Annotated in this window: 34 protein-coding genes (1 of these 34 running past the window's edge); 27 read left to right on the forward strand and 7 right to left on the reverse strand. The window is 55.4% G+C overall.

From position 1 onward, the window contains the following. The first annotated feature begins 107 nt into the window (after positions 1 to 107). From nagB to CIK92_RS05780, 6 genes are all read left to right on the forward strand, one after another. Positions 108 to 899, forward strand: coding sequence for a glucosamine-6-phosphate deaminase (gene nagB, locus CIK92_RS05755; protein ID WP_094385475.1), 792 nt, complete (start codon positions 108 to 110; stop codon positions 897 to 899). Positions 900 to 922: 23 nt separating this feature from the next. Further along, positions 923 to 2914 carry a glucosamine-6-phosphate deaminase gene (locus CIK92_RS05760; RefSeq protein WP_022309475.1) on the forward strand — a complete coding sequence of 664 codons (1992 nt, stop codon included), beginning with the start codon at positions 923 to 925 and terminating at the stop codon, positions 2912 to 2914. 41 nt (positions 2915 to 2955) lie between these two features. Then, positions 2956 to 3216 (forward strand): hypothetical protein, encoded by a 261-nt coding sequence (locus tag CIK92_RS05765; protein ID WP_094388450.1) that lies wholly within the window; start codon positions 2956 to 2958, stop codon positions 3214 to 3216. Between the two features lie 210 nt (positions 3217 to 3426). Further along, positions 3427 to 3567, forward strand: coding sequence for a hypothetical protein (locus tag CIK92_RS13730; protein WP_158214739.1), 141 nt, complete (start codon positions 3427 to 3429; stop codon positions 3565 to 3567). A 57-nt stretch (positions 3568 to 3624) separates the two neighbouring features. Further along, complete coding sequence (locus CIK92_RS05770; RefSeq protein ID WP_144289343.1) at positions 3625 to 4866, forward strand: hypothetical protein; 1242 nt, start codon at positions 3625 to 3627, stop codon at positions 4864 to 4866. A 367-nt stretch (positions 4867 to 5233) separates the two neighbouring features. Next, positions 5234 to 5566, forward strand: a complete 333-nt coding sequence (locus CIK92_RS05780; RefSeq protein WP_144289344.1) for a hypothetical protein — start codon at positions 5234 to 5236, stop codon at positions 5564 to 5566. A 214-nt stretch (positions 5567 to 5780) separates the two neighbouring features. On the opposite strand, the gene sprA is transcribed toward CIK92_RS05780, so the two are convergent. Together sprA and ruvA are read right to left on the reverse strand one after the other, a co-directional pair. Continuing rightward, on the reverse strand, positions 5781 to 13382 hold the full coding sequence (gene sprA / locus CIK92_RS05785; RefSeq protein ID WP_173823805.1) for a cell surface protein SprA: 7602 nt from the start codon (positions 13380 to 13382) through the stop codon (positions 5781 to 5783). A 4-nt stretch (positions 13383 to 13386) separates the two neighbouring features. Next, positions 13387 to 14001 carry a Holliday junction branch migration protein RuvA gene (gene ruvA / locus CIK92_RS05790; protein WP_022310237.1) on the reverse strand — a complete coding sequence of 205 codons (615 nt, stop codon included), beginning with the start codon at positions 13999 to 14001 and terminating at the stop codon, positions 13387 to 13389. Between the two features lies 1 nt (position 14002). Between ruvA and CIK92_RS05795 the strand changes: the two genes are divergently transcribed. Then, a complete protein-coding gene (locus tag CIK92_RS05795) occupies positions 14003 to 14527 on the forward strand; it encodes a hypothetical protein (protein ID WP_144289345.1) in 525 nt (174 codons plus the stop codon). Positions 14528 to 14750: 223 nt separating this feature from the next. On the opposite strand, the gene CIK92_RS13375 is transcribed toward CIK92_RS05795, so the two are convergent. Next, entirely contained in the window at positions 14751 to 14975 is a 225-nt protein-coding gene (locus CIK92_RS13375) for a hypothetical protein (RefSeq protein ID WP_094420662.1), read from the reverse strand. 1604 nt (positions 14976 to 16579) lie between these two features. Here CIK92_RS13375 and CIK92_RS05810 point away from each other — a divergent pair. The 3 genes from CIK92_RS05810 (at position 16580) to CIK92_RS05820 (ending at position 21424) form a co-directional block, all read left to right on the forward strand. Next, on the forward strand, positions 16580 to 18598 hold the full coding sequence (locus tag CIK92_RS05810; protein ID WP_158214740.1) for an HD-GYP domain-containing protein: 2019 nt from the start codon (positions 16580 to 16582) through the stop codon (positions 18596 to 18598). Positions 18599 to 18901: 303 nt separating this feature from the next. Next, positions 18902 to 19261 carry a hypothetical protein gene (locus CIK92_RS05815; RefSeq protein WP_254046008.1) on the forward strand — a complete coding sequence of 120 codons (360 nt, stop codon included), beginning with the start codon at positions 18902 to 18904 and terminating at the stop codon, positions 19259 to 19261. Positions 19262 to 19285: 24 nt separating this feature from the next. Beyond that, a complete protein-coding gene (locus tag CIK92_RS05820; RefSeq protein ID WP_254046006.1) occupies positions 19286 to 21424 on the forward strand; it encodes a M6 family metalloprotease domain-containing protein in 2139 nt (712 codons plus the stop codon). A 70-nt stretch (positions 21425 to 21494) separates the two neighbouring features. Here CIK92_RS05820 and clpB read toward each other — a convergent pair whose 3' ends face one another. Then, positions 21495 to 24047: an ATP-dependent chaperone ClpB gene (clpB, locus tag CIK92_RS05825; RefSeq protein WP_094388460.1), complete on the reverse strand. Its 2553-nt coding sequence runs from the start codon at positions 24045 to 24047 to the stop codon at positions 21495 to 21497. A gap of 219 nt (positions 24048 to 24266) precedes the next feature. On the opposite strand from clpB, the gene CIK92_RS05830 reads away from it, so the two are divergent. Beyond that, a complete protein-coding gene (locus tag CIK92_RS05830; protein WP_094388461.1) occupies positions 24267 to 26141 on the forward strand; it encodes a beta-galactosidase in 1875 nt (624 codons plus the stop codon). 402 nt (positions 26142 to 26543) lie between these two features. Here CIK92_RS05830 and CIK92_RS13380 read toward each other — a convergent pair whose 3' ends face one another. Both CIK92_RS13380 and nadB read right to left on the reverse strand, forming a co-directional pair. Beyond that, complete coding sequence (locus CIK92_RS13380; RefSeq protein ID WP_144289347.1) at positions 26544 to 26789, reverse strand: hypothetical protein; 246 nt, start codon at positions 26787 to 26789, stop codon at positions 26544 to 26546. Positions 26790 to 27437: 648 nt separating this feature from the next. Continuing rightward, positions 27438 to 29027, reverse strand: a complete 1590-nt coding sequence (gene nadB / locus CIK92_RS05835) for an L-aspartate oxidase (protein ID WP_022310312.1) — start codon at positions 29025 to 29027, stop codon at positions 27438 to 27440. Positions 29028 to 29116: 89 nt separating this feature from the next. Between nadB and CIK92_RS05840 the strand changes: the two genes are divergently transcribed. Next, on the forward strand, positions 29117 to 29503 hold the full coding sequence (locus CIK92_RS05840) for a hypothetical protein (RefSeq protein ID WP_094384456.1): 387 nt from the start codon (positions 29117 to 29119) through the stop codon (positions 29501 to 29503). Then, positions 29500 to 30756, forward strand: a complete 1257-nt coding sequence (dacB, locus tag CIK92_RS05845; RefSeq protein ID WP_094388462.1) for a D-alanyl-D-alanine carboxypeptidase/D-alanyl-D-alanine-endopeptidase — start codon at positions 29500 to 29502, stop codon at positions 30754 to 30756. The genes CIK92_RS05840 and dacB overlap by 4 nt, the downstream gene beginning before the upstream one ends. Positions 30757 to 30951: 195 nt before the next feature. On the opposite strand, the gene CIK92_RS05850 is transcribed toward dacB, so the two are convergent. Beyond that, positions 30952 to 31197 (reverse strand): hypothetical protein, encoded by a 246-nt coding sequence (locus CIK92_RS05850; protein WP_094388463.1) that lies wholly within the window; start codon positions 31195 to 31197, stop codon positions 30952 to 30954. Positions 31198 to 31924: 727 nt separating this feature from the next. Here CIK92_RS05850 and CIK92_RS05855 point away from each other — a divergent pair. The 14 genes from CIK92_RS05855 to CIK92_RS05920 form a co-directional block, all read left to right on the forward strand. Beyond that, positions 31925 to 35005 (forward strand): SusC/RagA family TonB-linked outer membrane protein, encoded by a 3081-nt coding sequence (locus tag CIK92_RS05855; protein ID WP_371591648.1) that lies wholly within the window; start codon positions 31925 to 31927, stop codon positions 35003 to 35005. A gap of 12 nt (positions 35006 to 35017) precedes the next feature. Then, positions 35018 to 36988, forward strand: coding sequence for a RagB/SusD family nutrient uptake outer membrane protein (locus tag CIK92_RS05860; RefSeq protein WP_094388465.1), 1971 nt, complete (start codon positions 35018 to 35020; stop codon positions 36986 to 36988). Between the two features lie 24 nt (positions 36989 to 37012). Beyond that, positions 37013 to 38335: a DUF5000 domain-containing lipoprotein gene (locus CIK92_RS05865; protein WP_094388466.1), complete on the forward strand. Its 1323-nt coding sequence runs from the start codon at positions 37013 to 37015 to the stop codon at positions 38333 to 38335. Positions 38336 to 38357: 22 nt separating this feature from the next. Further along, positions 38358 to 39560: a DUF4998 domain-containing protein gene (locus CIK92_RS05870; RefSeq protein WP_094388467.1), complete on the forward strand. Its 1203-nt coding sequence runs from the start codon at positions 38358 to 38360 to the stop codon at positions 39558 to 39560. Between the two features lie 187 nt (positions 39561 to 39747). Continuing rightward, complete coding sequence (locus CIK92_RS05875; protein ID WP_094388468.1) at positions 39748 to 40647, forward strand: diaminopimelate dehydrogenase; 900 nt, start codon at positions 39748 to 39750, stop codon at positions 40645 to 40647. A 48-nt stretch (positions 40648 to 40695) separates the two neighbouring features. Continuing rightward, positions 40696 to 41079 (forward strand): FMN-binding protein, encoded by a 384-nt coding sequence (locus tag CIK92_RS05880; protein ID WP_371594070.1) that lies wholly within the window; start codon positions 40696 to 40698, stop codon positions 41077 to 41079. Positions 41080 to 41902: 823 nt separating this feature from the next. Beyond that, complete coding sequence (locus CIK92_RS13385; RefSeq protein ID WP_144289349.1) at positions 41903 to 42148, forward strand: hypothetical protein; 246 nt, start codon at positions 41903 to 41905, stop codon at positions 42146 to 42148. Between the two features lie 748 nt (positions 42149 to 42896). Next, positions 42897 to 43052, forward strand: coding sequence for a hypothetical protein (locus CIK92_RS13735; protein WP_158214741.1), 156 nt, complete (start codon positions 42897 to 42899; stop codon positions 43050 to 43052). 254 nt (positions 43053 to 43306) lie between these two features. Then, a complete protein-coding gene (locus CIK92_RS05895; RefSeq protein WP_158214742.1) occupies positions 43307 to 45238 on the forward strand; it encodes a sialate O-acetylesterase in 1932 nt (643 codons plus the stop codon). A gap of 258 nt (positions 45239 to 45496) precedes the next feature. Then, positions 45497 to 47476, forward strand: coding sequence for an OPT family oligopeptide transporter (locus CIK92_RS05900; protein WP_094388473.1), 1980 nt, complete (start codon positions 45497 to 45499; stop codon positions 47474 to 47476). Positions 47477 to 47504: 28 nt separating this feature from the next. Continuing rightward, positions 47505 to 48722, forward strand: a complete 1218-nt coding sequence (locus tag CIK92_RS05905) for a hypothetical protein (RefSeq protein WP_144289350.1) — start codon at positions 47505 to 47507, stop codon at positions 48720 to 48722. Positions 48723 to 48852: 130 nt separating this feature from the next. Further along, a complete protein-coding gene (locus CIK92_RS05910; RefSeq protein WP_094388475.1) occupies positions 48853 to 51579 on the forward strand; it encodes a 3'-5' exonuclease in 2727 nt (908 codons plus the stop codon). A gap of 68 nt (positions 51580 to 51647) precedes the next feature. Further along, positions 51648 to 52943 carry a sialidase family protein gene (locus CIK92_RS05915; RefSeq protein ID WP_144289351.1) on the forward strand — a complete coding sequence of 432 codons (1296 nt, stop codon included), beginning with the start codon at positions 51648 to 51650 and terminating at the stop codon, positions 52941 to 52943. Positions 52944 to 53206: 263 nt separating this feature from the next. Next, a protein-coding gene (locus CIK92_RS05920) for an alpha-2-macroglobulin family protein (RefSeq protein ID WP_094388477.1) crosses the window boundary here: on the forward strand, positions 53207 to 57671 show its 5' portion. It continues 989 nt past the right edge of the window; the window shows 4465 of its 5454 coding nt (coding positions 1–4465); the start codon lies at positions 53207 to 53209; its stop codon lies beyond the right edge, outside the window.

Raw genomic sequence — 57671 nt, forward strand, 5'->3', positions numbered from 1 at the left:
CAACAAAAAACGCCGCGGGGATGTTTTTTATCCGTTTTTTGTCCTTTTTATTATTAATAATGTGTAACTTTGTAATTCAAATAGAATATAACTTAAACATCAGAGCAATGAGATTAATTATCGAATCCGACTATGCGCAGCTGTCTCAGTGGGCTGCCAATCATGTCGTTGAACGTATCAACGCCGCTGCCCCTACAGCGGAGAAACCTTTTGTGTTGGGATTGCCTACGGGTTCTTCGCCCGAGGGTATGTATCGCTGCCTCGTAGAAGCCTACAAGGCTGGCAAAGTCAGCTTCAAGCACGTCATCACATTCAATATGGATGAGTATGTAGGACTGCCCGAGAGCCATCCCGAGAGTTACCACTCGTTCATGCGTCGCAACCTCTTCGACCACATCGACTGCCCCGCCGAGAATATCCACATTCTCAATGGCAACGCCGAAGACCTCGACGCCGAGTGTGCCCACTACGAGCAGATGATAGAGGAAGCAGGCGGTATCGACCTGTTCCTTGGCGGTATCGGACCTGACGGCCACATCGCTTTCAATGAGCCTTTCTCTTCACTCTCATCACGCACACGCATCAAGACACTTACTACAGATACCATCATCGCCAACAGCCGATTCTTCGACAATGATGTCAACAAGGTGCCCAAGCACGCCCTCACCGTAGGCGTAGGCACTGTGCTGTCAGCCCGCGAGGTGATGATTCTCGTCAATGGCCACCACAAGTCGCGCGCCCTCCAGGCAGCTGTCGAAGGTCCCGTGACCCAGGCCTGGACCATCAGCGCCCTGCAGCAGCATCCCCATGCCATCATCGTAGCCGATGAGGCAGCCACCGAGGAGCTCAAGGTGGGTACTTACAAGTACTTCAAGGATATCGAGAAAGATAATTTATAAGAACTTCAATAACTGATAAGACAATGAGACTTAACTTAAGTTCGCAGATTGTATTCAACACAGTTCCCGAAGAGTTTTATAACCCCAAGACGGCCGTAGAGCGCTCCGAGATTACACGCGACGAACACATCCTCACCGACATCTATCCCACGGTGGATGAAGGTGCGCAGAAGATAGCCGATGCCATCGTGGCCGAAATCAAGGCCAAGGAACTGCTCGGCAAGTATTGTGTCTTAGGTATGGGTACAGGCCAGTCGCTGACCCCCGTATTCAACGAGTTGATAGACCGCTACGAGAAGAAGCTCGTCAGCTTCAAGAACGTGGTTATCTTCAACGCCTATGAGTTTTTCCCCCTCGCTGCCGACAGCCAGCACAGCACCATCAGCCAGCTCCGCCAGCGTCTGCTGAGCCACATCGACATTCCCGAGCAGAATGTCTATACCCTTGACGGTACCATCGCCCAGGAAGATGTGCAGAGCCAGTGCCGCCTCTATGAGCAGCGCATCCAGACCTTTGGCGGCATCGATGTGATGCTGCTCGGCGTAGGCCGTATGGGTAACATCGCTACCAACGAGCCCGGCTCTACCCTCACTTCTCAGGCCCGCCTCATCCTCATCGACGCTATCAGCCGCGAGGAGATGTCGCTGAGCTTCGGCTCTCAGGAGCCTGTGCCTCCATGCTCTGTCACCCTGGGTATAGCCGACATTCTGGCTGCCCGCAAGGTGTTTATCACCGCATGGGGAGAGGAGAAGGCAGAGATTGTGCGTAGCATGGTCGAAGGCAAGATTAGCGACTCCATTCCCGCATCGTTCCTCCAGACCCACAACGATGCCCATGTGGTCATCGACCTTCCCGCCGCTGGCAAGCTCACCCGCATCATCCATCCCTGGTTGGTAGCCAGCTGCAAGTGGACCGACAAGCTCACCCGCGCAGCCCTCGTATGGCTCTGCCAGATTACCGGCAAGCCCATCCTCAAGCTCACCAACAAGGACTACAATGAGAACGGACTCTCCGAGTTGCTCGCCCTCTATGGTTCGGCTTACAATGCCAATATCAAGATATTCAATGACCTGCAGCACACCATCACCGGATGGCCCGGAGGCAAGCCCGACGCCGACGATACCTATCGTCCCGAGCGCGCCAAGCCATTCCCCAAGCGCGTCATTGTCTTCTCGCCCCATCCCGACGACGACGTCATCTCTATGGGTGGCACCATCCAGCGCCTCGTCAAGCAGGGTCACGACCTGCATGTAGCCTATGAGACCAGTGGCAACATTGCCGTGGGCGACGAGGAGGTGACACGCTTCATGCACTTCGTCAATGGTTACAACCAGCTCTTCATGGACAGCAAGGACGAGGTCATCACCAAGATGTACAAGGACATCAAGAAGACACTCAAGAACAAGAAGGAGGGCGATGTAGATACTCCCGAGGTACGTACCATCAAGGGTCTTATCCGCCGTGGTGAAGCCCGTACAGCATGTACTTACAACAATATACCTCTCGACCATGTCCACTTCCTTGACCTTCCGTTCTATGAGAGTGGCAAGATAGAGAAGCTCCCCATGACCGAGAAGGATGTTGAGATTGTACGCGAACTGCTCCGCAAGGTTCAGCCCCACGAGATATTCGTTGCCGGCGACCTGGCAGACCCCCACGGTACCCACCGCAAGTGTACCGACGCCGTCTTTGCAGCTATCGATGAGGAGAAGAACGCCGGTGCCGAGTGGCTCAAGGACTGCCGCATCTGGATGTACCGTGGTGCGTGGGCTGAATGGGAAATCGAGAACATCGAGATGTGCGTGCCCATGAGCCCCGAGGAACTCCGCGCCAAGCGCAACTCCATCCTCAAGCACTCTTCACAGATGGAGAGCGCTCCCTTCCTGGGCAACGACGAGCGCCTGTTCTGGCAGCGTGCCGAAGACCGCAACCGCGCCACTGCAGCTCTCTACGACTCGCTCGGACTGGCATGCTACGAGGCTATGGAGGCATTCGTAGAGTACAAGCCACTTTAACTGCAAGCACATTAACTTAACATAGAGGCAGCCTTTCTGTCATGGGCCACAGGCTCGGGCAGCAGAGGCTGCTTTTTTGTGCCCTCTCGGCAGCGCCCTTGCCGCCGATGGCGAAGCCCGTGGTCGCTGCTCTCGCCGTCAGCACAGCTTCCGTCGGGGTAAGGGTCTATGGGCGCGCGGCGATGCCAATGGAGCCTTATGGCATGATAGTTAACGTGTTTATGGTGTTAAAAAATGAAAAACCGGCCATTATTCCAGCCTTTATCACTACCTTTGCAAATCTGATTTTCAAATCCATCTGAATCAAACCTACCGGCTGGATGGCTGTAGAGCTCCTCTGCAAGGCTTCGACCATAGTCGTATGGCGCATGGGCATGCCGCAGGAACCTCACTTTCCACCACTATTACCTATATCTATGTCGCAGTTTGCCATGTCCTCGATGGGGGAGATGGAGAGACCACTGCCGCTATACATGAATATATATATAACAACTAAATAGAATTTCAACAAGATGAACAAGCAACATTACATTAAGCCGGCGACCACTGTCTTCGCCGTACAGCCCCTCGCTATCCTCGCAGGAAGTGGCACTGGAAACATCACAGTACAAGGTGACGTCACAAGCGGTGATGAAGAAGATGTGTGGGAATAAGTAGACCCATGCTCCATAGGCAACAATACAACAGACAAGAACTAAGAATTAAGGAAAATGAAGAAGACATTATTGTTTTTGATAGCTGCTACAGCGATGATGATGACCGGTTGCAGCAACGACGATTTCGGCGGTGCCACCCAGGGCATGACCCTCAACGCCACTGTAGAACAGCCCGCTTCGCGAGCCACCATGACTGACCCTAATGACGGTACCTATAAGTTCAGCTTTACCGACCCCGACAAGCTCTATGTGACCAACTCTGAGGTCTCCAACTATTATACATTTACCAAGAATGGCGAGACTTTCACCTCTACCAATGCCAAACCCACTAATGCGGTTGCCGACTGGTACGCCTATTTCCCTGGCAACATTGTCGACTTGACTAATCAGAAAGGTGATTTGGCTCGCGTAGCCAACTATTATGCCTGTGCCGGCAAGACCGCGTCTGCCACCACCGGCGCCGATGGCCTCAACATTAGGCTCACGCCCCAGGTAGCCATCCTGCGTATCAAGGTAGATAGCATCGCTTGCGACATCCAAGTAAAGACAAGCGACGACAAGTGGGTGTCTGGCCTCGAAGCTACCAAGGGTACTACAGAATTTACTGTGACGACCAGCAACTCCAAGGTTAGCCTGCTCACAAAGCCAGAACCCGGCACCTATTATATCGCAGTACCCGCAGGAGTGAAGATTGCCATCTACAATGGCGGAACCCTGGTCAGGGCCACCAAGGATAAAGGTCTCACAGCCGGCAAGTACTACAACCTGACCACCGGTCCAGTGAGCGGAAAGGTAGAAGCTACTATCGATGGTAAAAAAAGAGAGTTGGTAGATTGGGTACAGCTGTGGGCAGGCGGTCCTAAGTTTGCTACGAAGAATGTGGATGGAACAATGACATGGACTGATGCCAATGCAAATACTTTCTGGGGGGGCAATTGGAGAGTGCCTACCAAGGAAGAGATGAGTGGTCTTTTAGGAAAAGTTGATGGTGATATAACATTTACGACCAGTACCGTGAAAGTTGAGTATTTGCAAGAGAATAATGAATTTGGCTTCAAGTTTACTGGAGTTCAGCCAGGATATACTCGTAACAGCATATTCTTGCCATTGGTTAATGCTAAAAATTATGGTACAGAATTTTCTGGTAATTATTGGTCATCCTATCAGGATAATGAATCAAAATCCTGCTCCTGTTTGTCTCTTTACTATAATGTAAAGCCATATTTACAAACATTTATATTAACAACAGCTCATGGCGAGAATGCAAAATATGCAGTTAGACCCGTTCTCAAATAACCGATAATTAGATATACAGCGCAATAGTCGCTGAATAGGAAAAATAGAATAACAGCCCGAGACTGGTGCAGTAGCGCCGTGTCTCGGGCTGTCTCGTTTGTTGATGCATTGTGCCCTGGTACAGTCATCGCGAGCAGCTAAAGCCCCACCCCAGCCCTCCCCAAGGGGAGGGAGTTCTATTCGGCTGTGTATTAACTAATTATAAAAACTCCCGCCCTTTGGGGAGGGTCGGGGAGGGGCTCGTTATGCAGCGCCTCTACCCTGGGTATATATATAATAAGGTATGGCAACTCTGTAGGAGTTGCGATTAGCCGAAGGCGTTACCTGCAGCAGGACATAAAATAGGATGATATAAACACAAAAAGCCATGGCGACTGTTGTCGGCTCCGCCTTTTTGGGGGTGGCGGTGACGTCAGTCGGAAAACAAGTTTTCCTCCTTATCATCACCACCATCCCCAACGCCATGCTTTGCATGACGACAACAGCCGCCACGGTTCAAAAAGCGGCCGGTGGCCGTTCAAAAAGTCCGCCGTTGGCGGTAAAAAAACAGCTGATTGTAAGCCCCTCCCTAACCCTCCCCAAGGGGCGGGAATTCATTCTCGTTGTGTTTGAGGAGGTTGTGGTGCACACCTTCCCCTTGGGGAAGGCTGGGATGGGGCCTTCATTTGGGCTTTTTTCCTTCCCCTTTGGGGAAGGTTAGGATGGGGCCTGTGGTGGACGGGACGCACCCCTGGCAACTCCTACCAGCCAACTAAAGCCCCACCCCAGCCCTCCCCAAGGGGAGGGAGCTCTATCCGTCTGTGTATTAACTAATTATAAAGAACTCCCGCCCCTTGGGGAGGGTTGGGGAGGGGCTTTGCGTGAGCCGGGTAGGGGCGTTCTGTGGGTCGAGGAGGTGCTCTTCCGCTTCTCTTTTACCTCGTCAAACTGAACTTGATGCTCAATCCGAAATCTCTGGTGGTGGTGGGGAAACTGTTGTTTGCCAACAGCGGTGTGTTGGTCTGTCGGTCGTAATAGAAGCTCATCGTGAGCAGGCGGGAGAGGGTATAGTCTGCCATGAAGCTCAGCTTGAATGCCGTGTTGCCGCTGCTGGCATAGCTGCTGATGGTGGCTATATCGCGGCTGATGCTCGCCTGGCGTCGGTAGCTCAAGTCCAGACGCAGGTTGAGGTCGTTGTTGGTGCCACTCCGGCTGCTTACCGCTGCTGCAGTGGTCGACTGCGTCTTGTTGCGGTTGCCTCTGCCCTTAATCTTACGCATATTGCGGTCGCCGAAGAGCTTGAAGTTGTTGATGCGATAGCCCAATCCTAATACCCAGTCTCTGCTCAGTGCCTCGTTGAGCTGCACGCTCGTCATACTCAGGTTGAGCACACGCGTAGTGCGATATTCCACCTTCGCGGTGAGGTTGTTTTCAAATGTCATGTCTACTCCGAGCAGGGGCGAGAACGCCTCGTTGATGCTGACGCTCGACACGTTGAACATGCTGCTGGGCGTGGGCGCACCCGTGGTGGTCTCGTTGACGAAGCCCAGCCCGTTCATATACTCCTGGAAGGTGCTGTAAGTGCTGTAGGCTCCCACGGCGTAGACGCTGCGGTAGGCGTGGTTGATGTTGAAGCTCTTGAACACATCCCTGAACCAAGGCAACTTAGCCATTCCGCTGTAGCGCACCGTCCAGTTGGGCAACATGCGCGCCAGCGATGGGAATATGTCGAGTCCGCTGCCCATGCTGGTATAGGCAGAGAGGAATGCGGGCACCATGACATCGGCGCTGTAGCGGTTTACGCCACCGTTGGCGGGGTCGAAGGTCTTTCCCGCGAGCGAGGTGCCGGCGGGGTAGACCGCACCGGCATACTGGGCTTCGACGCGGTCACGGAAGGCGTCGAGCGAGTTGCAGAACTTCTCGAAGGTGGGCGAGTGGAAACCGTTGGTGGCTTCGCCTATGCCGCTCAGGGCGCCCTTGAGCGAGATGGTAGTCATCGTGAATGTGCCGCTCTGTGTGGTGGGGTTGCCCCGATACATGTACTGTATGCTCTTGGCACGGCTCTCGGTGCGGTTTGCCACGAGGTCTATCTTCAGGTTGCGCACTGGCTCGAGGGTGAGTCTCAGCTGCACATCCTCGGTCAGGTTGGTGGTGGCGGGCGTGGCCACCGAGTCGCTCATGAGCAGCCAGTCGTTGCGCTTGGCCTTGTCGATGTAGCTGTCGTCTATCATGCCGAAGGCGAAGTCGAGTCCTGGCGACAGGAGTCCGTACTCGCGCGTCTGTCCGAGCGCATTGCCCACGGTAGGCATAAATCCCGGCAGCGAGAGCGAGTAGTTGTTGCGGTAGCTGAGGCTCACGTTGCGCACCATCATCATCACGCGGGCTACCGACTGAGCCGTCTTGTACCAGCCCTTGTCCTCGAGCGGTTCGCGCGGGGTCACCGTCAGCTTGATTTTGGTGAGCGTGTCGACCTTGCTGAATATCTTGATTTGGTTATCACCCACCTTCTTATATTTTATGGCGATGTTCTTGCCGTCCTTGGTCTTGGCGCTCACGTCGATACGGCGTGTGCGCTTGCCGTGGCTTATGAGCAGCGTGGTGTCGGGCGTGAGCGTCAGCTCGCGCTCATAGCTGCGTCGGTTCTTGGGCAGTTCTTTCTTCTGCTTCTCTGCGTCGCCGTCCTTGCCGTTGGCCGCCTGCTTCTTGAGCGTCTCGCGCTGTCGCTGCTTTTCCTTTTTCTCGCGCTCTATCTGCGAGCGGCTCTTCTCGCGTCTGAACTTGTCGTTGACCTTCTTCAGGAAGGGGATGTGGTTGTACAGCCGCTCCATGTTGAAGGTTCCGTTGACATTGAGGTCACGGTTGCTCACGATGTTGTTGCCCAGCGAGGTGCCGTCGTCGAGTGCCGTGCCGCGCACCCAGTTGTAGGTGGCGTTGTAGGTGGCGTTGACATTGGTCCAGTCGAGTATCGGGATGAGGTTGAGCGGCACCTGGTACGACAGGGTGAAGTTCTGGCTGTAGTCGAGCGGCGTTCCCATGTGGCGCAGACTCGTTCTGACAGAGTCTTTCCACTGGGCGTACTCGTCGGGATAGCGTTCCTTGTTGACGGGAGCGTAGGGCTCTTCGATTTCAGCGTGCGTGGCACTCTGGAAGTTCATGTGCAGATTGCGTGTAAGGTCCCATCTCAGGGTGAAATCACGGTTCCAGAGGAACTGCGAGCTGAAGGTCAGCGGCAGCTGTCCGCCTCCGAGGTCTTCCATGTCGCGCTCCTGCAGCTCGTAGTAGTTGCGTGTTATCTCGGTGTTGAAGCCCACGTTCTGCGGGAGCCAGTTGAGTCCGAATTTCTTGATGATATCGAGCCACTTCGACCTGTTCTTGATTGAGCGGAACGGCTCCCACGCCTTGAATATCGGTGTCCAGTTGTAGTTGAGCGCCCCTCGCCAGTTGTCTTCCTTCTCATAGACCGTCGTCTCGCCGTTGGTCTCGCGGTGGGAGTGGCTGTAGGACAGCGAGAAGTTGGCAGGGTCTATCGGCAGCGGGTGTCTCTTGTTCTGTATGTCTACCCTTACGTTCGACAGCGAGAAGTTGGTGCTTGTCGTCTTGGTCACCGCGATGCTCTTGATAGAGTCTCTCTCCTGCTTTGAGCCGGCAGCGTCGAGCGCATCCTTGAGCAGCATGTCGGTATCGAGCGGGTTGTACTTGGGCGAGGTCTCCTCCTTGGTCACCGAGTAGTAGAGCGGTATGCTCACCTTGGCTTTGTCGGGGAAGAACTTGCCCAGCTCCAGGTTGGTGGTTATGCTGTAGGTCTTGTAGTCATCGGTAGAGCGCTGGCTGACGCCCTCCTCCAGTCCGCCGAAGCCTTCCGACATGTAGCGGCCCTGCATATTGACCGTACCCAGGTCAGAGAGCTGCACGTTGAGGTTGCCCTGTGCCGCCCATCCGCCTCCGTTGTTGTACTCCTTGAGTCGCAGCTCGTTGACCCACACCTCTGCCGACTTGTGGTTGCCCGACTTGTTGCGCACGCCTATCATCATCGTCTTCACCTCGCCCAGGGTGGGGTTGCCCACGATGCTTACGCGGTTGGCAGGGTGGTCGGCGTCGTAGACTGAGAACACGCGCGAGTATGAAGCTGTGCCCTGTGCCTTGGCGATATTGCGCTCCTTCTTGACACGGGTGAAGATGCTCAGCGGGAAGTCAAACATATTAGCCTGGGGCCATACCCGCTCGCAGTCCGAGCGTGAGTAGCGGTCGTAGTGACCCGGTTCGGTGAGCTTCAGGGGAATTTCGTACTCGTAGTAGTTGGTCTTGTAGTCGCTGCCCACACGGATGAAGACGGCTATCTGGTCGTCGGCGAGGCTGGTGGCGTTCTGCTCCATTGCGTTGGCATGGACAAACATCTGCAGGCGACGATACTGACGCAGGTCGAGGTTGGTATTCTTGTAGACCGCCTTTGACTCGTTGTTGCCCAGATTGGTTACGACCATGTTGAGTGCCTGCTCGTTGGCCTCTACCAGCTGTGGCTGCGTGGGGTCCTGTGCGCGGTTTATGCCCGGTGGCAGCACGTAGTTGACGGGCGACTTGTCGTTGTTTTCCTCGATGTTGATAGAGCTTACTGCCATCTTTCCCGACGACGAAGCGACTCCGTCGAGCGGCTGGTCGTACGTACGCCACTCGCCCTTGACCAGGTCGAGACTGCCGAAGCGCAGCACGATGGGGCGGCTGAACCCGCGGAGATACATACGCATGAAGCGCATGCTGGTGAAGTCGGAGATGGAACCCACGCGGTCATCGTAGTCGCTGAGGGGGATACGGAACTGGTACCACATGACCTTCTCGGTGGTGCCGTTGCGCAGTGGGACAGCCGCTTCACGGCAGTCTACGATGTGGTTGCGGCCTACAGCCATGTCCTGCGGGCGCAGCGAGACGTGGTACTGGTAGTATTTCTCATACTCATTGAGGGTGTAGTCCTGGTTGATGTCCTCGACATCGGGCGTGGTCTTGTAGGAGGTGTCGTAGCCCTCGGTGCGGCTCTCGGAGTCGGGCGAGTTGCCCTGGGGGTTGTTGATGCGCTTGTAGCGTTCGAGTATCGATGTCTTGGCTTTGTCGAAATCGGTGCCGCGGAAGTAGTGGTAGTTGTCATTGGCAGGGTCGGCCTGGATAGAGTCAAACACCTCGGGGCTCACCTTTGCCCTTGCCTCCTGCAGAAACTGCTGATAGGTCTCAAACTGGCGCTCTTCCTCGTCGCGCAGACCGTTGAAGCCCACATCCTGGAGCGCACGGCTACCCGGCGAGGTGGCAAAGGCGTAGGTCACGTTGGCCTGGGTGGGTACCTTGCCCCATTGCGTGTTGACAAATGACTGTGAACCGTCTACCGGCATGCCGCTCTCATAGAATTTCTTGCCGTCGCGCAGCACATCCTCACTCACCTCACCCAGATTGATATAGAAGTCGCCGCCATACTCATTGGCGTCTGCCTGGCGGTTGGTGTAGATAAACGGGTCCATGAGCCAGAACTCTACGTACTCGATGTTGGCTGCCTCGAAATCATTGGTGTTGAGCTTGCGCATCATGCCACCCCACTTGTCTTTGGGGTTGCGCAGCCGGCCGTCGGCGGTGATGTCGGGGTTGAAGTTATAAGGACCGCGCTCAGTGGGGTAGTAAGCGAGGTTGAGGATAGGAAGGGTAGAGATGACGCCATTGTAGCTGCTCTGGTCGCGGTTTGGGTAGAGCTCGTTGACCGGCACCTCGCGCACATAGTGGTTGGAGAGCTGCTCGAGGTCGCTCTTGATGTGGGCTGGGGTGAGCGAGCTGCTGCGTCGGGTGAATAGCGGGTCGATGTTGTACCATGCCAGCAGCGAGCGGTCGTAGCCACTGCGGAGCGTAGTCTTGTCGTTGAAGTTGGGAATGGACGACGGCACGCTCGAGATAATCCACGATGAGGGCGTGGAGATGTCTATCTTGCTCGTGGAGTTTTCAAAATCGTCGAGATATGACGCGTTGTCCTGGGTGCCGTGGCTCTGTCCGGCGATGAGCTGGGCAAACTCGGCGTTGAAGGAGATTTGAGATGGCTGCGTCACATGCAGGAATGGAATCTTGTCGAGCATATTGGTGAGCCACTGGCTTTCCTTCTTCCAGTTGAGGTTCACGCCCCAGAGCGTGTTGTTGAGCGGTTCGGTGCCCATATTGACCTTGCTGGTGAGCGCCTGTTCGGTGAGGTGCTGCACGGTACCGCTGAGCTGCAGGTTCTTGTTGAAGTTGTACTCCCAGTTGAGGCCGAACATCGTCTTGCGTTGCTGTCCGTAGTCCGACTGACTCTCGAGAGAGACGTTAATCTGCGTCCCTGCATCTATCAGACTTTGGTTCAGGATGGTCACTTCGCCCGCGCTATAGTCCACGGTGTAGTCGCTGCCCTCGGTGAGGGTCACTCCGCCGGCGGTTACCACCACCGAGCCTTGTGGTACGTTGTAGGCGCCGAGCGAGATGACGCCCGATGCGCTGCCTTTGAACTGTCCCGTGAGTATATACTTGTTCTTCTCGGCTATCTGCCGTGCCACCGTCTTGGTGGTATCATAGAGCTCGGTGAAGGCGTAGTGCTTGGCGCGGTCGGGGGCTACGCCCTTGGCCACGAGGTAGTTGTAGAGGTAAGAACCGAAGGGCTCGGTGCATGGGAAGAAGACGCGGCCGTTGCTCACGGTGTAGCCTTCCACGAAGTCGAAGTAGCCGTTGGGGTTGGGCTTGTTGTTGTTGTCCAGACGGTCGGCGCCGAGCACACGGATGATGGGCGTCTCCTTGACCTGGGTTTCAGGGATGTAGTTGAGATAGACGCCGGCGGTATCGCTCTGGAACTTCACATCGAGGCGGAACTTCTCTTTCTCCACGCTCGAGGCCAGGCTGTACACGTTTTTCATCATCAGGTCCCAGTTGCCCTGCGTCGGGTTGTTGCTGGTGTTCTTGAGCGACTTGACAAAGAGTGCCTTCTTGACATCGGTCACGTCAGAGGCAAACTCGCCCACCTGGTAGGTCACGCCGCCGTAGGTGTACTCGTAAGCCACAGCCAGCACCTGGTCGGTCTGGAGTGTGGAGCGCAGCGATATATAGCCGAGCGACGGGTTGAGCGTGTACTCCGACGGCGACAGCAGTCGCGCGCTCTCCAGTTTCTCATAGTCCACGCCACCCACGAGTCCTGCCCCGTCGAGGGTAGAGTTGACGGCGTCGATGTCGCGGGCTGCGGCATAGGCGGTGGTCATGGTCTGATACTCGCTGTTGGCGCTGTTGGCAGGCACGGGCTGTCCGGTGGGCGTCCACATCGTGTTGCTCACCTTCTTGTTCTCGCCCAGGTCGGTCAGCGCCACGATATTGCGCGTATTGGTAGCCACGCCGCTCTTGTTGGTCACCCATATCTCCACGCGGTTGATTGTGATGCCGGTCGTCATGTTGGGCAGCGTGCGCATGGCAGCGTCATACTTGCTGCGGAAATACTGGGAGAGGAAGAAGTGCATGTTCTCCTCATAGTTGGCGACGTTGATTTCAAACGGCGTGAGTTGGATGCCGCCCTTGGCGGAGACGCTGCTGGTGTTGCTCTTCTTCTGCGAGGCGACGAGCTGCAGCTTGAGGCGTCCAAACTGCAGGTCGGTGCGCAGACCGAAGAGCGAGCTGGCTCCCTTGATGAGCGACGAGTTGGAGGGGAAGGTCACGTTGCCCGCCTCGACCAGCTTGATGATTTCGTCCTCCTTGCCTTCATACTTGAGCTTCAGGTTCTGGGCGTCGTAGTCGAAGGTGGCGTCGGTGTTGTAGTTGAGGTTCATGTTGACCTTGTCGCCCACCTTGCCGTTGACATTGAGGTTGATCTTCTCGTCGAAATCTATGGTAGTGGTCTTGCGGTTGCGGATGGGCAGACTGGGGTTGTCTATGTTCTTGAGCGTGGCGCCCAACTTGAGTTCGGCGCTTCCCTGCGTCTTGATGCGCACGCCGCCGGGGCCGAATATCTTCTCGGCGGGTCCCAGGTCGAAGTGCATGTCGGTGAAGTCAAACTTCTCCTTGCCCTTGGCCTGGTATACCTCGTCGTTCTTGTCGCGGTAATAGCGGTTGCGTGCCTGGCGCTCGCTCCATCGGCGATACTCCTCGGGCGTCATGATGATGGGCGCCTCGAGCCACACACTGCCGATGCGCGTGCCTATCATGTAGCAGTCGAGTGTGTCGTTGTAGACCACCTGCTGGTTCAGGTTGTCGGGGCGTTTCAGGTCGGCGGCGGGCAGACGGTAGTCGTCTATCGTGAGCGCCGTGGTGCGCTGTATCTTCCAGCGCGGGTGGAGCAGCGAGTCGGGTATGGTGTCCTCGTCGATGGCTATGGGCTGCGCCGCAGCCTTGATGCGTGGCACGGTGTCGGTGGGTGTCGTCGCTTTCGTGCCCTGCTGCTGTCGGGCGGGGCGTACGGTCTTGCGGCTCTGAAGATAGGGCACTGAGGCATAGCCTATGGTCGAAACCATAGGTATCATGATTAATGCCAACTTTATCCAGTGTCTTATCTTCTGCCTTTGCATGGGTTTACTTTATCTGTTTGAGCGCCAGCTTGACCACCTGCTCCACGGGCATGGTGGGCTCGTCTTGCAGGATGGCAGCCACAATCTTGGCAGAGGGAGCCGGAGCGAAGCCCAGCATGGTAAGGGCGCTCACAGCCTCGTCTCTCACGCCCATGTCAATAGAGGGTGCGGTAGAGGTCGAGGCGTGCAGCTCGGTGGCGATGCCCATCTGCACGATTTTGTCCTTGAGGTCAACGATGATGCGCTGTGCGGTCTTCAGTCCGATGCCCTTGACGGCTTTCAGCATGCGCTCGTCGGCAGAGGCGATGGCGTTGCACAGCTCCGAGGGCGACGATGCCGAGAGTATCATGCGCGCCGTGTTGGCGCCCACTCCCGATACGGTGATGAGCAGTCGGTAGAGATCGCGCTCCTGGCGTGAGGCAAAGCCGTAGAGTGTATAGGCGTCGTCGCGGCCGCCGGTCACGAGGTTTTCGTGTACGTAGAGCTTCACCTCCTTCTTGCCTTGGATGGTGCTGTAGGTATTGAGCGAGATGTTGAGGGCATATCCCACTCCGGCTGCTTCTACCACAGCCGTGGCGGGGGTGAGTTCGGTCAACTCGCCCTTGATATATTCTATCATTTTGTACGTGTTATATTATATAATATACATTATTAACGCAGTCGGTGCCCGATTTATTGTATTTGTGCCCGATTTTATTGCAGCCGCCCCCAATTTTACGCTCTCCACGCAGGGGTTGGCGAGAACGGCGGGGGTCGTCGGCGGCGCGGGGGGGGGGGGTAACCAGTTGACAGCCACCCCTATAGCCGTAGGGGAGGGGAGTGGCATGGGCGTGATGGCACCCAGTCTGCTGGTGGCGCGCGGAATGGTGGTGGAGTTGCGTGGGATGATGGTGGAGTTGCGCGGAATGGTGGTGGAGTTGCGTGGGATGGTGGTGGCAGCGAGTGGATTGTTGCCGGAAGGCATTGTAAAGTTGATTTCAAGGTGCGAAATAGTGATTGCAAACCGCGATATAATGATTTCACACCGCGAAACCGTCATTTCCAACCCCGAAACCAAAATGAAGTCCATCTCCGTGAGGATGATGGCAGTCGGGGATGCGCTTAGTGTATGCGTTGTTATTCGTGTGTGTTTCCATATACCTTGAATATACCATCACAAGGATCTACAAAAAGATTTGTGGCTTTTCAGGGCTTCGCCCTATGCGTCCGTGTGTGTCGGGAGATATCTCGAGAGCGAGCTCTCGGATATTCCCCGCCACCCCCATCCGCGCCTGCCTGGTGGCAGGCTGAAAAGCCGCAAATACAAAAAGTCCGCCGTTGGCGGTAAAAAAAGTCCGGCTGCGCCGGTACAAAAAAATGATTACCTTATTATCTATCGGTAGCGTCATATAGATGGGATAACACAATCAGCTGTTTTTTTACCGCCAAAGGCGGTCTTTTTTTACGGCCACTGGCCGCTTTTTGAAACGTGGCGGCTGTTGTCGTCATGCAAAGCATGGCGTTGGGGATGGCGGCGACGACACGGAGGAAAACTCGTTTTCCGACTGGTGTCACCGACAGCCACAAAAAGGCGAAGCCGACAACAGCCGCCATGGCTTTTTGTGTTTATATCAACCCCTAATAGAAGCAGTTATTAATGGATTAATCCCGCAATTGAAACCTTGTTTCCTGCCGTGGTAACGCCTTCGGCTAACCGCAACTCTTACAGAGTAGCTAAGTAGGGTGGGTTTCTTACCCAGGGTAGAGGCGCTGCTCGCCTCAACCCTGGGCTATGAAATCGCAACTCCTACAGAGTTGCTGCTGCTTGCGGGCCATAATTCATCGTTGATGATTCGCCCCCCAGGGCTATGCATGATTAGTCCGTTGACGATGATGTGCGCCTTTACCACCACGTATCGTTATCCCATAGTGGATGAAGTTCTCCCCAAGGGTTATACATAATTAGTTTGTTGTCGATGATGTGCGCCCCTACAACCCTGTATGGCTATCCCATTGTGGACGGTGCGCACCCCTGGCAACTCTGTAGGAGTTGCGTTTCCCCAGCCCAGGGTTGCGGGCGAAGCACGCTACCCTGGGTAAGCAACCAACTAATATAGCTACTCTGTAAGAGTTGCGCTTAGCCGTAGGCGTTACTTGTCGTGTGTATTTCCTTAAACCTTGAATTTACCATCCCAAGAAGACACAAAAAGATTTGTGGCTTTTCAGGGCTTCGCCCTATGCGTCCGTGTGTGTCGGGAGATATCTCGAGAGCGAGCTCTCGGATATTCCCCGTCACCCCCCATCCGCGCCTGCCTGATGGCAGGCTGAAAAGCCGCAAATACAAAAAGTCCGCCGTTGGCGGTAAAAAAAGTCCGGCTGCGCCGGTACAAAAAAATGATTACCTTATTATCTATCGGTAGCGTCATATAGTTGGGATAACACAAGCTGCTATTCCTGCCGTGGTAACGCCTTCGGCTAATCGCAACTCTTACAGAGTAGCTAAGTAGGGTGGTGTTCTTACCCAGGGTAGAGGCGCTGTGTACCTCAACCCTGGGCTATGAAATCGCAACTCCTACAGAGTTGCTGCTGCTTGCGGGCCATAATTCATCGTTGATGATGCGCCCCCAAGGGTTATACATAATTAGTTTGTTGTCGATGATGTGCGCCCCTACAACCCTGTATGGCTATCCCATTGTGGACGGTGCGCACCCCTGGCAACTCTGTAGGAGTTGCGTTTCCCCAGCCCAGGGTTGCGGGCGAAGCACGCTACCCTGGGTAAGCGACCAACGAACCTTGCAACTCTGACGGAGTTGCGCTTAGCCGTAGGCGTTACTTGTAATGTATATGCCCATATACCTTGAATAAGCCATCACAATAATCTACAAAAAGATTTGTGGCTTTTCAGGGCTTCGCCCTATACCATCCGCAAGGTGATGGAGATAATGACAAAGCACATAATATATAATTGGTCTGCGTTCTCTCCCCTTGAGGAGAGCCAGAGAGGGCTTCTTATGATGGTCGTTGCGCCTCCATGCTTGCCTATAATTGTGCGCGATGTCATTATTTCGGCGATTTTAACAACTATTACACGAGTAATGTTGGTGGAGTCCCGTTTTTTCACGAATTTTGTAGTTGTTACAACCATTACAGACAGCAGAATTTCAACTCTACGCACCGGTGTCACGCCCGTTGCCACTCTAACTTTATACACGCGCACTATGAAATGCGTCATTATTGCCACCCCTGCCCACTGCCCTGCTGCGGCGCACAGCCACACCGCTACAGCGTTGCTGGCAGTCATCACCCGTAGACTCTTGCCCATAGTCATGCTGCTCCTGACAGTCATGACGTCCTCGGCACAGACCGTCAAGGACGAAGAAACCCTGCATGTGGACTTCGACGGCTGGTTCAGCACCCTGGTCAACAACCGCAAGTTATACAACCGCTACAACGACAGCATCTTCCTCATTCATGACCACGACCGCTGGGTGGAGTTTTTCCATACCCGCGCTGCCCTGAACCACGATATCTATCAGAGCAACAAGCTCTGCCTGGACAGTCTGCGCCAGGTCATCACCCTGCCACAAGCCAAGAACGACGCGAGGCTCTATTCGGATTTTATCAAGAGCTTCTTCAGCAAGTATATCAACCAGAACCGCTCCGACCCCTTTCTCATGCTCGAACTCTGTGACCTCATCGACACCCTGCAGACCAATCGCCCCGACTCGCTGAGGTTTACCAACTATCTGAACACGTGGCGTGGCTCTGCCTACTACCATATCTGGAACATGACCCATGACGACGAGCTCCTGCAGAAGTCGTATGCTTGCTACCAGCGATGCGTCACCGACGACGCCAAGCGCTATCCCGCCTATCAGTCAAACTATCTCAACGCGATGCTGCAACTGTGTGCGTATGTATGGGCACAGAAGAAGGTGGAGACGGTCGACGATCTGCGCGGGCGCATCAAACTGGCAAGACGATATGTCGCCAAGCACGGCGACGAGCTCAGCCGCAAGGGCTACAGGATGACCGAGCTCAAGAGGCGGCTCAACAATGCCGACGAGTCCATGGTGCGCAACATTTTCCTGGTGGACCGCACCACCATCAAGAAGAAGAGCATCGACAAACTTATGCATACCCTCGTGGTAAGGAACCTGCGGAAGCCCTCACTGGACAATTCCTCGTATCTGCGCACGCTGATTATGCAAATGAACCTGAAGCAGATAACTGCCAAGGAGGCTCTCAACAGATACCGCCCGCGCTACAGGGCATCTATGGAGAGTCTGCGCAATCGTAGGCTCGACCCCCAAGAGTTCTCGTTGCATCTTATGCCCTACTATTCGTTGTTCTATCTCAACGACTTGGCCGACATCCCCTACAGCGCCAAGCGCCGCAACGTGCTCCGCATGTGCCGTGACATCGAGATGGCTTTCCGCCATCGCAGTGACCGCCAGTCGGTGACCACCTTTGTCAACAACCTCAATGTCTTCGTCACCTACGACCGCATACTGTCGTATCTGAAGCCCCGCGAGCGCCTTGCCTTCCTCAACAAGCTGTCGGTATCGACCCACGTGACCACCTACGCCCACTCCGTACACGTGAGCGAGATAGCCATGGTGCTCATGGAGAGTCTTGTGGACAATCAGCCCCAGTTGCTGGTGGGCTATTTGGGTTGCAAGACCGAAGGCAGCGTAAAGCATCACAAGCGTAGGTTTGTCGAGTTTGTGCGCGAAGCCGCCCTCTACCACGATCTGGGCAAGAACACCATCATCCCCGTGGTAGACAACGACTACCGTCCGCTCACCGATCAGGAGTTCAAGATCGTGAAGCGCCACCCGGAGATGGGACTCAAATACCTCGCCCTCGACCCCAGGCTGGCGAAGTATCACGACACCACCCTGGGTCACCACAAGTGGTACAACGGCAAGGGAGGCTATCCCGCCGACTTTGACAATACCCGTTCGCCTTACCGCATCATGATAGACATCATCACCCTGAGCGACTGCATGCAGGCAGCTACCGAGCGCGTGGGCCGCAACTACAAGGACGGCAAGACCTTTGATGCCGTGATGGGCGAGATGCGTCGCGACGCCGGCACCCGCTACAATCCCGACCTCGTGAGCCATATCGACGCCCATCCCGGGCTGGCACAGAAACTCAACCATCTGCTCGACGAGGGCTGGATGGACATATACTATAATATCTACAGCCAGTATTTTGTCAACCAGCGATAGCACCGTCGCCATCATCGCGACGCCCCTGTCGACTATGGACGCCGTCACCACGTCAGAGATGGTGATAGGGATGGTATGCGCCCTGAAAATATTAAAAATGACGGGCGTGGTGAAAAATAATTGCATATTTTGGCAGAAAGAAGCCGAGAAATGATGTATCTTTGCATGTTGGAGAATTATCCCATAGTTGCATCACACTTAAACAATCGTCAAATGAACAGAAACAGTACCCCGGGGTTCAACCCCACCGTTGCCCGACAGATAGTCTGGGCTCTCGTCGCCATCTTTGTCTTTGTGATAGGCATGGCATTCATCCGTCCCTGGTACAACGTATGGTCGCAGGAGATGGAAGGCAAGGCCGAGTTTGCCAAAGCCGAACAGAACCGCAAGATTAAGATAGAGGAAGCCCGTGCGAACCTCGAGGCCGAGAAGCTCAACGCCCAGGCCGAAGTGGCACGCGCCAAGGGTGCCGCCGAAGCCATCAAGATAGAGAACGGCAGCATCACCCCCACCTATATCCAGTATCTCTGGGTGCGCCAGCAGAGCGACCTGAGCGACAAGACCGTCATCTATATCCCCACAGAGACCAATCTGCCCATCCTCGAGTCGACGCGGATGAACAAAATCAAGTCGCAGCACGCCCCAACGGCTACACACGAATAACCAAGTAAACAATTATAATCAAGTATGAAGAAAAGAATTACTCTCTTGACATTGTTCCTGCTCGCAGTGATGACAATGTCAGCCATCCCCGCACGCCCTAATCTGTGGCGCATGATTACCCTTGCCGACGGCAGTCAAGTCAAGGCCCGCCTGGTGGGCGACGAACACGGCCACTGGTATCGTGATGCCGACGGAAAGAGCTATGTATCAGCAGGCAATGGTATGTACAAGCAGGAAGATGCCACCAAGGTGGCTGCCCGTGCCAAGCAGCGTCGTGCCCGTGCCAACCAGCACTACGCCAGCCGTCGCAAGGCCGACATCTCGGGCAACCGCGGCAACTATCGGGGCACCAAGAAGGGACTCATCATCCTCGCCAACTTCAAGGACAAGAAGTTTTCTGCCAGCCATACCCTCGACCTGTACAAGAAGATAGCCAATGCCGAGAACTACAAGGACAATGGCTTCAACGGCAGTATCAAGGACTACTTCAGCGCACAGAGCGATGGCAAGTTTACCATCGATTTTGACGTGGTAGGGCCTGTAACCCTGTCGCAGAATATGGCTTACTATGGTGGTAATGACTCCAATGATAACGACCTGCGTCCCGAGCAGATGATTAAGGAAGCCTGTGAGCTTGCCGACGGTTGGGTAGACTTCTCTGACTACGACTGGACCGGTAACGGCGAGGTGGATCAGGTCTATGTCATCTACGCCGGTCAGGGCGAGGCCAACGGCGGTAGCGATGACACTATCTGGCCCCACGCTTATGAACTGGCTGCCGCCAAAATAACACTCTCCCTCGATGGTGTCAAAATCAATTCTTACGCCTGCTCTGCCGAGATGGGCTACTCTGGTATCGATGGTATCGGTACCATCTGCCACGAGTTCTCTCACTGTCTGGGCTATCCCGACCTCTATGACATCTTCTATGAGGGGCATTTCGGTATGTCGAGCTTTGACCTCATGGACTCTGCCGGCTACAACGACGACGGCTTCTGCCCCGCCGGTTATACTGCCTATGAGAAATGGATTGCCGGATGGATAGACTACGAGGTGCTCGAAGACGAGAATGTGACGGTGACAGATCTCAAGCCCACCAGCGAGGGCGGAAAGGCATACGTAATATATAATAAAGGTAACCGCAACGAATACTTCATCCTCGAAAACCGTCAGCAGACCAAGTGGGACAAGTATATTGAGGCTACAGGTCTGCAGGTCATCCATGTAGACTATGACCCCACCTGCTGGATTAACAATGTGGTCAACTCTACGGGTGAATTCCGTCAGAAAGATGGCTGGACTGCCGACTTCAAGAACGACCACCAGCGCCTCACGCTCGTACATGCCGACAACATTGACGACAGCAAGTACTGGGACAAATACGAGCAGTATTATACCAAGACTACACTCACAGGCGACCTGTATCCCTACAAGGCAAACAACGAGTTGAGCGACACATCGATACCTTCGTTCGGTCTCTACAACGACAACGAGGACGGTACACGCAACATGGGCCGTCAGGTCAAGGACATTACCGAGAATGACAACGGCACCGTGAGCTTCCAGTATAATGCAGCTATCGTGGTAGAACCCACTCCAGAGGGTCAGGTGTTTTATGAGAGCTTTGACAAGTGTGCTGGAACGGGCGGAAACGACGGTACATGGAGTTCTGGCAGCAATGCGCTGGTAACAGACAACGCAGGTTGGGAGTCAGTCTCCCGTGCCGGTGGCTTCAAGTGCGGCAAGTTTGGCTCCTCCAAGAAGAGCGGCTCTGCCACCACACCTTCCTTTGCCCTCAACGGCAAGGCCAAGCTCACCTTCAAGGCTGCGCCTTACGGCAGTGACGCCACCTCGCTCAAGGTGACTTACAACGGCACCGAGGTAGCTACCCTCACCATGAAGAATGAGGAATGGACCGAGTACAGCATCGACATTACCGGCACCGGTAGCGGCAAGATTACCTTCACCCCTGCCAAACGTATGTTCCTCGATGAGGTGCGCATCGTGGCAGATGGCGTAGGCACCGGCATCGATACTGTCGAGACCACTGGCAAGCCCGTAGACAACCGCGTCTACAACATCCAGGGTCAGTATCTGGGCACCAGCCTCGACAATCTCCCTGCAGGCATCTACATCGTAGGTGGAAAGAAAGTGGTGAAGTAACCACGACACATACAGACATAAAAAAATCCCTTCCGTCACTTATGGCGGAAGGGATTTTTTTAATGGTAAATTAGTTGCTGAACACGATGTGGTCGTCGGCAACATCGACCGTGATGGGCTTGTCCTTGCTTACGCGCTCAGCCAGCAGCATACGGCTCAGGTCGTTGAGCACGTAGTCCTGGATGGCACGCTTGACGGGGCGGGCGCCAAAGGTGGGGTCGAAGCCTACACGCGACAGATAGTCTATTGCCGCCTTGGTCCAGGTGAGTGTCACGCCCTGCTCGGCAGTCATCTTCTGCAACTTCTGCATCTGCAGTTCCACAATCTTGGAGATTTCCTCCTGCGTGAGCGGATGGAAGGTGATGATGTCGTCGATACGGTTGAGGAACTCAGGACGCATAATCTTGCCCAGCATCTCACGCGTGGCGTTGGAGGTCATGATGATGATGGTGTTCTTGAAGTTGACCACGCGGCCCTTGTTATCCGTGAGTCGGCCGTCGTCCAATACCTGCAAGAGGGTGTTGAACACGTCGGGATGAGCCTTCTCTATCTCGTCGAAGAGTACTACGGAGTAAGGCTTGCGTCTTACTGCCTCGGTCAGCTGGCCACCCTCGTCGTAGCCCACATAGCCTGGAGGCGCGCCGATGAGTCTTGTCACGCTGAACTTCTCCTGATACTCGCTCATATCGATACGCGTCATCATGTTCTCGTCGTTGAAGAGATATTCGGCGAGCGCCTTGGCAAGTTCAGTCTTACCCACACCTGTCGTACCGAGGAAGATAAACGAGGCGATAGGTCTCTTGGGGTCCTGCAGTCCGGCTCGTGAGCGGCGCACGGCATCGGCTACAGCCTTGATGGCCTCGTCCTGACCCACCACTCTGTGATGGAGTTCGTCTTCGAGATGCAGCAACTTCTCGCGCTCACTCTGCATCATCTTAGACACGGGGATGCCCGTCCAGCGGCTTACCACCTCGGCGATATCGTCGGCAGTGACCTCTTCGCGCACCATAGCGTCGCCGCCCTGGGTGCCTCGTAGCTGCTGCTGGATATGGTCTATGTCGTCCTGGATGCTCTTCAGGCGGCCGTAGCGTATCTCAGCCACACGGCCATAATTGCCCTCGCGCTCGGCCTTGTCGGCCTCAAACTTCAGGTTCTCCATCTCCTGCTTGTCCTGCTGGATCTTGTTGACCAGAGCCTTCTCGGACTCCCACTTAGCCCTGTACTGGCGCTCCTGCTCACCCAGCTGGGCAATCTCCTTGTCCAGTTTGTCGAGCGAGTCGTGCAGATTGGCAGCCGCGTCGTCCTCGCCGCCGTTGCCTTGGCGGTGCTTGATCTCGCTGCGTATAGCCTCGCGCTCTATCTCAAGCTGCTTCAGATGGCGGTCAATCTCGTCGAGCTCCTCGGGCACCGAGTCGCGTTCCATGCGCAACTTGGCGGCAGCCTCGTCCATCAGGTCTATCGCCTTGTCGGGCAGGAACCGGTCGGAGATGTATCTCTCGGAGAGCTTGACGGCTGCGATGCACGCATCGTCCTGGATACGCACCTTGTGGTGGTTCTCATAGCGCTCCTTCAGACCACGCAGGATGCTGATGGCATCTATCTCGTCGGGCTCGTCGACCATGACCGTCTGGAAACGGCGTTCGAGCGCCTTGTCCTTCTCAAAATACTTCTGATACTCATTGAGGGTGGTGGCACCGATAGCCCGCAGTTCGCCACGTGCCAAGGCAGGCTTGAGGATGTTGGCGGCATCCATGGCACCTTCGCCACCTCCGGCACCCACGAGTGTGTGGATTTCGTCGATGAAAAGGATGATGTTGCCGTCGGCCTGGGTGACCTCCTTGATGACACTCTTGAGTCGCTCCTCAAACTCACCCTTGTACTTGGCGCCAGCCACGAGCGCGCCCATGTCGAGCGAGAAGAGCTGCTTGTTCTTCAGGTTCTCCGGCACGTCGCCACGCACGATACGCTGGGCGAGTCCCTCGACGATGGCGGTCTTGCCCGTACCCGGCTCACCTATCAGGATAGGGTTGTTCTTGGTTCGGCGCGAGAGAATCTGCAGCACGCGGCGTATCTCTTCATCACGGCCTATCACAGGGTCGAGCTTGCCGTTGCGCGCCTTGTCTATGAGGTTCTGCGCATACTTGGCGAGCGCCTGGTAGTTTTCGTCGGCCTGGGCATCGTCGACCTTCTTGCCCTGTCTGAGGGCAGCGATGGCCTTCTCTACCTCGTCCTTGGTCATGCCTGCATCGCGGAGTATGCGTCCTGCCGTGTTCTGGGTCTGCATGATGGCCATGAGTATGGGTTCGATGGCCACATACTCGTCGCCCATGCGCGCAGCCTCGGCCATAGCCTTCTGCAGTATCTCGTTGGTGGCATTGGTGAAGTAGGGTTCGCCTCCCTGCACCTTGGGCAGATGGGCTATCTCGCTCTCGACGAGCGTTTCAATCTGCTGTGGGTTGACGCCCAGCTTCTGGAAGATGAACTGGGTCACATCCTTACCCTTGTCCATGATACCTGCCAGCAGGTGTACCGGCTCTATGGCTTGATTCTGCGCCATCTGCGCCTTGTTGACCGCGCTCTGCACGGCCTCCTGCGCCTTGATAGTAAATTTGTCAAATGTCATATCGCTTGTTGTTTTAATTATTATCTTTGTTATTGTCACTCATCATGATACAAACTATGTACCTATGCCCGAAAACTGACAAAATGTCAGTCTTGGTCTGCCTTTTTGTCATTTTGACGACAAAAATCATCGCCGTGGGCAACATTTTCGATGATTTGTTGGGCGATACACCTTATTATTATTATCTTTGTAAGGAATAAAACTTATATCGCAACAATAATGAGACGCAATCTACTTATCATCGTTATCATCATGACCGCCATGACCCTGCTGCCAGGCTTCACCGCCACAGCCGGAGCCAAGGCCAAGCATACCTTCAAGATAGAGGGAGGCAACTTCGTCTACGACGGCAAACCCATACAGATCCACTCGGGCGAGATGCACTATTCGCGCGTGCCCGCAGCCTACTGGCATCACCGTCTGCGCATGATGAAAGCCCTCGGACTCAACGCCGTGGCTACCTATGTCTTCTGGAACTACCACGAGACCGCACCCGGAGTGTGGGACTGGACCACGGGTAACCGCAACATACGCGCCTTCCTCAAGGCTGCTGCCGACGAGGGCATGATGGTCATCCTGCGTCCCGGTCCCTATGCCTGTGGCGAGTGGGAGTACGGCGGCTATCCCTGGTGGCTCAGCACCGTGCCCGAGATGAAGATACGCACACAGAACAAGGCTTTCCTCGACTCGTGCCGCACCTACATCGGACAGCTCGCAGCCCAGGTGCGCGACTTCCAGATAACCAAGGGCGGTCCCATCGTCATGGTACAGGCTGAAAACGAGTTTGGCTCGTATGTCAGCCAGCGCAAGGACATCCCCCTCGATGTACACAGACAGTATAGTGCCGCCATCCGTCAGCAGCTCATCGACGCCGGCTTCGACATCCCCATGTTCACCAGCGATGGCAGCTGGCTCTTCGAGGGTGGAGCCATCGAGGGAGCACTGCCCACGTGCAACGGCGAAAACAATATCAACACCATCAAGAAGAAGGTAGACGCCTATCACGGCGGAGTGGGCCCCTACATGGTCGCAGAGTTCTATACCGGATGGCTCGACCACTGGAACGAGCCTTTCCAGAAGGTCAGCTCCGATGCCTTTACCAAGCAGATGCAGAAGTATCTCGATGCCGGCATCAGCTTCAACTTCTACATGGTGCACGGTGGCACCAACTTCGGCTTCACCTCGGGTGCCAACTATACCAAGGACATCCGTCTGCAGCCCGACATCACCAGCTACGACTACGACGCCCCCATCAGTGAGGCAGGATGGGCTACACCCAAGTATGAGGCCATCAGAAAGATACTGATGCAGTATAATAAGGATGTGCCGGCAGTGCCCGAGCGTATACCTGTCATCACGCTGCCCCAAATACGTCTCACCCAGACCCAGAACCTCTTCGACCGCATCGAGGGGATGACGCCTGTGGAGTGTGACACCATGCCTACATTCGAGGCGCTCGGCCAGGGCCACGGATACGTGCTCTACCGCCGCCACTTCAACCAGCCCATCGCCGGAGTGCTCAAGGCCGACGGCATTGCCGACTATGGCATCGTCTATGTCAACGGCGAGAAGGTGGGCGAGCTCAACGCCGTCACCGGCGTAGACAGCCTGGAGGTCGAGGTACCCTTCAACAGCACCCTCGACATCCTGGTCGAGAATATGGGACGCATCAACTATGGTGCCCGCATCTCCGAGAGCTTCAAGGGCTTTGTGCGCCCCATCACCATCAACGACAACCCCATCGAGGGTGAGTGGAAGATGTATTGTCTGCCCATGAGCGAGGCTCCCGTGCTGGCTGCTGGCGACCACGGCTATGCCAAGGGGCTGCCGGTAATCTATCAGGGGCAGTTTGATGTAGCCAGCCCCGGCGACACCTTCCTCGATATGGAAGAGTGGGGCAAGGGTATCGTCTTTGTCAACGGTGTCAATCTGGGCCGTTACTGGAAGGTGGGTCCCCAGCAGACCCTCTATCTGCCAGGTTGCTTCCTGAAGAAGGGCAAGAACGATATCGTAATCTTTGAGCAACAGAACGACGTGCGCCACGACCATGTGAGCGGCATCGATACTCCCAAGCTCGATATTCTCAAGAAATAGAAGATATTCGGATAGATTAAAGTTTTCATAATTTGTGCCTTCTCCCGTTGTGAAACGTGAGAGGGCTTTTTTTGTGTACGCTCGGCAGGAGGGTGGGTAGGATTGTGCGCACGGCCACGTATAGATTAGCCCTGCGATTGCCCCCATGTTTCCTGCTGCGGGTAACGCCTTCGGCTAATCGCAACTCTTACAGAGTAACTACACCTTATTATATATATACCCAGGGTAGAGGTGCTGCGCCCCTCAACCCTGGGCTATGAAATCGCAACTCCTACAGAGTTGCCAAGGGTGCGCCCCGTCCACCATAGGCCCCATCCTAACCTTCCCCACGGGGAAGGAAAAAAGCCCAAATGATGTCCATATTCCAATCTTTTTCAAGGAACGGAGCGCAATCATAACCCCCTAAAGCACAGCGAGAATGAATTCCCGCCCCTTGGGGAGGGTTAGGGAGGGGCTTACAATCAGCTGTTTTTTTACCGCCAACGGCGGCCTTTTTTTACGGCCGCCGGCCGCTTTTTGAACCATGCCGGCTGTTGTCGTCATGCAAAGCATGGCGTTGGGGGTGGTGGCGACGACAAAGAGGAAAACTTGTTTTCCGACTGGCGTCACCGACAGTCCCCAAAAAGGCGAAGCCGACAACAGGGCCATGGCTTTTTGTGTTTATATCAACTTATTACATAAGTCGGTAATAATGGATTAACCCCGCAATTGGCCTCCCGCAAGCAGCGGCAACTCTGTAGGAGTTGCGTTTCCCCAGCCCAGGGTTGCGGGCGAAGCACGCTACCCTGGGTAGCTGCCCCACTAATCTGGCAACTCTGAACCGAAGGTCACCGGCGCGGCGCAGTGCGGCGCGGAAAGGTAATGGAGTTGCGCTTAGCCGTAGGCGTTACCCGCAGCAGGATGATGGGTAGGAATGGGTAGACGGATAATATCAGATTGAGAATAACGCCTTCGGCTAATCGCAACTCTTACAGAGTAGCTATACCTTATTATATATATACCCAGGGTAGAGGCGCTGCACGCCTCAACCCTGGGCTATGAAATCGCAACTCCTACAGAGTTGCCAAGGGTGCGTACCATCAACCACAAGCCCCATCCTAACCTTCCCCAAGGGGAAGGAAAAAAGTCAAAATAAAGGCCCTGCTCCTATCTTTTTCAAGGGAGAGAGCGTAACTGCAAACACCTAAAACACAGCAAGAATTAACTCCCGCCCCTTGGGGAGGGTTGGTGAGGGGCTTTCAACCCTCTCTCCTTGTGGAGGTCCGTGTAGGGGCTTCCATTGTCTATGTGCCGTGCTTATTTCTTATCGTACGCGTGTACGGGGTAGTCGATGGTGTAGTGCAGGCCACGGCTCTCTTTGCGCTCTATGGCCATACGGGTGATGAGGTAACCTGTGTTGATCATATTGCGCAACTCGCAGAGCTCCTTGCTCACCTTGACGCGCTTGAAGAGGTTTTCGGTCTCTTCGTAGAGCAGGTCCAGGCGATCCCAGGCACGCTTGAGGCGCAGGTCGCTGCGCACGATGCCCACATAGTTGCTCATGATTTCGCCCACCTCCTTCACACTCTGCGTGATGAGCACCTGTTCCTCATTGGTCATGGTGCCGTCGTCGTTCCAGTCGGGCACCTTGTCGTTGAAGTCATACTCGTCGACGTGCTCTATGCTGTGGCGTGCTGCGGTCTCGGCATAGACCACCGCCTCGATGAGCGAGTTGCTGGCCAGGCGGTTGCCGCCGTGCAGACCCGTACACGAGCACTCGCCGATGGCGTAGAGCCGGTTGATGCTCGAGCATCCGTTGAGGTCGACCTTGATGCCGCCACACATGTAGTGGGCTGCGGGGCGCACGGGGATATACTCCTTGGTGATGTCGATGCCTATGGAGAGACACTTGGCATAGATATTGGGGAAGTGGTGGCGCGTCTCTTCGGGGTCTTTATGGGTGACGTCGAGGCAGACGTGGTCGAGTCCGTGGGTCTTCATCTCGCGGTCGATGGCGCGAGCCACGATGTCGCGTGGAGCCAGCGAGAGTCGCTTGTCATACTTCTCCATGAAGCTCTCGCCGTTGGGCAGACGCAGTATGCCGCCGTAGCCACGCATGGCTTCGGTGATGAGGTAGGCGGGGTGGGTCTCGCCGGGGTGGTAGAGCGAGGTGGGGTGGAACTGTACAAACTCCATGTCCTGTACGGTGCCCTTGGCGCGGTAGACCATAGCCTCGCCGTCGCCGGTGGCAATCACGGGGTTGGTGGTGGTCTGGTAGACGGCTCCGCAGCCACCGGTACACATCACGGTGACCTTGCTCAGATAGGTGTCTACCTTCTGGGTGTCGGGGTCGAGCACGTAGGCTCCATAGCAGTTGATATAGGGAGTGCGTCGGGTGACGCGCGCACCGAGGTGGTGCTGGGTAATAATCTCTACGGCAAAATGGTTTTCCTTGATATCGATGTCGGGGTTGCTGCGCACGGCTTCCATCAGACCGCGCTGTATCTCGGCACCGGTGTCGTCGGCATGGTGCAGGATGCGGAACTCGGAGTGGCCTCCCTCGCGGTGCAGGTCGAACTCGCCGTTGTCCTTGCGGTCGAAGTTGACACCCCAGTTGACGAGCTCCTTGATCTGCTCGGGCGCCATCGTCACTACCTGCTCTACGGCCTTGGGGTCGCTGATGTAGTCACCGGCTATCATGGTGTCCTCGATATGCTTTTTGAAATTGTCTTTCAGCAGATTGGTTACCGACGCCACTCCGCCTTGGGCAAAGTAGGTGTTAGCTTCGTTGAGCGATGTCTTGCATATCATGCAGACCTTACCTTTATGTGCTCTCGCTACCTTAAGCGCATAACTCATTCCGGCTACGCCTGAGCCGATAATGAGAAAATCGTACTTGTAAACCATATTTATCTTATTTCGGTGCAAATTTACTAAAAATTATAATAATCATAACTCTTTTGGCAATTAAATTCGTAATTTTGCATACAGTTATTATGAACAGGATATTCCATTACAGGGTTACGGCCATCGATGTGAGTGCCATCGTGCTCATGGCTTTGCTCTCCTTCTACTTCTTCTGGATGCAGAGGGTGGTGGTGGCGCTGCCTGTGGCAGCCGTGTGGGTGCTGATGGTCGAGCGCGTGCTCCATACCACCTATTCCTTCACCCCCGAGGCCCTCGTGGTGAGCGGTGGTCGCTTCTCGCGTACCCGCAGCATTGCCTATGCCGATGTAAGCCGCTGCCAGACGATGACAAACTGCTTCGGGCTGGTCGGCTATGTACTCGTAGAGTATGGCAAGGGCAGGTCGCTGAGCCTGAAACCACAGATGGAACAGCTGTTTGTAGATGAAATGACAAAGAGAATAACTGTTAAACAATGACGCGTACCTATTTATATATATTAGGTTGGCTGCTGATGTGGCTGACCGCAGTTCCCGTACAGGCCCAGGACGTAGCGGGCGAGGACGAGACAGTGGGGGGGACTCTGCCTGCCGACACCCTCGTGCGCGACTCGCTCTCGCTGAAGTGGCCACAGTCTGCCGTACATGGCATCGACCGTCTCCTCGAGGCCGATATGTTCCAGACCTCTCAGGTAGGGCTCATGGTCTATGACCTCACAGCCGACTCTGTCATCTACCGTCACAACGAGCGGCAGATGATGCGTCCGGCGTCGACCATGAAGCTGCTCACCGCCATTGCCGCCATCGACCGTCTCGGCGGTTCGTATCAGACCAAGACCGAGCTGTGCTATACCGGGCATATCGCCAACCGTACCCTCGAGGGCGACATCTACTGCGTGGGTGGCATGGACCCCCTCTTCAATGCCGATGATATGTCAGCCTTTGTCGAGAGCATCCGTAAGATGGGCGTCGACACTATCCGCGGCCACCTCTATGCCGACAAGAGCATGAAGGACTACGACCTGCTGGGCGAGGGATGGTGCTGGGACGACGACAACCCCGTGCTCACGCCCCTCATCTATGGCCGCAAGGACCAGTTTATGGAGCGCTTTGAGCGTGAACTGCGCGAGTCGGGGCTTGTGGTCCAGGCTTTTGCCTCTACCGCCGTCAAGCCCGACACAGCCTTCTGCATCTGCGCCCGTTATCACACCATCGACCAGATACTCATGCGTATGATGAAAGAGAGCGACAATCTCTATGCCGAGTCGCTCTTCTATCAGCTCGCTGCCTCGGGTGGCGCCCGTCCGGCTTCAGCCCGTCACGCCCGCCAGTATATCCGTCGCCTTATAGACAAGGTGGGGCTCCACGGCCAGCGCTACCGCATTGCCGATGGTTCGGGTCTGTCGCTCTACAACTATGTCACCGCCGAACTCGAGGTGCGTCTGCTCCGCTATGCCTATCGTTATCAGAATATCTATATTCATCTGCTCCCTTCGTTGCCTAAGGCAGGAGTAGATGGCACTCTGGAAAAGCGTATGCACGGAACCTTCACCAAGGATAACGTCAAGGCAAAGACCGGCACCCTCACCGGCGTCATCTCGTTGGCAGGCTACTGCACTGCCGCCAACGGTCACCAACTCTGCTTCGCCATACTCAACCAGGGAGTGATGCGCGCCAGCGATGCCCGCCACTTCCAGGACCGCGTCTGCGAAGTCCTCTGCAATCCGCAGTGATTGGCGGGAGAGTGGGAGACACGCAATAAACCCATAATAGAGCCACCGCAAGCAGCAGCAACTCTGTAGGAGTTGCCAGGGGTGCGTACCATCAACCACAAGCCCCATCCTAACCTTCCCCAAGGGGAAGGAAAAAAGCCAAAACAAAGGCCCCATACCAGCCTTTTTCAAGAAAAAGAGCGCAATCATAACCCCCTAAAGCACAGCGAGAATGAACTCCCGTCCCTTGGGGAGGGTTAGGGAGAGGCTTCTAAGCAGCTGTTTTTTTACCGCCACCGGCGGCCTTTTTTTACGGCCACCGGCCGCTTTTTGAACCGTGGCGGCTGTTGTCGTCATGCAAAGCATGGCGTTGGGGGTGGTGGCGACGACAAAAAGGAAAACTCGTTTTCCGACTGGTGTCACCGTCAGCCACAAAAAGGCGAAGCCGACAACAACCGCCATGGCTTTTTGTGTTTATATCAACCCCTAATAGATGCAGCTATTAATGGATAAACCCCGTAATTGAAACCTTGTTTCCTGCCGTGGTAACGCCTTCGGCTAATCGCAACTCTTACAGAGTAGCTAAGTAGGGTGGTGTTCTTACCCAGGGTAGAGGCGCTGCGCCCCTCAACCCTGGGCTATGAAATCGCAACTCCTACAGAGTTGCTGCTGCTTGCGGACCTCAATTCATCGTTGATGATGCGCCCGCCAAGGGTTATACATAATTTGGTTGTTGTCGAAGATATGCACACCAACAACCATGTATGGTTATACCATCGTAGGCGGTGCGCATCCCTGGCAACTCTGTAGGAGTTGCGATTCCTCAGCCCAGGGTTGCGGGCGAAGCACGCTACCCTGGGTAAGCGACCAACTAATATAGCTACTCTGTAAGAGTTGCGATTAGCCGTAGGCGTTACCAACCTTTCAACCCTCTACTATGTCCCCTTATATATATAAATAGGTAAAGGGGGAAACGCAATTATTTTCTGATTAGTCCCCGTGGTTCTGGAATTGCGCAAATTTTGCGCTAAAAATTACCTACTGTAACGCAATTTTCACCTTAAAAAGTTTTTGGGTCTCATAATTAATTGTAAATTTGCATCAGCATCATCTTAATAATTGATAAAATATGAGTAAAAAATGTAGTTTAACATTACTCTTTTTCTTGCTTTTCATGCCTTTGTCTCTTTTGGCACAAGAGATAACGGTCAAGGGAAAAGTCTCTGAGAAAGGTACTGGCGAACCCTTGCCGGGCGCAAGCGTAGTAGTCCAGAAATCCACAAAGGGTGTTATGACCGACGTTGATGGTGGCTATGAAATCAAAGTCAAGCCAACCGACAAACTTGTGTTCTCCTACGTAGGTATGGAGGACAAAGTCGTTACCGTGGGAAACCAGACAGTTATCAATGTAGAGCTTGCCCCCAAGGGCAACGAGCTTGACGAGGTAACGGTAGTAGCCTACGGTAAGCAGAAGAAGGAAAGTATCGTGAGCTCTATCACCACGGTAAACGCCAAAGATCTGCGTGTGCCGTCGAGCAACCTTACCCAGTCTTTTGCCGGTAACATCGCCGGTATGATTGCTTACACACGTTCGGGTGAGCCTGGTCAGGACAACACCGACTTCTTCGTTCGTGGTGTGACAACCTTTGGTGAGGGTGGTTCCAACCCACTTATTCTTATCGATAACATCGAGCTGACATCTGCCGACCTTAACCGTCTGCGTCCCGATGATATCGAGAGTTTCTCTATCCTGAAAGACGCCTCTGCAGCTGCCCTCTACGGTGCCCGCGGTGCTAACGGTGTAATCCTCGTTACCACCAAGCGCGGTGAGGAAGGTCCCGCCAAGATCTTCGGCCGTATTGAGCACTCTTTCCAGAGCCCTCTCCGCAAGGTTGAGTTGGCTGACCCTGTAACCTATATGCAGTGTTACAACGACGCTTTGATTTCTCGCGGTTCGCTGAATATTGATGACCTCGTCTACAGCCAGGACAAGATTGAGCAGACTGGTAAGCCCGGTGCCAACCGTCTTATCTATCCTGCCAACGACTGGTACAACATGCTGTTCAAGAACGTATCTCACAGTACCCGTGCCGATGTTTCTATCCGCGGTGGTGGTAAGGTGGCTACCTATTATATCTCTGGTGCCTATACTCAAGATGGCGGTATGCTGAAGGTGGACCATCGCAACAGCTTCAACAACAATATCGACAGTAAGAAATACACCATGCGTGCCAACGTGGATGTCAATGTTACCAAGACCACCAAGGTGGGCCTGCGCCTTACCGGCAACTTTGACGACTACACCGGTCCGATGTCGTCTGGTAATGACATGTTTGTCAATGTTATGCACGCCGACCCCGTACTCTTCCCCGCTTACTATCCTATGGATGAAGAGCACAAGGGTATCAAGCACATCATGTTTGGTAACTACCTCGATGGTCGTTACATCAACCCCTACGCCGAGATGGTACGCGGTTACAAGGACTACCAGCGTTCACAGATGATCGCTGCCTTGCAGCTCGATCAGGACTTGAGCTTCATCACCAAGGGTCTGAAGTTCACCACCCTGTTCAACCTCTCTCGTCTCTCTGACTTCGGAATCAAGCGCTACTTCCAGCCTTATTGGTACACTCTCGGTGAGTATGACTCTTACACAGGCGAATACCACATTACTCGTCTGAACGAAAATGGTACTGACTATCTTACTTATAATGAAGATGCCAAGAACGTGGTTAACACCATGTACTGGGAAAGCCGTCTGTACTGGAACCGCACCTTTGGCAAGCACTCTCTCGGTGCGCTTACCGTATTCACCACTCGCGAGGAGCGCAAGGCCAATGCTGGTACTCTCCAGCTCTCTCTGCCTTCACGCAACGTGAGCCTCGCAGGTCGTTTCACTTATGGTTATGATGACCGCTACTTCGCTGAGTTCAACTTCGGTTACAACGGTTCTGAGCGTTTCTCTAAGGAGCACCGCTGGGGTTTCTTCCCATCAGTAGGTCTCGGCTGGTTGGTATCTAACGAGAAGTTCTTCCAGCCTCTTACCAATGTCATCAGCAAACTGAAGCTCCGTGCTTCTTATGGTCTCGTGGGTAATGACAAGATTGGTGGTTCCAAGAACCGTTTCTTATATCTCTCAGAGATGTTAATGAATAATACCGGTGTAAAGTCTTATTTTGGTGAAAACCTTCAGACTTCATCTAATGGTATTACCTTCAAGCGTTATGCAAACTCAGCCATCACTTGGGAGCGCGCCAAGAAGCAGAACTACGCTATAGAGCTCTCTCTCTTCGGTGACCTTGACATCATCGCCGAGTACTACCGTGAGAAGCGTACCGATATCTATATGACACGTGCCGATATTCCTTCTACAATGGGTCTGCAGACCTCTATCGGTGCCAACATCGGTGAGGCAACTGCCCACGGTGTGGACATCCAGGTAGAGTATCGCAAGAACTGGAACAAGGACCTCTGGACATCTGCCCGCGGTAACTTCACTTTCGCCCGCAGTAGATATGATGTATACGAGGAGCCTACTTACAAGGAAGGCTATCGCCAGCACGCTGGTCGCAGCATCAAGCAGAAGTGGGGTTATATCGCTGAGCGTCTGTTCGTTGATGACGAAGAGGCTGCCAACAGCCCCTCACAGGCTGCTTTCGGTTCACAGTATGGCGGTGGTGACATCAAGTACACCGATGTCAATAAGGACGGTGTAATCAATGAGGCTGATATGGTGCCAATCGGTAATCCTACTTCACCTGAATTCATCTACGGTTTCGGTTTTTCTGTAGGTTACAAGGGCTTCGACCTCTCTATGTTCTTCCAGGGCCTCGCCAATGAGTCATTCTGGATTAATGCCGGTGGTTTCTCTACTACCAATGAAGAGACCAAGGGTGGTTTGGCTCCATTCTACAAGAACACCCAGCTGCTCAAGGCCATCGCCGACGACCACTGGAGCGAGAGCAACCGCAATCTCTACGCATTCTGGCCCCGTCTGAGCACTTATCTCAACAACAACAATACCCAGCCCAGCACTTGGTGGATGCGCGACGGTTCGTTCATTCGTCTCAAGCAGTTGGAATTTGGTTATACCGTTCCTCGTAACCTCACCAAGAAGTGGCACATGGAGAGCCTGCGCTTCTATGTATCGGGTAGTAACCTCCTCAACTGGAGCAGCTTCAAGATGTGGGATCCCGAGCAGGGCTCTTCTGCACTGAACTATCCTCTGCAGCGCACTATCAATGTCGGTCTGAATGTTACATTCCAATAAATAGCAATCATTATGATAAAGATATTCAATAAAATCAAGATTTCGGTAATGGCTGCCGTTGTTGCTCTGATGGGTCTTACGGCGTGCAACGATTACCTTGATGTAGTACCCGATGGTGGCGACCCTACTTTACCTGATGCGTTCGCCCTTCGTTCGGTAGCCTATCGTTACCTCGGTACCTGCTATAGCTATATGCCTAAGGATGGTACCGGCAGCGACCCTGCTATGCTGGGTAGCGACGAGCTCGTGGACCTCTATCCCCGTACCACAGGCAAGTATTTCAGTACCAGTATGACCATGATTGCCCGTGGTTATCAGAACAAGTCAACTGTTTATGGTGATGATTGGCATTCTCTCTTTACCGGTATTCGTGATTGCGACAACCTGATTGACAATGTTGATTTGGTTCCCGATATGAACCAGGAAGAGAAGAACCAGTGGAAGGCCGAGGCTCGTTTCCTCAAGGCTTACTACCACTTCTGCCTTATCCGCAAGTGGGGTGCTATCCCTGTGGTTAAGCACAGTCTACCTATGGACGCCAGTGTCGAGGATGTACGTGTATATCGCGATCCTATCGATACTTGCTTCAACTTCGTGCTCAGCGAACTCGATAAGGCCATCCCTGACCTTGCAGAGTCATTCTCCAATACCGAGTATGGTCGCATCACCAAGGCTATCGGTTATGCGTTCAAGGCACGTGTAGCCTGCTACGCCGCCAGTCCTCTCTTCAATGGCAACGATGACCAGAAGAACCTCGTAGACAAGCGTGGTGTGCAGCTCTTCCCCACTAAGACCGAAGAGCAGAAGCTCGAGCGTTGGCAGTATGCCGTTGACGCTTGTAAGGCTGCCATCGAGGAGTGTCAGAAGATTAACGTCAAGCTCTATGAGGGCGAGGATATCCTCTATCGTATGAATGATACGCTGAAGACCGACCTCATTCTCCGTGGCGCTATGTGCGAGAGATGGAACTCTGAGCTCATCTGGGGTAATACCCAGTCTTGGACTGCCGAGCGCATCAACTGGCAGGTTATGGGTTGTGTCAACCTGCAGTACGAGGATAATCCCCAGTTTACAGGTGCCCTAACCGGTTATCGCTGCTTCGGTGTGCCATTGAAGGTGGCTGAAGAGTTCTATTCTAAGCATGGTGTCCCAATCGCTGTTGACAAGGATCGTCAGGCAGGTTGGAATGAAATGGAAATCAAGCGTGGCGACGAGCAGAACCAGTTCTATCTCGAGCGTGGCTATGAGACTGTGAAGCTCAACTTCGACCGCGAACCTCGATTCTATGCCTTCTTGGGCTTCGACGGTGGCAAGTGGCTCGGCCAGCTTACCGATGCTGAGTACAACGACCTGACCTCTGACAAGGTGAAGAAGGTCAAGTGCCGCGTAGGACAGTATGCCGCCAAGGCAGGTGCCAACGTAGGTCCTGTGACAGGCTACTTCCCCAAGAAGACCTTCCCCTACAAGAACCGTGTCAATGCAGCCAACGGTACTACCAATATATCTTCTACTTGGTTCCCTTATCCTATCATGCGTCTTGCCGACCTCTATCTGCTCTATGCCGAGGCCATCAACGAACTTGAAGGTCCTAACGGTGCCCACAGTACCGACCTCTTCTATTATATCAACGCTGTTCGCGAGCGTGCCAAGATTCCAGATGTCAAGACTGCTTGGGATGACTACAGCACCAACCCCGGTTACTACAATACCCAGACTGGTATGCGCGCCATCATCCATCAGGAGCGTATGAACGAGCTCGCTTTCGAGAGCCAGCGTTTCTGGGATATCCGTCGTTGGAAGGAAGGTCCAACTGAGTACAATAAGAACATCTATGGTTTCAATATCGCAGGTGCTTCTGCCGAAGACTATTACAAGAAGACCCTCGTATTCGAGCAGCCCTTCTTGGTACGCGATTATTTCTGGCCCATCAGTACGTACAACATGGAGCACAACCCCAATTTGATTCAGAACACTGGTTGGTAAACTAATATTAGACATTATACGATTATGAAGAAATTATTATTATCGTTCAGCATATTGCTCCTGTCTGCTATGGCTATCTCCAGCTGTAGCGACGGAGACAGAATTGATCAGCGCGGAGGCTTACCCTTGCCCCAGCAGCCCAAGATAGTAGACGTTAAGTCTGTTCCTGGTGGTGCCGTGCTGAAATTCCAGATTCCCGATGACCCATACATCAAGGGCATCGTGGCTACCTATGAGCGCAATGGTGCCATGGTAGAGTCTCGTATCTCCCGTTATCTTGATACCTTGATGGTAGAAGGCTATGCCGACCTTCAGGAGCATGCTGTAGAGGTACGCAGCTTCAACGCCGACGACGTGAAGTCAGAGGCACAGACCGTGAAGATTACTCCTCTCGAGGCACCTGTCAATACTGCCAGCTTTGAGTTCTTCGAGGCTTTCGGTGGTTTCAAGGTAAAGATTAAGAACAATCCTACCAAGGCTACTCTCGCCCTCGTGGTTCAGGCCGATACCCTGAATGCCGACCAGGACCTCACCTACGAGCAGCGCAAGTGGAAGGACGTTTCTACGCTTTTCATGTCGAGCGACTCGGTTATGCTCACACGCCGCAACATGTCGGCTGTGCCCACCGTGCTTTCTGCTTATCTGCGCGACAGCTACGGCAACACCTCTGAGCGCCAGCTTATCAAGATTACTCCTAAGGCCGAGACTGAACTTGACAAGAGCAAGTTCAAGTATTACCCTGTTGCCGACGACAACTTTGTCAACGACCCCAATGGTGGTGGTGTTGCCGCACTCTGGGACAAGGCGACTACCGGTACTGGCAGATTCTTCGTTGCCGCTAAGGGTTGTCCTATCCCCACATGGCTTACCATCGACCTCGGTGTAGGCGAAGAGGGTACCGTGCTTAGCCGTATCAAGACTTATCCACGTTCCGACTACGATGTATTCCAGGGTGGTAACATCCGTCAGTGGGAGTTCTGGGGTATCTATGACGACCCCAAGGAAGACCTTACCAAGAATCCTTGCGCGAAGACCGACCCCGACTACCAGCAGCGTCATGGCTTCAGCCGTGGTTGGGTGATGTTGGCTAAGGGTGAGCAGTACAAGCCCTCTGGCTATGCTCCCGACGGCACTGTCGATGGATGGACTCCTGAGGACCGTGAGTATTATCTCTACAATACCGAGTATGAGGTAGACAATACCAATGAGCTTACTCCTAACGCTTACGACAAGATTCGCTACCTGCGTCTCGTAGTGGTCAATACCTTTGCCACTTACCAGTATCCCGCTACATCGGGTGCATGGTTTATCGGTGAGATCACACCATGGGGACAGGTGAACAAATAATAACTCTTAAAACGTTAAAGCAATGAGAAAACTATTATATATATCGTTGATAGCCGCACTCGTAGGTAGCTTTACCTCTTGTAAGGATCAGGATGATATCTACAAGGAGTGGGTAGTACCTGGCGGCAGCATTTATCCCGAGAAGGCCAATGGACTCAGAGCTATTCTGGGTTCAGGCAGAGTTCAGCTCAAGTGGGCTGCTCCCAAAGACCCAGCCGTTAAGCGCGCTGTCATCACATGGGACAATGGCGAGAAGACACGTGAGATTAGTTATGCTGACTTTGAGGGACAGGACAGCATCCTTGTCGAGATTAACGACCTCAAGGAGCAGAGCCACTCTTTCACCATCACCAACTATGATGCCGAGAACCACGTTTCCATGACTTCCGAGAAGTCAGCATCGCCCTATGGCGCCATCTGGCTTTCTACCCACGCAGAGCGTACCATCAAGTCGGCCGAGATGAAAGGCGCTGATGCCAACGTAGCCCTTGGCTTCGGTACCAACGAGATGGTTGCTACCAAGTTCCGTTACCTCAACGCCGACGGCGAATGGGTTGTCACCGAGCCCGTGCCCAGTGCACAGGCCAGCACAGTCTTTGCCAACGCCAAGGGTGGTGTGCGTTACCAGTACAGTTCTGGTTACTGCCCCGCCGAAGGTCTTGACACCATCTGGAATGACTGGAGCAAGAGTCCTACACCTATCGCCAGCCGTCTCGATCCCTCTGAGTGGGAAGTTACTGCTACAGGCTGGAACGCTGCAACACCTCCCAGCAAGGTATTCGACGGACTTGTTACCGCTGACATGACCAAGGCATGGGTTTGGAACAATGGTGGCAAGTGGCCGGTAGTCCTCCAGATTGATATGAAGAAGACTTCATACGTTATCAACCGTATGGTTGTACACAACTTCTTGCCAGGCAACATGGGTAGGCGTCGTCTGTACAATGTGTCTTACTTCTTCGGCGACGAGCCTTTCAATCTTGACCCAGGTTCTGCTTATGCCTCTCCATCTGGCACCCCATGGCCTATCGCTACTGAGCCTACTTTTGCCAAGGCCAAGTACTGGCGTGGCACCACCTTCTGGAATGGTGATGCTTCTCACAACGAGAATGCCAACGGTACTCAGTGTCGCTACATTGCCATGGTAATGCACAATAGCCGCGCAAGCTCTCAGATCGCTTGTCAGGAGATTGAGGTTTATGGCTATGACATGGAAGCCGAATAATACACCTTATTATATAATATAGTTTAGAAGAGTCCCGATGACCATGAGCGTCATCGGGACTTTTTTGATGGTTGGTGCGTTGGCATTTTATCTTTTCTCAGTAAAAAATACTGTTAAGATGGCGGTTTTTACGCAGAAATGGAGTAATTTTGCCATCGCAAACAACAAATTTAACATTATACTGACAATGAAAAAGATTAGAGCCGCCGTAGTAGGTTACGGCAATATCGGTCATTACGCCGTGCAGGCCCTCGAAGCCGCTAAGGATTTCGAGATTGCCGGCATCGTGCGTCGTCAAGGCAACACAGACTGCCCATTGGAACTTACCCCTTATGAGGTAGTAGATGATATCTCCCTGCTCCACGATGTAGATGTGGCTATTCTCGCCACGCCTACACGTTCTTGCCCCGACTATTCAGCCAAGATAGTGGCTATGGGCATCAATACCGTCGACAGCTTTGATATCCATACCAGCATCCTCGACTATCGCCGCCAGCAGATGGAAAACTGCAAGAAGGCAGGCCGTGTCAGCGTCATCGCTGCCGGATGGGACCCCGGTTCAGATTCCGTAGTGCGCGTGCTCATGGAGAGCCTCGCCCCCAAAGGACTCAGCTATACCAACTTCGGTCCCGGCATGAGTATGGGTCACTCTGTCTGCGTGCGCAGCAAGGAGGGTGTGCGCAATGCCCTCTCTGTCACCATTCCCCTCGGCGAAGGCATCCATCGCCGTATGGTCTATGTAGAGCTCGAAGACGGAGCCACCCTCGAGCAGGTTACTGCCGAGATCAAGGCCGACCCCTATTTCGCCAACGATGAGACCCATGTCTTCGCCGTAGCCTCTGTCGATGATGTGCGCGATATGGGCCATGGTGTCAACCTCGTGCGCAAGGGTGTGAGCGGCAAGACCCCAAACCAGCGTTTCGAGTTCAATATGAGCATCAATAACCCTGCCCTCACCGCTCAGGTGCTTGTCAATGTGGCTCGCGCCACTATGCATCTGCAGCCCGGTTGCTACACCATGCCCGAGATACCCGTTATCGACATGCTCGCTGGCGACCGTGAGGAGATTATCAGTCATCTGGTATAAGCAGAAAACAACGGAAAACGAATCATAATGAATCGCAAAACTTATCTTATGCTTGCCTCCGTGATGGCGGCAGTGGTAGTGGCGCTGCTCATCAGTGCGCGTCCTGCCGATGAAATCATGACCCATAAGGGCAACACCACCATCGTCAACACCACCCAGTTGGGTGCGCAGGTGCGTGGCTTCAAGGGCGCCACTCCCGTGTTGATACACATCGAGAAAAACAAGGTGGTCAAGGTAGAGGCTCTGCCCAACAGAGAGACTCCCAAGTTCTTCGCCCGTGCCAAGGCTGTGCTCCAGCAGTTTGAGGGCCTTACAGTGGCCAAGGCCCAGAAGGCCGAGGTCGATGGCGTCAGCGGCGCCACCTTCAGTTCCAATGCGCTCACCAAGAACGTCAAGCTCGGACTGGAGTATTACAAGAAGCACAAGAAGTAACCTGACAGTATTGGCAACGCCCATACCGCCCTATTTCATACAGCGTGGCAAGGATTGAGTTCCCTGCCACGTTTTTTTTTGATGGTGTGGGGTTGATGGTACGCATCCCTTGGCAACTCTGTAGGAGTTGCGATTTCTCAGCCCAGGGTTGAGGGGCGTAGCGCCTCTACCCTGGGTAAATATATAATAATGGTTAGCTACTCTGTAAGAGTTGCGATTAGCCGAAGGCGTTACCCGCAGCACGAAACATGGGGCAATCGCTGGGCTAATCTATAATTACCTACTTATGTAATAGGTTGATATCAACACAAAAAGCCATGGCGGCTGTTGTCGGCTTCGCCTTTTTGTAGCTGTCGGTGACGGCAGTCGGAAAACTCGTTTTCCTCCTTGTCGTCGCCGCCATCCCCAACGCCATGCTTTGCATGACGACAACAGCCGGCATGGTTCAAAAAGCGGCCTTTGGCCGTTCAAAAAGTCCGCCTTTGGCGGTAAAAAAACAGCAGCTTGTAGCCCCCTCCCTAACCCTCTCCAAGGGGCGGGAATTCGTTCTTCTTGTGTTTGAGGAGGTTGTGGTGCACACCTTCCCCTTGGGGAAGGCTGGGATGGGGCTTCCCTACGGCAACTCTGTAGGAGTTGCGATTTCATAGCCCAGGGTTGAGGCGAGCAGCGCCTCTACCCTGGGTAAATATATAATAATGTTTAGCTACTCTGTAAGAGTTGCGATTAGCCGAAGGCGTTACCACGGCAGGAAACAAGATTTCAATCGTGGGATTAATCCATTAATAGCTGCATCAATTAGGGGTTGATATCAACACAAAAAGCCATGGCGGCTGTTGTCGGCTTCGCCTTTTTGTGGCTGTCGGTGACGGCAGTCGGAAAACGAGTTTTCCTCCTTGTCGTCGCCGCCATCCCCAACGCCATGCTTTGCATGACGCCAACCGCCAGCATGGTTCAAAAAGCGGCCTTTGGCCGTTCAAAAAGTCCGCCTTTGGCGGTAAAAAAACAGCAGCTTGTAAGCCCCTCCCCAGCCCTCACCAAGGGGTGGGAATCCATTCCCGTTGTGTTTTAGGAGGTTATGATTACGCTCCTTTTCTTGAAAAAGGCTGGAATGGGGCCTTTGTTTGGCTTTTTTCTTCCCCTTGGGGAAGGTTAGGATGGGGCTTGTGGTTGATGGTACGCACCCCTGGCAACTCTGTAGGAGTTGCGATTTCATAGCCCAGGGTTGAGGCGAGCAGCGCCTCTACCCTGGGTAAGAACACCACCCTCCTTAGCTACTCTGTAGGAGTTGCGATTAGCCGAAGGCGTTACCACTGCAGGAATAGCAGCTTGTGTTATTCCATTTATATACCGCTACGGACAGGAAATAAGGTAATCATTTTTTGTACCGGCGCAGCCGGACTTTTTTTACCGCCAACGGCGGACTTTTTGTATTTGCGGCTTTTCAGCCTGCCACCGGGCAGGCGCGGATGGGGATGGCGGGGAATATCCGAGAGCTCGCTCTCGAGATATCTCCCGACACACACGGACGCATAGGGCGAAGCCCTGAAAAGCCACAAAACTTTTTGTAGCTCCTTGTGACGGTAAATTCATGTAATAAGGAAATACACACGACAAGTAACGCCTACGGCTAAGCGCAACTCTTACAGAGTAGCTATATTAGTTGGTCACTTACCCAGGGTAGCGTGCTTCGCCCTCAACCCTGGGCTGGGGAAACGCAACTCCTTCAGAGTTGCCGCTGCTTGCGGAGTGTACCCAAGAAGCCCCTCTCTGGCTCTCTACAAAGGGAGAGAATTGAGCCCATCTCCCAAACCTTCACCATGGGGTGTGAATTCATTCTCGTTGTGTTCGAGGAGATTGGGTTGCGCTCCTTCCCCTTGATGAAGACTGGGGTGGAGCTTCACTTTGCCACCGCCGTGACCATGTCGGCTGGCTCGTATCTTATGATACGTGGGCTCGTGCCTTATGATACGTGAGCTCGTGCCTTATGTTACGAGGGCTCGTGCCTTATGATACGAAGTTGGCGGTGTGGTCTCCTCGCTCCCCGTCTTCCCTTCCGCGCTCCGCAGTGCTATCTACTGCGACGCAACCATCCTCTCGTTGCCTACCAATTTCATCCCAATATGCAAAAACATGGCGGGGGATGGCGTTTTAACCGCTAAAAATGTGTAAATTTGTAGTCACAATGATCATAAACCTACTTATTGAGTTGTTAAACTTATCCACTGTCATGAAACAAAGAATCTACACATTGACACTCCTGCTCATGGCTTTTGCCCTGGGCGCTATGGCGCAACTCCGTTTGCCCGCCATCATTTCAGACCACATGGTGATTCAGCGCGGCGAGCCCGTACACGTTTGGGGATGGGCTGCCCAAGGTCAGAAGGTTACAGCCACCCTCGCCGGACACAAGGCTACCGTGCGCACCGGCAAGGACGGCCGCTGGAGTCTCTATCTCCCCGCCATCAGCGCCGCCGGACCTCACACCCTCACAGTCTCAGCCGGCAAGGAAAGCCTCTCCGTGACCGACATTCTCGCTGGCGAGGTGTGGATGACCAGTGGCCAGTCCAATATGGACTTCCGTCTGCGCAGCATCGACCGTGCCGACGACGAGATTAGCCATGCCACTAATGCCAGCATACGCCTCTTTGAAATCAACCACGCCCTGGCGAGCCGTCCTGCCGACGATGTGAGTGGACACTGGGCTGTCACTACCCCCGAGGCTGCCGACTGCTTCACCGCCGTGGGCTACCTCTTCGCCAAAGAACTCAATGCGGCGCTCGGCTGTCCTGTGGGCATCGTCAACGCCAGTTGGGGCGGCACCCAGATTGAGAGCTGGATGACCATGGGGTCGATAGACCGTTTCCCCAAGTATACCCAGCTCATGGAGCAGCTCCGCTCTGACGCCTTCCGTGCCAACGAGCTGCGCGGACTTGCCAACGACGCCCGCTTCGAGCGTGAGGTGGCTGCCGATCGTGGCGAAGCCGAAGGCTGGTATGCCCCCTCTTACGACAAGAGTCACTGGCAGCCCCTCGCCATGCCTGGTCTGTGGGCCGACGCTCCTCTCGCCCGGATGGACGGCGTGGTCTGGACCACTGCTAAGTTCACCGTGCCCGACTCCCTCGCCGGTCGCGAGGCTCTGCTCTCCCTCGGTTTCATCGACGATGCCGATGTGACCTGGGTCAACGGCCACCGTGTGGGTGCCACCCGTGGCTATGCCGTCAAGCGTCGTTACCAGATACCTGCCGGTGTGCTCCATGCCGGCGACAACGAGCTGACGGTCAAGATTATCGACGACCACGACGGTGGCGGATGCTATGGCTCAGCCAGCCTCTTCTATGTCCAGGTGGGCAGCCGTCGTCTCTCTATCCTCAATCATCCCTGGAGCTACTGCGTGTCGGTAGAGAAGGACAACAGCGGTTTCCGCAGCTACTTCTCCAACGACTTCCCCTCACGTATATATAATGGTATGGTCGCCCCCGTGGCTCCCTATCCCGTCAAGGGCATCGTCTGGTATCAGGGCGAAGCCAATACCGAGCGCCCCAGCGAATACCGCGACCTCTTCCCAGCCATGATTGACGGCTGGCGACAGGCTCGTCAGCGTCCGGAGCTGCCATTCTACTGGGTGCAGTTGCCCAACTTCATCGCCACGCCCAAGAACGACCTTGCCGGACTGCGCGATGCACAGACTTCGGCCCTCTCCCTTGCCCATACGGGGCAGGCGGTGACTATCGACGTGGGCAATCCCACCGACGAACATCCCCTCGACAAGCATACCGTAGCCCGCCGCCTTGCCCTCCATGCCCTGCACAACGACTATGGCCATAGCGACCTCGTCTGCCAGAGTCCTCGTGCCACCGGCGTTAGCCGCCAGGGCGACGGCACCATCCTGGTCACCTTCAGCCATGTGGCCCAGGGTCTGCAGTGTCATGACCGCTATGGCTATCTCTGCGGATTTGCTGTCATCGACGCCCAGGGCAAGCGCCACTGTGTCAAGGCCGAGATAGCAGGCACCGACAGCGTGCGCCTGCTCACCACTCCCAACCTCGCAGTGACCACGGTGACCTACGGCTGGGAAAACAATCCCGAAGACGCCAACCTCTTTGGTTCGACAGGACTGCCCGCCACGCCCTTCATGATGAAGGTAGGGCAGGGGAAGTGAGTGGAAATATAAAAAACAGAAGATTGTTTTGTATTCTCTTCAGTTTCCATTAACTCTACGGCTGACGCCGTGAAGGTAGGCGGCACCTCGGAAATAAAAACAATAGATTGTTTTGCATTTCGCTCGGTTTGCACTACCTTTTGATAAGTTAGGCGGCGTCTCAACAATGCAAAATGAAAAATCTTATGCTTTTTCTTTGCATTGTCTTCGACTTGCACTACCTTTGCATAAATCATAACATTACTAATATATACTACAATGACAGAAAAAGAGAAAGACGCGGTGCAGCTGCCCGACAACGCTTTTCGTGAACTTCACGACGGCGAGGAGTACAAGCCCATTATGGGTCCCGAAAAGACCATTCCCGAAGTCACAGCATGGAGTGTGACGTGGGGATTGTTGATGGTAGTGCTGTTCTCGGCTGCTGCCGCCTATCTGGGATTGAAGGTAGGTCAGGTATTCGAGGCCGCCATCCCTATCGCCATCATCGCCATCGGTTTGTCGTCGGCCACCAAGCGCCGCAACGCCATGGGCGAGAATGTTATCATCCAGAGCATCGGTGCCTGTTCGGGCGCTGTGGTAGCCGGAGCCATCTTTGTGATGCCCGCCATCTATATGCTTGACCTCCAGGCCGACTTCCTGCGCGTATTCATCGCTTCGTCGCTGGGTGGTATCCTCGGCATCCTCTTCCTCATACCTTTCCGCAAGTATTTCGTTAAGGATATGCACGGCAAATATCCCTTCCCCGAAGCCACTGCCACCACCCAGGTGCTCGTGTCGGGTGCCAAGGGAGGCAGCCAGGCCAAGCCCCTGCTCGTGGCTGGTCTCATCGGTGGACTCTACGACTTCATCGTCGCCACCTTTGGTCTGTGGAACGAGAACTTCACCTCGCGTGTAGTGACATGGGGTCAGCAGCTTGCCGACCATGCCAAGCTCGTCTTAAAGGTCAACACCGGAGCTGCCGTCCTTGGTCTGGGCTACATCATCGGTCTGCGCTATGCCGCCATCATCTGCTTCGGTTCGCTTGCCGTGTGGTGGCTTATCGTTCCGGGTATGTCCTTGCTTTTCCCTGACACCGTCCTCAACCAGTGGGATCCCAATATTGTCACTCCTGTGGGTGAAATGACTCCCGAAGCTATCTTCAAGGCCTACGGCCGTTCCATCGGTATCGGTGGCATCGCCATGGCTGGTGTGATAGGCATCATCAAGAGCTGGGGCATCATCAAGAGTGCCGTCGGCCTTGCCGCCCGTGAGATGAAGGGCAAGGGCGCTGGCGCCGAAGAGGTAGTGCGCACCCAGCGCGACATCTCCTTCAAGATTATCGCCATCGGCTCGGTGCTCACCCTTATGGTTACCTTCGCCTTCTTCTATGCCGGCGTGATGGACTTCAACCTCACCCATGCCGTGGTAGCCATCCTGCTGGTTGCCGTGATAGCCTTCCTCTTCACCACTGTGGCAGCCAATGCCATAGCCATCGTGGGTAGCAACCCCGTATCGGGCATGACGCTCATGACCCTCATCCTCGCCTCGGTAGTGATGGTGGCTGTGGGTCTCAAGGGCAATGCCGGTATGCTCGCAGCCCTCCTTATGGGTGCTGTGGTATGTACCGCCCTCTCTATGGCAGGCAGCTTTGTCACCGACCTCAAGATCGGTTACTGGTTGGGTACCACTCCCAAGAAGCAGGAGACCTGGAAATTCCTCGGCACCATCGTGTCGGCAGCCACTGTAGCCGGCGTGATGATCGTGCTCAACAAGACCTACGGCTTCCAGAGCGGCAAGCTCGCCGCACCCCAGGCCAACGCCATGGCAGCCGTCATCGCTCCGCTCATGAACGGTCAGGGTGCGCCCTGGTTGCTCTACGGCATCGGCGCCGTCATCGCCCTCGTTCTCGACCGTTGCAAGATTTCAGCCCTTGCCTTTGCCCTGGGTATGTTTATCCCTATGGAACTCAATATCCCCCTCCTCGTGGGTGGCGCCGTCAACTGGTTTGTCACCACCCGTTCGCAGGATGCTGAGGTCAACAAGGCCCGTGGCGAGAAGGGTACCCTGCTTGCCAGCGGATTTATCGCCGGCGGTGCCCTGATGGGCGTAGTGAGCGCTCTGCTCAAGTTTGGCGGCATCGAGTTCAACTACGACGCCTGGTGGGCCAACCACCTGAGCGAGCTCCTGTCTCTGGCTGCTTACCTTTTGCTCATTACCTATTTCATCATAGCCACCCGCACCACCAAGAAGGTCTGATGCGGGGCAGGCTTCAATCGTTGACGATATGAACACCTCTTCCTTATCCTTTGCCGTCCGCACTGGCATGCTGCTCATGGTCGCCTTGCTTGTGACCATGAGAGCCAGCGCTGCGGCCCGGCGCTATGCCAAGATTTCCCGTGCCTGGGTAGAGCACGATGTCATCCTGGACGGCCAGCGTGGCATGAAGGTCCACCTCTATCTTACCGTGAGCGGAATGAAGCGCCGCAGCGTGAGCCTCACCGGCGAGGTTACCCTCGACAGTGATGTGGCGGGCGACGACCCCGAGGTCATCTACCGCTGCGACGGTGCCCTGATGCCCAGCCACGACATCGACACCTATCTGGACTACACCCTCTTTGTCAACTACGACACAGGCAATTGGCCCGAGGGCGACCACCACTATTATCTCAATGTCCTCGTGACCAATACCGCCAATGGCGAAGCCCTCAATACGCCCGGTTCCACCATCCTCGACTTCTCGCTGAAGCGTGGCGACGACGGCTCTTACATCAGTTATGATGCCACCGTCGAAGAGATTAAGCAGCGGATAGGTTATCAGCCCTCTACGCCTACCACGCCCGCTACTCCGGCGCCCGTGGCTACCCCCAAGCCAGCCCCTCAAGCGGCACCGGCGCCTGTGACTACCCCCAAGCCGGTTCAGAAGACCACTCCCTCGACACCATCTGCCCAGGAAATGACCGACCAGCAGCGGTTGTACATCTCCTGGATGAAAGACCGCATTATCAAACAGCTCGATGCTGGCGATGGCAACTACATTGTGATATGCACCAGCAGCTGGGCTCATGGTCCGAACAAGGTGACAGACATCTTCTGGGTCCCCCGCGACTTCAGACCTTACAGCTCGGCATACAAGCAGCTCATGGCGACCGACAAATATATCAAGTGTTTTGTGGATGGCATAGATGTCCTCAAACTCATCAACCACACCCTCGCCGACGGCCGTGAATTCAGCACGGTCTATATATGCGACCGCGACCAACTTGCCAACGGTGAGGCTTGGGAGTATAAAAACAAGAACCATCCCGAACAGGCCACCCACTACTATATGGAAGAGCACCGCATATCCTCAAAGGCAGCAGCCTGGCTGCAACTGCTCATAGAGGGAAAGCTCACTACGATGAGCTTTCAAGGGCGTGACGGCTTAAAAATGGAGACCACCACGAGAGTAGCCCTCAAGGCTCCGCGTCGTATCCCTTATGGCAACTCGCCCGACACGTACTGATGTTGGCGTCGCCCCTTCGCCCTCTCCGCTGCCCATCACACCCCTTAACCTGATATAATCCTTATCCATGACCGTCATAGTCACAGTGCATGTGGCGGTTATGGATATTTTCTTTCAGACCCATACGACTATGACACAATCTATGTCCCCTGCCTGGCAGCCCGACGCAAGTCAGCTGCGCGTGATAGAAACCCCGTTAGGCGGTTACCACCTGGTGCTGGCGCCCCCTGGCTGCGGCAAGACCCAGATACTTACCGAGCGCATCCGTCGTGCCAACGACCAGGGCATAGCCTATGGCGAAATGCTCTGCCTCACCTTTACCAACCGCGCTGCCCGCGGCATGCGCGAGCGCATCGCCCAGTATATCGAGGGTGCCGACCTCGGCCAGCTCTATGTCGGCAATATCCATAGATTCTGTTCCCGTTTCCTCTTCGAGCACCACCTTGTCGAGGCAGAGACCTCGGTCATCGACGATGACGATGCCCTGAGCATCCTTGCCCGTTACCAGAACGAGGAAGAAAGTGCCATCAAGCAGCGCCACAACCGCCGTCGCGAGTATGCTGAGATTATCCAGTTTGCCCACTTCATGCACCAGATTATCCATCATCATCCGCGTGGGCTGAGGCTCCATCCCGACTGTGTCAGTGCCGACGATGTGCGCGCTCTCAAAGCCATCTGCCGTGCCGAGCGTCGCGAGTTCACCCCCGACGCCATGATACATATCTACGACCACACCGACGACTACCGCGACTTCATCCATGGCGACGCCTTCGATGTGGGCACCCAAGCCCTTGCCGCCAACACCCTGCGCAAGATGCGCTATGCCCACGCCTACACCGCCTACTGCCGTCAGAACAAGCTCATCGACTTCGAAGACCTGCTCCTGCTCACCTACGACGCCCTCACTGTCGACAACGACTATCCCCACTACCGCTGGATACAGGTCGACGAGGTTCAGGACCTCAACGCCATGCAGATGGCCATCATCGACCTCATCACCGATACCGCCGTCACCCGTGGCGAGGGCATGGTGATGTATCTCGGCGATGCCCAGCAGGCCATCTTCTCCTTTATGGGCGCCAAGAGCGACACCCTTGCCCTGCTGCGCCAGCGCTGTGGCGACCATATCTACCACCTCAACATCAACCACCGTTCGCCGGCGTCGCTCCTTGCCATGACCAATCACTATGCTGCCGAAGTCTTGGGCGTAGACCGCGCTCTGCTGCCCACAGCCCAGCCCAGCGACGCCGCCGACTGTGCCGAGATGCGGCTCATCGAGTCGCCCCTCATCGACAGCGAGTATCACGATGTGGCTGCCCTTGCCCGCAAGCTCGCCCTTGCCGACAACCGTGAGACCACCGCCATCGTGGTCAACTCCAACTATGATGCCGACAAGGTGGGCGAGGCACTCCATGCCCTCGATATGCCCTTCTTCCAGGTGTCGGGAACAGATATTTTTGCCTCAGTCCAGGTCAAGACCATGCTCGCCCATCTCAATGTGCTTGCCTCGGAGACCAACTTCATGGCATGGGCACGCTTGCTCTATGGATTGGGCGTCTTTGCCGCTCCCGCCTCTGCCCGCGAGTTTATGCGCAAGATGCTCAACCGCGCCCTCCTGCCCTCCGATTTTCTGCTCTACGACTCCACCACCTACGTGCAGGACTTTGTGGCTGCCGTCGACGCCGACGCTCCCGTGGTGGTCTTCGATACCGAGACCACCGGACTCAGCGTCTTCGACGACGACATCCTGCAGATAGCCGCTGTCAAGATGCAGCATGGCCGCATGGTCGAGGGCTCCTCCTTTGTGGTGCATATCCAGACCGAGCGCCCCATCCCCGAGATGCTCGGCGACATCCCCAACCCCATCATCAAAGAGCGGCGCCACGCCACCCTCGTCGGCCATGCCGAGGCACTGCGCCAGTTTGTCGACTACATCGGCGACTGCCGTCTGGTGGGTCACAATGTCGAGTACGACTACCAAATCCTCGTCCACAACCTCAGCCGCTATCTTCCCGAAGCCCCCCTTCCTGCTCACGACCGCTGCATCGACACCCTCAAGCTCCTGCGCCTGCTCCATCCCGAGCTGGTGAGCTATCGGCTTGACTTCTTCCGCCGCCAGCATCTCTTCGGACTCAGCGAAGACAATGCCCACCTTGCCGATGTCGATGTTGAAGACACCTGCCGCGTCATGGCCCACCTCTACCGTCGTTGCCGCGAGGTCATCCCCGAGCAGCAGGAGTTTCTTGACCGTGCCGCCACCCGCAGGGCTGCCGACATGCTGCGCCGCAACTACCGCGACCTCTATGTCCGTGCCCGTGAGCAGCTCTATGACCACGCGCCGGCTGGCGACAGTCCTGCCATGGTCGGCCAGATGCGTGCCGTCTACGACTACCTGCGCCAGATGGGCGGCGACCATGCCCAACCCCACAAGATAGACTATGTGCTCAGCTATATCGCCCACGACATCGTCGACAGCAGCCTCGCGCCGTCGCTTGCCGAGCAGCTGCAGCGCCACCTTATGGAGACCAACACCCTCAAAGAGTCAGACCTCTGCGGATCAGATGTCCTCGACGAGCGCATCTTCGTCTCCACCATCCACAAGGCCAAGGGCCTCGAGTTCGACAATGTCATCGTCTTTGATGTCGTCGACGGCCGTTACCCCAACTACTTCACCCGCGACGACGAAGCCCAATGCGCCGAAGACCGTCGCAAGCTCTATGTAGCCCTCACCCGTGCCCGCCGCCGCGTCTATGTGGCGTGGAGCAGCGGGCGCATCGCCTACCGTGGCGACAGGGTCGTCCAGTATCTCTCGCCGTTCCTGCTGCCCGTGGTGCGTTACTTCGACAGCCTCAGTTGAACCCGCTGCCGGCACCGGGCTGACTCCTGTACCCAGAACAATAATCACAAATATAGTAAAGACTAATTATGAAGACAATCCTTACAGCCTTTGGCATGGTCGTCGTCGCCACTGCCGCGTGCGCACAGACCACGCTGTGGAAGACCGACACCGCCAGCCACAAGTACTACCGCATTCCCGCCATCGTGGCGTATGACAACCACGTCATAGCCTTCTCCGACAACCGCTCGGGCGTGACCGACGCCACCAGTTGGGGCGATGTAGGTTCGGTGGGCAACATCAGCATCGAGGTGCGCCACAGCAACGACGGCGGACAGACCTGGACCGCTCCCCGCTGCGCCGTCATGGGATTTGGCAGCGGCAACTTCGACCAGAGCCATGGCGATGCCGCCGTGGTGCGCGACCGCGAGACGGGCCGCATGCTCATTATGACCGGCTCGGGCGAAGTGGGCTACGGCAGGTCGCGTGTAGATGTACCCGGCGACTACTCCAAGGTACTCAAGGTAGGCCGCTACTACAGCCTCGACGACGGCTACACCTGGAACGGTGGCGATGTGACCTCGCAGATTTATGACCTCTATCGCGGTCATGGCAATATCTTCCGCCTCTTCTTCACCAGCGGCCGCATCTGCCAGAGCCGACTTGTCAAGCATGGCACCTACTACCGTCTCTACTCAGCCGTGGTGACCAATGAGGGCAGTCTGGTCGTCTACTCCGATGACTTCGGCCACACATGGATACCCCTCGGCGGTGCCGACGCCCGCCCAGCCCCCCAAGGTGATGAAGCCAAGATAGAAGAGCTGCCCGACGGCCGCGTGCTGCTCAGTTGTCGTCGCAGCGGTCAGGACGGCCGATGGTTCAACATCTTCACCTACGCCGACCGCCAATGCCAGGACGGCAGTTGGGCAGAGCCTGTAGCCTCGGAGAAGCACGACGGCGGTACAGCCACCATCAACAACAACTGCAATGGCGAGATACTCTTCATCCCAGCCCTCGATGCCGACGGCCGCCGCGTCTATGTGGCTCTCCAGTCGGTGCCCCGTGGCACCCCTGGCAACCATCCCACCAACCTTGAGCGCCGCAGCCATGTCTCCATCTACTGGAAAGCCTTCGACACAGCCGACAGTTGGGCCACGCCCGACCGCTGGGCTGAAGGATGGCAGCGCCACGAGATTACCGATGGCTATTCTGCCTATTCATCCATGGCGCTCGACGGCAATGGCGATATCTGCTTCATCTATGAAGACCATGGCGTCCACTTCCGTCTGGGCAGTCAGCCCACCGAGATGTACGACATCCTCTATCGCCACCTCAGTCTTCAGGACATCACCGGAGGACGGTATCAGTACCGCGCCGCCAAGTAGGGCAGTGAGTATAGCCCATATCGCAAAATCCCCGCAGTCGACAGTCGGCTGCGGGGATTGTTTCACGCATCGTCGCGGTGCTCTCTCCGAGCAGTCCCAGCCTGTGGATGGCTGCGCCCGTGAGCCAGATAGAGTCGGGTGGGGCAGTGGTCAAGACAAAATGACAAACAATGAGCTTTTTTAATGACATTTATATAAATATTCTTGTAGTGACCACCTATTTTTACTAATTTTGCGATATAGTAACTACAGAACTGACAATAATGAAGAAATCGGTCATATTATTCACTCTGATGCTCATCGCCGTGGTGCGGGCATCGGCTGCCGACACCTACACCTCGCTCTGGCAGCGCTTCGACAAGGCTGCCGCCGCATGGCAGCCACGCACTGCCATCGCCGTGCTCGACAAGATTATCGTGCGCGCCACTGCCGAGAAAGCCTACGGCCATCTGGTCAAGGCACAGATAGCCCGTGGAGGGTTGACCATCCAGATATCGCCCGACTCGCTCGACGCCGTGGCTGCGCAGATGGCTGCCGAAGAGCAGCGCGCCAAGTCGCCCGTGCTGCGCGCCGTCTATGCCACCGCCCTGGGCAAGCTCTACGCCATGCAGCAGAGAGGCATAAACCGCAAAGCCTATCAGCAGAAGAGCCGCAACTGCTTTGCCCGCGCCCTCAAGGACCCCGACCTGCTCGCCAAGACCCAGGCCAAGACCTACGAGCCCGCCGTGGAGCGCCGGGATATGAGCAAGGCGTTCGGAGGCGACCTGCTCCACGTTGTGGCAGGTGAGGCCAAGGAGTATGGGCTGCTCAACCGCTACTACGAAGCCCACGGCAACCGCCGTGCCGCCTGTCTGGCCGCCTGCCTCGACCTGCGCGAGAACCACAGCGACTGGCTTTACACCCGCAGCGGCAAGCAGCACTACCAGCACGCCATAGACTCGCTCATCAATGTATACCAAGACCTCGACGAGTGTGGCGAGCTGGCCATAGACCACTATGAGGCTATGGATGAAGATGCTAAAGACATCGTAGAGCGCCGCATAAGATACATAGACTGGGCTATAGCCAAGTGGGGAGCATGGCCCCGCATGAATATCCTGCGCAACAGGCGCACCGACCTCACCGCGCCCCAGTTCAACATCAGTCTCCAGGAGCGGCAGATGCTGCCCGGCAAGGAGCGCAAGATACATATCAACTCGATACGCAATATCCACCAACTCACCCTCAATGTCTATCGGCTCAGCAAGCCCTATGCCGACATCAGTAGCGAGTCTCTGCAACAGACAGACAAACTGGTGGAGACGCTCAGACAAGACGCAGGCAAGACACCCGTGCAGACGGTGGTGCGCAAGTATATCGGCCATGCCGACTACAAGCTGCTCTCCGACTCTGCCACGCTCGCCCCGCTGCCCTTGGGCAGTTATCTGGTCGAGGTGCAGGCCGATGTCAAGGGCGTGAAGCCCCAGTATGCCCTTCTCTCCGTAAGCGACCTGCTCCTGATGGTGCAGAGCCAGTCGGCTAAGGGAACTGCCAATATGAGGCTGGTAGTGGTAAACGCTACAACGGGAAACCCCGTGCCTGAGGCATCCATCATCATCAGACGCGACATGCGCCGCTGCGACCAGGACACCGTCATCCGCGTCAACCGCAAGGGCGAGGCGCTCTGCACGGGCAAGTGGGGAGGCAGCTATATGCGCGCTACTTCGGGCATGGACATCAACAGTCCGTTTGGTCAGACATGGTCGATGCTCTCATACCTAAAGTCCAAGGCAGAAGAGCGGTTCAGCTTCTTTACCGACCGCAGCATCTATCGTCCCGGACAGACCGTGCAGGTGGCTATGGTGGGAGCCTACAGGAGCAGCGCCACCCAAGGCGACGCCATCACAGGTCGCGACCTCACCCTACGTCTGCACGACGCCAACTGTCGGGTGATAGCCGAGCACAAGGTGACCACCGACAGCTATGGCACCGCCCACAGCCAGTTTGTGCTGCCCGCCACCGGCCTCACCGGTAGATACTACATAGACAGCGACATGCCCTATTCGCTCAGCACCAGTTTCAGGGTCGAGGAATACAAGCGTCCTACGTTCAAGATAGAATGGGACACGATACGCACCCGTTACGAGGCTGGCGACACGCTCCTGCTCACCGGTAGGGTGATGACCTATGCCGGAGTGCCTGTGCAGCACGCCAAGGTGAGCGCCAAGTCTACACGCCGGATAGGACTGTGGTGGTGGCGCTTCGGTCGCGGTGAAAGCCATGTCGAGCAGTTGCCCACCACGGTCACCGACAGTCTGGGCCGCTTCGGTCTGCGTCTGCCCCTCACGGTCGATGATGCCGATTACGACCGTCGGGTCTTCTACTCCTTTGATGTCAGCGCCACCGTCACCGATGCCGCCGGCGAGAGCCACGACGCCCAGACCTCTGTAGCCCTGGGCACGCGTCCTACGATGCTCAGCTGCGACATGGCAGACCAGATAGAGCGCGACAGCATCGGCTCCATACGCTTTGACTACCGCAACAGCGCCGGTCAGAATATCGACGGCACCGTAAGCTACACCATCGGCAAGCATAGCTACACCGCCAAGGCCAACGAGGCGGTAGACCTGAGAGCCATCCTCAAGGGGCTGAAGAGCGGCCGCCATGTGCTCACCGCCGTGTGCGATAGCGACACCCTTGTACACCCGTTTGTACTCTTCAGTGCCACCGACAGCCGTGCCCCCATCGATACCCCCGACTGGTTCTATTTGAGCGGCACCCGCTTCAAGGGCAAGGACAAGGTAAGGCTGCAACTTGGCTCTTCTGCTCCCGAACAGTACGTCGTCTACACACTCTTTGCCGACGACCGCGTGATAGAGAGCGGCTCGCTCCACCTCAAGGGCCAGCTCCATCTGCGCGACTTCACCTACCGCGATGACTATGGCGACGCCCTCACCCTCACCTATGCTTGGGTCAAGGACGGCCGCCGCTACATACACACCCAGCGCATCATGCGGCCTATGCCCGACAAGCGGCTTGTGGCACGCTGGACCACCTTCCGCGACCGCCTCGTGCCTGGACAGCAGGAAACGTGGACCCTCCACGTGAGCCGCCCCGACGGCAAGCCCGCCGACGCCCAGCTCATAGCCTCGCTCTACGACCATTCGCTCGATGCCATTTATGCCCATGACTGGCGCTTCTACAACGAGTATGGCGCAAGCCGGCTCTACAATGCCGACTGGCGCATACCCTACAGCCGAAGTATCGGTCTGTACAGTTATCTCGAGACCAAGATGCTGGTAGAGCCCGACCTGTCGCTCTCGCAACTTACGGCGTGGCCCTGCCGGTTCCTCTATCGCACCGCAGGCCCCATGTATGCCGGTTCGGCATCTGCAGGCAGGGAGCTCTTTGTGAGGGGAGTAGCCAGCGCCGAGTCGACCCGTGCCAATAGGGTCAAGGACAAACTGGCGTCTGATGCGGCGATGCCCGAGCCGTCGGTCACCGAGACAGAGAAGGAGCCCGAGTGGGCCTCTCTGCGCGAGAACTTCAACGAGACCGTCTTCTTCTATCCCTCCCTGCAGACCGATGCCAAGGGCGACATCGCCATCAGCTTCCGTCTGCCCGAGTCGGTGACCACGTGGAAGTTCAAGGGCCTCGTACACGACCGCAACCTCAATGCTACCACCATCGAAGCCCTCGCCGTGGCACAGAAGAAGGTGATGGTGCAGCCCAATATGCCCCGCTTTGTGCGCAATGGTGACCATGCCACCATCGCCGTGCGTGTGACCAATGCCTCGGACCATCGCCAGAGCGGCCGACTGCGTCTGGAGCTCACCACCGCCGACGGCAGTCGCACCCTCGTGGCGCGTCAGCAGAACTTTGATGTCGACGCCAAGGCTGCGGCTACCCTCTATTTCGCCTTCGACCTCTCTACCGACGAGACTCTTGTGGTGTGCAAGGCTATGGCTACCGGCAGCGACTTTGCCGATGGCGAACAGCACTATCTGCCCGTATTGCCCGACCGTGAACAGGTGGTCAACACCCGTCCGTTTACCCTCACGGGCACCGGCACCCACACCATAGACCTGACATCCCTATACTCCGCCGGCGCCACACGCACGCATACCACTATAGAATATACCGACAACCCCGCATGGCTCATGATACAGGCTTTGCCGTCGATGGCCAACCCCTCGGGCGACAACGCCATGAGCCTCGTCACCGCCTACTATGCCAACGCCATAGCCCAGCACATCATCGGCAGCTCGCCCGCCATCGCCCAGGCTATAAGCCTCTGGCAGCAGCGCCCCGATGAGTCGCTCACAGGCGTGCTGGAAAAGAACGAGAGTCTGAAGCAGACCGTTCTGGCTGAAACCCCGTGGCTCATGGATGCCGCCCGCGACACCCAGCGTATGCGTAGTCTGGCCCGATACCTCGATGCCAACCAGCTGGCTGCTTCGCAGTCGTCTATCCTGCGTCGCCTCGGTGACCTGCAGGACGAAGACGGTATGTTGGCATGGTGGAAAGGCATGAGAGGCAACGTCTATATGACTGCCGCCGTGGCAGAGACGCTGGCAAGGCTCGACCGCATCGTCGGCAAGCAGACCGCCACGCAGAATATCCTGGACAACGCACTGACAGCATTGGACAGAGTGATGGCACAGCGCGTGGAGGAAATGAAGAAACGTGACCCCAAGAACCATACGACCGACCGCCTCGACTATATCGAGACACGCTATCTCTACGCCT

The sequence above is a fragment of the Prevotella sp. P4-67 genome (assembly GCF_002251325.1).
Lineage (GTDB): Bacteria > Bacteroidota > Bacteroidia > Bacteroidales > Bacteroidaceae > Prevotella.

Bases quoted from the DNA above. Each gene is read 5' to 3' on its own strand.
- nagB (WP_094385475.1), top strand. From the start codon at position 108: ATGAGATTAATTATCGAATCCGACTATGCGCAGCTGTCTCAGTGGGCT.
- CIK92_RS05760 (WP_022309475.1), top strand. From the start codon at position 923: ATGAGACTTAACTTAAGTTCGCAGATTGTATTCAACACAGTTCCCGAA.
- CIK92_RS05765 (WP_094388450.1), top strand. From the start codon at position 2,956: ATGGGCCACAGGCTCGGGCAGCAGAGGCTGCTTTTTTGTGCCCTCTCG.
- CIK92_RS13730 (WP_158214739.1), top strand. From the start codon at position 3,427: ATGAACAAGCAACATTACATTAAGCCGGCGACCACTGTCTTCGCCGTA.
- CIK92_RS05770 (WP_144289343.1), top strand. From the start codon at position 3,625: ATGAAGAAGACATTATTGTTTTTGATAGCTGCTACAGCGATGATGATG.
- CIK92_RS05780 (WP_144289344.1), top strand. From the start codon at position 5,234: ATGGCGACTGTTGTCGGCTCCGCCTTTTTGGGGGTGGCGGTGACGTCA.
- sprA (WP_173823805.1), bottom strand. From the start codon at position 13,382: ATGCAAAGGCAGAAGATAAGACACTGGATAAAGTTGGCATTAATCATG.
- ruvA (WP_022310237.1), bottom strand. From the start codon at position 14,001: ATGATAGAATATATCAAGGGCGAGTTGACCGAACTCACCCCCGCCACG.
- CIK92_RS13375 (WP_094420662.1), bottom strand. From the start codon at position 14,975: ATGGCGGCTGTTGTCGGCTTCGCCTTTTTGTGGCTGTCGGTGACACCA.
- CIK92_RS05810 (WP_158214740.1), top strand. From the start codon at position 16,580: ATGAAATGCGTCATTATTGCCACCCCTGCCCACTGCCCTGCTGCGGCG.
- CIK92_RS05815 (WP_254046008.1), top strand. From the start codon at position 18,902: ATGGCATTCATCCGTCCCTGGTACAACGTATGGTCGCAGGAGATGGAA.
- CIK92_RS05820 (WP_254046006.1), top strand. From the start codon at position 19,286: ATGAAGAAAAGAATTACTCTCTTGACATTGTTCCTGCTCGCAGTGATG.
- clpB (WP_094388460.1), bottom strand. From the start codon at position 24,047: ATGACATTTGACAAATTTACTATCAAGGCGCAGGAGGCCGTGCAGAGC.
- CIK92_RS05830 (WP_094388461.1), top strand. From the start codon at position 24,267: ATGAGACGCAATCTACTTATCATCGTTATCATCATGACCGCCATGACC.
- CIK92_RS13380 (WP_144289347.1), bottom strand. From the start codon at position 26,789: ATGGCCCTGTTGTCGGCTTCGCCTTTTTGGGGACTGTCGGTGACGCCA.
- nadB (WP_022310312.1), bottom strand. From the start codon at position 29,027: ATGGTTTACAAGTACGATTTTCTCATTATCGGCTCAGGCGTAGCCGGA.
- CIK92_RS05840 (WP_094384456.1), top strand. From the start codon at position 29,117: ATGAACAGGATATTCCATTACAGGGTTACGGCCATCGATGTGAGTGCC.
- dacB (WP_094388462.1), top strand. From the start codon at position 29,500: ATGACGCGTACCTATTTATATATATTAGGTTGGCTGCTGATGTGGCTG.
- CIK92_RS05850 (WP_094388463.1), bottom strand. From the start codon at position 31,197: ATGGCGGTTGTTGTCGGCTTCGCCTTTTTGTGGCTGACGGTGACACCA.
- CIK92_RS05860 (WP_094388465.1), top strand. From the start codon at position 35,018: ATGATAAAGATATTCAATAAAATCAAGATTTCGGTAATGGCTGCCGTT.
- CIK92_RS05865 (WP_094388466.1), top strand. From the start codon at position 37,013: ATGAAGAAATTATTATTATCGTTCAGCATATTGCTCCTGTCTGCTATG.
- CIK92_RS05870 (WP_094388467.1), top strand. From the start codon at position 38,358: ATGAGAAAACTATTATATATATCGTTGATAGCCGCACTCGTAGGTAGC.
- CIK92_RS05875 (WP_094388468.1), top strand. From the start codon at position 39,748: ATGAAAAAGATTAGAGCCGCCGTAGTAGGTTACGGCAATATCGGTCAT.
- CIK92_RS05880 (WP_371594070.1), top strand. From the start codon at position 40,696: ATGCTTGCCTCCGTGATGGCGGCAGTGGTAGTGGCGCTGCTCATCAGT.
- CIK92_RS13385 (WP_144289349.1), top strand. From the start codon at position 41,903: ATGGCGGCTGTTGTCGGCTTCGCCTTTTTGTGGCTGTCGGTGACGGCA.
- CIK92_RS13735 (WP_158214741.1), top strand. From the start codon at position 42,897: ATGGGGTGTGAATTCATTCTCGTTGTGTTCGAGGAGATTGGGTTGCGC.
- CIK92_RS05895 (WP_158214742.1), top strand. From the start codon at position 43,307: ATGAAACAAAGAATCTACACATTGACACTCCTGCTCATGGCTTTTGCC.
- CIK92_RS05900 (WP_094388473.1), top strand. From the start codon at position 45,497: ATGACAGAAAAAGAGAAAGACGCGGTGCAGCTGCCCGACAACGCTTTT.
- CIK92_RS05905 (WP_144289350.1), top strand. From the start codon at position 47,505: ATGAACACCTCTTCCTTATCCTTTGCCGTCCGCACTGGCATGCTGCTC.
- CIK92_RS05910 (WP_094388475.1), top strand. From the start codon at position 48,853: ATGACACAATCTATGTCCCCTGCCTGGCAGCCCGACGCAAGTCAGCTG.
- CIK92_RS05915 (WP_144289351.1), top strand. From the start codon at position 51,648: ATGAAGACAATCCTTACAGCCTTTGGCATGGTCGTCGTCGCCACTGCC.